Origin of the sequence: Enterococcus plantarum, assembly GCF_001730295.1 — a bacterium.
Lineage (GTDB): Bacteria > Bacillota > Bacilli > Lactobacillales > Enterococcaceae > Enterococcus_L > Enterococcus_L plantarum.
The window spans coordinates 230685-288355 of the sequence record NZ_MIKA01000001.1; the positions used below are offsets into that span (position 1 = coordinate 230685).

Annotated in this window: 55 protein-coding genes and 1 other annotated feature (2 of these 56 cut by a window edge); of the genes, 47 read left to right on the top strand and 8 right to left on the bottom strand. The window is 36.1% G+C overall.

Annotated features, from left to right (window positions below; all coding sequences use genetic code 11):
• The 6 genes from BCR22_RS01000 to BCR22_RS01025 form a co-directional block, all read left to right on the top strand.
• On the top strand, nucleotides 1–1291 hold the 3' portion of the coding sequence (locus tag BCR22_RS01000) for a cell division site-positioning protein MapZ family protein (RefSeq protein ID WP_069653136.1). The gene continues 674 nt to the left of window position 1, outside the view; the window shows 1291 of its 1965 coding nt (coding positions 675–1965); the start codon falls outside the window, past its left edge; its stop codon occupies nucleotides 1289–1291.
• A 161-nt stretch (nucleotides 1292–1452) separates the two neighbouring features.
• Nucleotides 1453–2157, top strand: a complete 705-nt coding sequence (locus BCR22_RS01005; RefSeq protein ID WP_069653137.1) for an AzlC family ABC transporter permease — start codon at nucleotides 1453–1455, stop codon at nucleotides 2155–2157.
• A complete protein-coding gene (locus BCR22_RS01010) occupies nucleotides 2150–2476 on the top strand; it encodes an AzlD domain-containing protein (protein WP_069653138.1) in 327 nt (108 codons plus the stop codon). The genes BCR22_RS01005 and BCR22_RS01010 overlap by 8 nt, the downstream gene beginning before the upstream one ends.
• A gap of 19 nt (nucleotides 2477–2495) precedes the next feature.
• Nucleotides 2496–3365 carry a CvfB family protein gene (locus BCR22_RS01015; protein WP_069653139.1) on the top strand — a complete coding sequence of 290 codons (870 nt, stop codon included), beginning with the start codon at nucleotides 2496–2498 and terminating at the stop codon, nucleotides 3363–3365.
• A gap of 122 nt (nucleotides 3366–3487) precedes the next feature.
• Nucleotides 3488–3985 carry a ferric iron uptake transcriptional regulator gene (gene fur / locus BCR22_RS01020; protein ID WP_069653140.1) on the top strand — a complete coding sequence of 166 codons (498 nt, stop codon included), beginning with the start codon at nucleotides 3488–3490 and terminating at the stop codon, nucleotides 3983–3985.
• A gap of 63 nt (nucleotides 3986–4048) precedes the next feature.
• Nucleotides 4049–4291, top strand: a binding site (T-box leader).
• A gap of 83 nt (nucleotides 4292–4374) precedes the next feature.
• Nucleotides 4375–5403, top strand: coding sequence for a 3-deoxy-7-phosphoheptulonate synthase (locus tag BCR22_RS01025; RefSeq protein WP_069653141.1), 1029 nt, complete (start codon nucleotides 4375–4377; stop codon nucleotides 5401–5403).
• A gap of 165 nt (nucleotides 5404–5568) precedes the next feature.
• On the opposite strand, the gene gap is transcribed toward BCR22_RS01025, so the two are convergent.
• Nucleotides 5569–6579: a type I glyceraldehyde-3-phosphate dehydrogenase gene (gap, locus tag BCR22_RS01030; protein ID WP_069653142.1), complete on the bottom strand. Its 1011-nt coding sequence runs from the start codon at nucleotides 6577–6579 to the stop codon at nucleotides 5569–5571.
• A 510-nt stretch (nucleotides 6580–7089) separates the two neighbouring features.
• Here gap and obgE point away from each other — a divergent pair.
• A complete protein-coding gene (obgE, locus tag BCR22_RS01035) occupies nucleotides 7090–8403 on the top strand; it encodes a GTPase ObgE (RefSeq protein ID WP_069653143.1) in 1314 nt (437 codons plus the stop codon).
• Between the two features lie 129 nt (nucleotides 8404–8532).
• On the opposite strand, the gene BCR22_RS01040 is transcribed toward obgE, so the two are convergent.
• Nucleotides 8533–8973, bottom strand: coding sequence for an Lrp/AsnC family transcriptional regulator (locus tag BCR22_RS01040; RefSeq protein ID WP_069653144.1), 441 nt, complete (start codon nucleotides 8971–8973; stop codon nucleotides 8533–8535).
• A 320-nt stretch (nucleotides 8974–9293) separates the two neighbouring features.
• Here BCR22_RS01040 and BCR22_RS01045 point away from each other — a divergent pair, with 320 nt between their 5' ends.
• From BCR22_RS01045 to BCR22_RS01110, 14 genes are all read left to right on the top strand, one after another.
• Complete coding sequence (locus BCR22_RS01045) at nucleotides 9294–10481, top strand: MFS transporter (protein ID WP_069653145.1); 1188 nt, start codon at nucleotides 9294–9296, stop codon at nucleotides 10479–10481.
• A 77-nt stretch (nucleotides 10482–10558) separates the two neighbouring features.
• Nucleotides 10559–11830 carry a kynureninase gene (kynU, locus tag BCR22_RS01050; RefSeq protein WP_069653146.1) on the top strand — a complete coding sequence of 424 codons (1272 nt, stop codon included), beginning with the start codon at nucleotides 10559–10561 and terminating at the stop codon, nucleotides 11828–11830.
• A gap of 21 nt (nucleotides 11831–11851) precedes the next feature.
• Complete coding sequence (gene ald / locus BCR22_RS01055; protein WP_069653147.1) at nucleotides 11852–12964, top strand: alanine dehydrogenase; 1113 nt, start codon at nucleotides 11852–11854, stop codon at nucleotides 12962–12964.
• A 131-nt stretch (nucleotides 12965–13095) separates the two neighbouring features.
• The gene (locus BCR22_RS01060; protein WP_069653148.1) at nucleotides 13096–13824 is read left to right on the top strand and encodes a polyphosphate polymerase domain-containing protein; all 729 of its coding nucleotides are present in this window, start codon (nucleotides 13096–13098) and stop codon (nucleotides 13822–13824) included.
• On the top strand, nucleotides 13814–14491 hold the full coding sequence (locus tag BCR22_RS01065; RefSeq protein ID WP_069653149.1) for a DUF4956 domain-containing protein: 678 nt from the start codon (nucleotides 13814–13816) through the stop codon (nucleotides 14489–14491). The genes BCR22_RS01060 and BCR22_RS01065 overlap by 11 nt, the downstream gene beginning before the upstream one ends.
• A gap of 9 nt (nucleotides 14492–14500) precedes the next feature.
• Nucleotides 14501–16357 carry a carbohydrate-binding domain-containing protein gene (locus BCR22_RS01070; RefSeq protein ID WP_069653207.1) on the top strand — a complete coding sequence of 619 codons (1857 nt, stop codon included), beginning with the start codon at nucleotides 14501–14503 and terminating at the stop codon, nucleotides 16355–16357.
• Between the two features lie 71 nt (nucleotides 16358–16428).
• Nucleotides 16429–17001, top strand: a complete 573-nt coding sequence (locus tag BCR22_RS01075) for a DUF1269 domain-containing protein (RefSeq protein WP_069653150.1) — start codon at nucleotides 16429–16431, stop codon at nucleotides 16999–17001.
• 97 nt (nucleotides 17002–17098) lie between these two features.
• Nucleotides 17099–17791, top strand: coding sequence for a response regulator transcription factor (locus BCR22_RS01080; protein WP_069653151.1), 693 nt, complete (start codon nucleotides 17099–17101; stop codon nucleotides 17789–17791).
• Nucleotides 17784–19076 carry a sensor histidine kinase gene (locus tag BCR22_RS01085; protein ID WP_069653152.1) on the top strand — a complete coding sequence of 431 codons (1293 nt, stop codon included), beginning with the start codon at nucleotides 17784–17786 and terminating at the stop codon, nucleotides 19074–19076. Before BCR22_RS01080 ends, BCR22_RS01085 begins: the two co-directional genes overlap by 8 nt.
• A 71-nt stretch (nucleotides 19077–19147) precedes the next feature.
• Entirely contained in the window at nucleotides 19148–20077 is a 930-nt protein-coding gene (gene rnz / locus BCR22_RS01090; protein ID WP_069653153.1) for a ribonuclease Z, read from the top strand.
• A 12-nt stretch (nucleotides 20078–20089) separates the two neighbouring features.
• Nucleotides 20090–20890: an SDR family NAD(P)-dependent oxidoreductase gene (locus BCR22_RS01095; RefSeq protein WP_069653154.1), complete on the top strand. Its 801-nt coding sequence runs from the start codon at nucleotides 20090–20092 to the stop codon at nucleotides 20888–20890.
• A 60-nt stretch (nucleotides 20891–20950) separates the two neighbouring features.
• Nucleotides 20951–21391, top strand: coding sequence for a LapA family protein (locus BCR22_RS01100; RefSeq protein WP_069653155.1), 441 nt, complete (start codon nucleotides 20951–20953; stop codon nucleotides 21389–21391).
• Nucleotides 21392–21514: 123 nt separating this feature from the next.
• Nucleotides 21515–23827, top strand: a complete 2313-nt coding sequence (gene recJ / locus BCR22_RS01105) for a single-stranded-DNA-specific exonuclease RecJ (protein ID WP_069653156.1) — start codon at nucleotides 21515–21517, stop codon at nucleotides 23825–23827.
• Nucleotides 23828–23829: 2 nt separating this feature from the next.
• The gene (locus BCR22_RS01110) at nucleotides 23830–24342 is read left to right on the top strand and encodes an adenine phosphoribosyltransferase (protein ID WP_069653157.1); all 513 of its coding nucleotides are present in this window, start codon (nucleotides 23830–23832) and stop codon (nucleotides 24340–24342) included.
• 74 nt (nucleotides 24343–24416) lie between these two features.
• Here the strand turns inward: BCR22_RS01110 and BCR22_RS01115 are convergent, their stop codons facing one another.
• Both BCR22_RS01115 and trhA read right to left on the bottom strand, forming a co-directional pair.
• Nucleotides 24417–24617 (bottom strand): hypothetical protein, encoded by a 201-nt coding sequence (locus BCR22_RS01115; protein ID WP_069653158.1) that lies wholly within the window; start codon nucleotides 24615–24617, stop codon nucleotides 24417–24419.
• A 162-nt stretch (nucleotides 24618–24779) separates the two neighbouring features.
• On the bottom strand, nucleotides 24780–25433 hold the full coding sequence (trhA, locus tag BCR22_RS01120; protein ID WP_069653159.1) for a PAQR family membrane homeostasis protein TrhA: 654 nt from the start codon (nucleotides 25431–25433) through the stop codon (nucleotides 24780–24782).
• 130 nt (nucleotides 25434–25563) lie between these two features.
• Here trhA and BCR22_RS01125 point away from each other — a divergent pair, with 130 nt between their 5' ends.
• The 17 genes from BCR22_RS01125 to BCR22_RS01205 all read left to right on the top strand — a co-directional run bounded on the left by BCR22_RS01125 (nucleotide 25564) and on the right by BCR22_RS01205 (nucleotide 42357).
• A complete protein-coding gene (locus tag BCR22_RS01125; protein WP_069653160.1) occupies nucleotides 25564–26406 on the top strand; it encodes a DegV family protein in 843 nt (280 codons plus the stop codon).
• 174 nt (nucleotides 26407–26580) lie between these two features.
• Nucleotides 26581–27477 (top strand): SGNH/GDSL hydrolase family protein, encoded by an 897-nt coding sequence (locus BCR22_RS01130; RefSeq protein WP_069653161.1) that lies wholly within the window; start codon nucleotides 26581–26583, stop codon nucleotides 27475–27477.
• A gap of 5 nt (nucleotides 27478–27482) precedes the next feature.
• A complete protein-coding gene (locus BCR22_RS01135) occupies nucleotides 27483–28181 on the top strand; it encodes a YpmS family protein (protein ID WP_069653162.1) in 699 nt (232 codons plus the stop codon).
• Nucleotides 28178–28687 (top strand): peptide-methionine (S)-S-oxide reductase MsrA, encoded by a 510-nt coding sequence (gene msrA / locus BCR22_RS01140; RefSeq protein ID WP_083241714.1) that lies wholly within the window; start codon nucleotides 28178–28180, stop codon nucleotides 28685–28687. The genes BCR22_RS01135 and msrA overlap by 4 nt, the downstream gene beginning before the upstream one ends.
• A gap of 4 nt (nucleotides 28688–28691) precedes the next feature.
• A complete protein-coding gene (locus tag BCR22_RS01145; protein ID WP_069653163.1) occupies nucleotides 28692–28910 on the top strand; it encodes a YozE family protein in 219 nt (72 codons plus the stop codon).
• 95 nt (nucleotides 28911–29005) lie between these two features.
• Nucleotides 29006–30451, top strand: coding sequence for a S41 family peptidase (locus tag BCR22_RS01150; protein ID WP_069653209.1), 1446 nt, complete (start codon nucleotides 29006–29008; stop codon nucleotides 30449–30451).
• Between the two features lie 164 nt (nucleotides 30452–30615).
• The gene (gene lepB / locus BCR22_RS01155; protein ID WP_069653164.1) at nucleotides 30616–31170 is read left to right on the top strand and encodes a signal peptidase I; all 555 of its coding nucleotides are present in this window, start codon (nucleotides 30616–30618) and stop codon (nucleotides 31168–31170) included.
• Nucleotides 31171–31178: 8 nt separating this feature from the next.
• Nucleotides 31179–32042, top strand: a complete 864-nt coding sequence (ylqF, locus tag BCR22_RS01160; protein WP_069653165.1) for a ribosome biogenesis GTPase YlqF — start codon at nucleotides 31179–31181, stop codon at nucleotides 32040–32042.
• Complete coding sequence (locus BCR22_RS01165; protein WP_069653166.1) at nucleotides 32032–32799, top strand: ribonuclease HII; 768 nt, start codon at nucleotides 32032–32034, stop codon at nucleotides 32797–32799. The genes ylqF and BCR22_RS01165 overlap by 11 nt, the downstream gene beginning before the upstream one ends.
• Before the next feature lie 67 nt (nucleotides 32800–32866).
• Complete coding sequence (gene dprA, locus BCR22_RS01170; RefSeq protein ID WP_069653167.1) at nucleotides 32867–33748, top strand: DNA-processing protein DprA; 882 nt, start codon at nucleotides 32867–32869, stop codon at nucleotides 33746–33748.
• 120 nt (nucleotides 33749–33868) lie between these two features.
• Complete coding sequence (gene topA, locus BCR22_RS01175; protein WP_069653168.1) at nucleotides 33869–35947, top strand: type I DNA topoisomerase; 2079 nt, start codon at nucleotides 33869–33871, stop codon at nucleotides 35945–35947.
• 76 nt (nucleotides 35948–36023) lie between these two features.
• The gene (trmFO, locus tag BCR22_RS01180) at nucleotides 36024–37340 is read left to right on the top strand and encodes an FADH(2)-oxidizing methylenetetrahydrofolate--tRNA-(uracil(54)-C(5))-methyltransferase TrmFO (RefSeq protein WP_069653169.1); all 1317 of its coding nucleotides are present in this window, start codon (nucleotides 36024–36026) and stop codon (nucleotides 37338–37340) included.
• A 229-nt stretch (nucleotides 37341–37569) separates the two neighbouring features.
• Nucleotides 37570–38469 (top strand): tyrosine recombinase XerC, encoded by a 900-nt coding sequence (xerC, locus tag BCR22_RS01185; RefSeq protein WP_069653170.1) that lies wholly within the window; start codon nucleotides 37570–37572, stop codon nucleotides 38467–38469.
• Between the two features lie 86 nt (nucleotides 38470–38555).
• Nucleotides 38556–39104: an HslVU peptidase proteolytic subunit gene (gene hslV, locus BCR22_RS01190; RefSeq protein ID WP_069653171.1), complete on the top strand. Its 549-nt coding sequence runs from the start codon at nucleotides 38556–38558 to the stop codon at nucleotides 39102–39104.
• A 16-nt stretch (nucleotides 39105–39120) separates the two neighbouring features.
• Nucleotides 39121–40524: an ATP-dependent protease ATPase subunit HslU gene (gene hslU / locus BCR22_RS01195; RefSeq protein WP_069653172.1), complete on the top strand. Its 1404-nt coding sequence runs from the start codon at nucleotides 39121–39123 to the stop codon at nucleotides 40522–40524.
• A 152-nt stretch (nucleotides 40525–40676) separates the two neighbouring features.
• A complete protein-coding gene (codY, locus tag BCR22_RS01200) occupies nucleotides 40677–41468 on the top strand; it encodes a GTP-sensing pleiotropic transcriptional regulator CodY (RefSeq protein ID WP_069653173.1) in 792 nt (263 codons plus the stop codon).
• Nucleotides 41469–41481: 13 nt separating this feature from the next.
• Complete coding sequence (locus BCR22_RS01205; protein WP_069653174.1) at nucleotides 41482–42357, top strand: aldose 1-epimerase family protein; 876 nt, start codon at nucleotides 41482–41484, stop codon at nucleotides 42355–42357.
• 49 nt (nucleotides 42358–42406) lie between these two features.
• Here BCR22_RS01205 and plsY read toward each other — a convergent pair whose 3' ends face one another.
• Complete coding sequence (plsY, locus tag BCR22_RS01210; protein WP_069653175.1) at nucleotides 42407–43051, bottom strand: glycerol-3-phosphate 1-O-acyltransferase PlsY; 645 nt, start codon at nucleotides 43049–43051, stop codon at nucleotides 42407–42409.
• Nucleotides 43052–43168: 117 nt separating this feature from the next.
• Between plsY and BCR22_RS01215 the strand changes: the two genes are divergently transcribed.
• The 7 genes from BCR22_RS01215 (at nucleotide 43169) to BCR22_RS01245 (ending at nucleotide 53712) form a co-directional block, all read left to right on the top strand.
• The gene (locus BCR22_RS01215; protein ID WP_069653176.1) at nucleotides 43169–43594 is read left to right on the top strand and encodes a CoA-binding protein; all 426 of its coding nucleotides are present in this window, start codon (nucleotides 43169–43171) and stop codon (nucleotides 43592–43594) included.
• Between the two features lie 122 nt (nucleotides 43595–43716).
• Entirely contained in the window at nucleotides 43717–45795 is a 2079-nt protein-coding gene (gene parE, locus BCR22_RS01220; RefSeq protein ID WP_069653177.1) for a DNA topoisomerase IV subunit B, read from the top strand.
• A 12-nt stretch (nucleotides 45796–45807) separates the two neighbouring features.
• On the top strand, nucleotides 45808–48279 hold the full coding sequence (parC, locus tag BCR22_RS01225) for a DNA topoisomerase IV subunit A (RefSeq protein ID WP_069653178.1): 2472 nt from the start codon (nucleotides 45808–45810) through the stop codon (nucleotides 48277–48279).
• Nucleotides 48280–48566: 287 nt separating this feature from the next.
• Entirely contained in the window at nucleotides 48567–50813 is a 2247-nt protein-coding gene (gene pflB, locus BCR22_RS01230; protein ID WP_069653179.1) for a formate C-acetyltransferase, read from the top strand.
• Between the two features lie 65 nt (nucleotides 50814–50878).
• Nucleotides 50879–51643, top strand: a complete 765-nt coding sequence (gene pflA, locus BCR22_RS01235; RefSeq protein WP_069653180.1) for a pyruvate formate-lyase-activating protein — start codon at nucleotides 50879–50881, stop codon at nucleotides 51641–51643.
• A gap of 95 nt (nucleotides 51644–51738) precedes the next feature.
• Nucleotides 51739–52665 (top strand): manganese-dependent inorganic pyrophosphatase, encoded by a 927-nt coding sequence (locus tag BCR22_RS01240; RefSeq protein ID WP_069653181.1) that lies wholly within the window; start codon nucleotides 51739–51741, stop codon nucleotides 52663–52665.
• Nucleotides 52666–52776: 111 nt separating this feature from the next.
• Complete coding sequence (locus BCR22_RS01245) at nucleotides 52777–53712, top strand: DUF1803 domain-containing protein (RefSeq protein ID WP_069653182.1); 936 nt, start codon at nucleotides 52777–52779, stop codon at nucleotides 53710–53712.
• A gap of 89 nt (nucleotides 53713–53801) precedes the next feature.
• Here the strand turns inward: BCR22_RS01245 and BCR22_RS01250 are convergent, their stop codons facing one another.
• Nucleotides 53802–54335 carry a DUF2179 domain-containing protein gene (locus BCR22_RS01250; protein WP_069653183.1) on the bottom strand — a complete coding sequence of 178 codons (534 nt, stop codon included), beginning with the start codon at nucleotides 54333–54335 and terminating at the stop codon, nucleotides 53802–53804.
• Between the two features lie 211 nt (nucleotides 54336–54546).
• Between BCR22_RS01250 and cls the strand changes: the two genes are divergently transcribed.
• Nucleotides 54547–56007 carry a cardiolipin synthase gene (gene cls / locus BCR22_RS01255; protein WP_069653184.1) on the top strand — a complete coding sequence of 487 codons (1461 nt, stop codon included), beginning with the start codon at nucleotides 54547–54549 and terminating at the stop codon, nucleotides 56005–56007.
• 146 nt (nucleotides 56008–56153) lie between these two features.
• Here the strand turns inward: cls and BCR22_RS01260 are convergent, their stop codons facing one another.
• Nucleotides 56154–56528 carry a hypothetical protein gene (locus tag BCR22_RS01260; protein ID WP_069653185.1) on the bottom strand — a complete coding sequence of 125 codons (375 nt, stop codon included), beginning with the start codon at nucleotides 56526–56528 and terminating at the stop codon, nucleotides 56154–56156.
• A gap of 87 nt (nucleotides 56529–56615) precedes the next feature.
• Nucleotides 56616–57173: a PIN domain-containing protein gene (locus BCR22_RS01265; RefSeq protein ID WP_069653186.1), complete on the bottom strand. Its 558-nt coding sequence runs from the start codon at nucleotides 57171–57173 to the stop codon at nucleotides 56616–56618.
• Between the two features lie 296 nt (nucleotides 57174–57469).
• Here BCR22_RS01265 and BCR22_RS01270 point away from each other — a divergent pair, with 296 nt between their 5' ends.
• Nucleotides 57470–57671, top strand: the 5' portion of a protein-coding gene (locus BCR22_RS01270; RefSeq protein WP_069653187.1) for a hypothetical protein. The gene runs 47 nt beyond the window's last position; the window shows 202 of its 249 coding nt (coding positions 1–202); it begins with the start codon at nucleotides 57470–57472; the stop codon falls past the right edge of the window.

Genomic DNA, 57671 nt, shown 5'->3' on the forward strand with positions numbered 1-57671 from the left:
TAAAGCTTTGCCTAGTGATACATCCGAGATCCCATCAAAAAGTAAAAAGCCTGAAGAGATTGAAATGGATGAAGCACCTATTTTCTTTAAAGATTCAGAAGAAGCTAAATCTGCTAAAAATCAGTTTAAGAAGCCTCTGGACGAAGCAACACCAACAAAAGAAATAAAAACTGAGCCTGTCAACACAACAACAGGTAAAAACTATAAAAAAATGTCAATCATTTTAGCGGCAGTTGTTGTACTTGCAGGAGGCTCATGGTTTGCCTATAGTCAGTCACAAAAGAAATCGTCAACGGGCACCCAAGTCGCGCAAAAACAAGAAAAATTAGCTGAACAGACTGAAAAAGAATTAAAAAGCTATTTTACAGATGACAAACAACTATTCTTGAAACCAGAAATGGTGAGTGTTGCGCCAAAGACTATCAAGGAAAATTTAGACACACTGAAAGAAGATTCCAGTTACAAAAATTTAGAGACTCTTTATAAAAAAGTCACAGATAAACAAGCTGCGATTACAAAAGTAAACGAATTATTTGCTGAACCAATCATTGATGGAAACAAATTAAAAGATGTAGCCATTAAAGCGGATAAAAAAGTTGATCTTAGTAAACGTGAAGAAAAAGATGCGTTTGATCAATTGCTAAATCAAGCAACAGATCAAGCTGTGAGCCAATATGATCAATTACAAAAAGCTAAAGCAGCAGTTGATGTATTTTATAAAAATAATGAACTGACTGATGCTTTGACAAGAGAAAATTATGCTACTGCAAAATCAGAAGTGGACAAAGTAAAAAGTGACACACTCCGTAAACCACTTAGCGAAACGTTGGTCAAAGCGGATAAATTATTGACGGATACAGAAGCAGCGATTGCTTCACAACAACAAGCATATGTAAATCAAACGCCAGCTGAAACAAATGAAACAGCTGCGACGGACGACCAAGGGAATAATGCGGAAACAACGACTGGTGTGCAGCCAGATTCAAATACGTTTTCATCTCCAAACGCTCAGGGTATTTACACGGATCCTGTGTACTCAGTCAACGCAGCGGATGTTAGTGATATGAGTAATCCTGCATGGAGTTGGGCTCCTGGTGTTCAGGAAAAAGTGATTGCGACCTGTATTGAACGCGGCTATATCACTGCAGGCGGCTATTCCTTACAACCAGCGAGAATCATTAATGGAGAAGGATACTATAATTTATATGGATCAGACAATCAGTATCTAGTCACAATCAATGCAAAAACTGGCTGGTTCAAAGGAAACGCATCAAGAAACGCAGGAAGATAAAAATAACGCTTTCTGAGAAGGAAGGTGGGTCTGAGACATAACTCTTTGAGTTGTATCTCAGACCTTTTAAATCGGAATAAATACGTTTGTTTAACCTTCGTTGTCCTTCCGGATTAAATCAAAAAATCAATGACGATTGATTTCAGTACAAGGAGAAATGTATGGAAAAAAGAGAATATATAACCTTTAGAGAAGGTGTAAATGCTTGCGTACCGACAATTTTAGGGTATTTGGGTATTGGTATTGCAGTGGGGGTAGTTGGTAAAAATGTAGGTCTTTCACTTGTTGAGATCGCGCTGATGTCGATTTTAGTTTATGCCGGTGGAGCACAATTCATCATTTGTGGAATGTTGGCAATCCAGTCACCGATTTCAGCCATTATTTTCACGACTTTTTTAGTCAATTTACGTCACTTTTTGATGAGTATGTCAGTCGCTTCCTATTTTAAGAAAGAACCTCTGATTACAAGTATCGGGATCGGAACTCTCTTGACAGATGAATCATATGGTGTACTTATGACAGCGTTGTCGAATAACCATAGAGTCAGTTCCGCTTGGACCCACGGATTGAATATAACTGCTTACTTAACTTGGATTCTGTCAACGATCGTAGGTGGTTTGTTGGGGACGTGGATTCCGGACCCATATCTATTAGGCTTGGATTTCGCCCTAGTCGCAATGTTTGCAGGATTATTTATTTTACAAGTTGATGGACCTATGAAGAAATACACGAAAGAAACACTGATTGTTTTAGGTACAGTTTGTTTGTCACTATATTTATTTATGGGATTTTTTTCGCCAGAACTTTCTGTTTTATTCGCGACACTTTTAGGATGTACGTTTGGGATGGTGAATCATCATGAGTAGCAATTATATTTTACTGACGATTTTAGGATGTTCAATCGTTACTTGGATTCCACGGATTTTTCCTTTTTTAATTTCAAAACGAGTAGATTTTCCGGATTGGTTTCTTCGCTTTTTATCATATATTCCAATTTGTATCTTGACGGCACTCTTATTTCAGAGTATTTTAGAGGTTCAGGCAACAGGCTTTCCTAAAGTAAAAACGTTAGAAGCGTTAAGTTGTATTCCTACTTTACTTGTTGCTATTCGTACAAAGGATTTGATGAAGACAGTTGTAGTAGGAATTGTTACGATTGCACTATTACGTATTTTTTTAGGCTAAGTGCCAGAAGGAGAAAAAGATGAACGAATTATTAGCACAAATTTTTACAGCATTAGTGATCGACGAGAATGAAAGTCACTACTTTTTACAAAAAAATGGCATTACTTTGCGATTATCGAAAGAAGAAGGTACGCATGAAATCGGTGAAGCAGTAGAAGGCTTCGGTTATATGAATCAAAAACAAGAGCCGGAAATGACAACGATCATTCCTACAGCTCGTATAGGACAATATGCATTTGGGACAGTAACAGGTACAAGACGCGATTTAGGAGCCTTTGTGGACATTGGTTTAAAAGATAAGGATGTTGTTGTGTCTTTGGATGAACTACCTGTAATGCGTGAATTATGGCCTAAAAAAGGCGATCAGCTAATGGTTGCTTTAAAAGTTGATAATAAAGAACGAATCTGGGGCGAATTAGCAGATGAGAAAATCTTTAAAGCTATGGCTAAACCTGGAACAGAAGAGTTAAAAAATGAGAATATCAGTGGCATCGTCTATCGTTTGAAAATGATTGGTTCATTCGTATTGACTGATGATTTTTATATTGCATTTATTCATCCTTCAGAACGGTACCAAGAACCTCGTTTAGGTGAAAAAGTGAACGGACGTGTCATCGGAGTACGTCCAGATGGTATATTGAATATTTCTTTGAAACCTCGTGCATACGAAGCAATCAGCGATGATGCAGCAATGATATTAACCTTTTTAGAAAGAGCTTCTGATCATAAAATTCCATTTACGGATAAATCAAATCCAGATGAGATCAAGCAAACATTTGGTATAAGCAAAGCTCAGTTTAAACGTGCAATCGGTAATTTGATGAAGCAAGGAAAAATTATTCAAGAAGCTGGATTCACCATTTTAAAAGAAGATCAGCTAGAAAAATAATTGTTCTTTATTCTAATTGAGAATCACTTGCAAATGTTTTAGAGTTATTTTATACTTATTATAATATAAGATCAGGATTTGTGATTTTAGATTAAAATCATTCTAAATAAGGGGCTGCATTTATGGATTCTACTGCTGCTTTAAAAAAAACAAAACAACAATTGCATGAATCTGGTTTCAAGCTGACGCCTCAACGAGAAGCTACCGTTTTGGTATTGCTCGAAAATGAAAAAGATCATTTATCAGCAGAGGAAATTTACTTTTTAGTAAAACAAAAAAGTCCAGAGATTGGTTTGGCAACTGTTTATCGAACATTAGAAATTTTAACTGACTTAAAAGTCGTGGACAAGGTAAGCTTTAATGACGGCTTAGCACGTTATGACTTACGCAAAGAGGGAGCAAAGCATTTCCACCATCATCTGTTATGTTTAGAATGTGGAAATATAGAAGAAGTCGAAGAGGATTTATTAGGTGAAGTGGAACAAGTGATTGAACAACGTTACCATTTTATGGTAAAAGACCATCGCTTAACCTTCCATGGTATTTGCCATGAGTGTCAACAAAAAAAGAAAAATCAACCGAGTGATGCTGTTACATCAGGACATTCAGTTGTTGATTAGACACTCTTTTTTGAAAAAGGTTGACAAGTCTTTAGGAATCTCATACAATGACTTCAATAAACAATAAAAGTCTTGATAAGAACTAGTAAGATAATACAGGTGTACAGAAAGTAGCCGGCTGTTGAGAGGCGCACAAACCCAAGGTATCTGAATTCCTCTTTGAACTTCACACCGAATTGAGTAGGCTGTGACGGTTACGCACATCCGTTATAGTGGCAGGGTATAAAGATGTACCTGACAAGTCAATGAGTGTAAGCTGATTGAAAACAAAGGTGGTAACGCGGATCATTTGGTCTCGTCCTTTTCAGAAATGAAGAGGACGAGGCTTTTTTTATCTTAGTTGGGATCATTTTTTATTGTTGATTATAAAAATGAAGGGAAGTAATCATATGAGCTTTAAGGCATTAAGTGAACCAATCAATCTTAAACAAGTCAAATCATTATCTAAATTAACGCCCGAACAAGACAAGAAAAAGGCCGTTCGTGATCAGGAATTAAAAGATATAATCGAAGGCAAAAGTGAAAAGATTCTTTTAGTGATCGGTCCTTGCTCAGCGCATAATGAAGATGCTGTAATGGAATATGTCACTCGCTTAGCCAAACTGCAAGAAATAGTCGAAGATAAAATTTTTATGGTCCCTCGAGTTTATACGAATAAGCCTAGAACAAATGGCGACGGCTATAAAGGCTTATTGCATCAGCAAAACCCAGAAGGAGAAAGCAATTTAATCAAAGGAATTGCTGCTGTACGCAGTTTGCATAATCGAGTTATCAGCGAAACTGGTTTGACAACTGCGGATGAAATGCTCTATCCCGAAAATTTAGAATTTGTTCAAGACCTTGTCAGTTATATCGCTGTTGGCGCTCGTTCCGTGGAAGATCAGCAACATCGTTTTGTTGCTAGTGGAATCGACCAACCAACGGGAATGAAGAATCCAACTAGTGGTAATTTAAACGTATTGTTTCACTCATTATATGCCGCACAGCAAAAACAAGAATTTATTTTCAATGGACTTGAAGTAGAATCTAGTTCTAATCCATTAGCCCATGTTGTGTTAAGAGGTGGTTTGAATGAATATAATGAGAATATCCCAAATTATCACTATGAAGAGTTGCTAAAAGTTGTTGAACTTTATAAAGCTGGTAACTATAAAAATCCGTTTATTGTCATTGATACGAATCACGATAATTCAGGGAAACAATATAAAGAACAAATTAGGATCGTCAAAGAAACGTTGTTTAATCGCTCTTGGAATGACGACATGAAGCGCTGGGTACGAGGTTTTATGATTGAAAGTTTCCTTGAAAGTGGTCGTCAAGATGCAGATGGGAAAGTCTTTGGCCAATCGATTACGGATCCATGTTTAGGATGGGATGAGACAGAGGCATTAGTGAAATATATTGCTGAACATGCTTGATTTGATTACTAAATTGAAAATACTCGTATGCATTAAGGCTGAGACACAACTCTACGAGTCACATCTCAGTCTCAATACATACGAGTCAACGGTGAGCTAGAAGCTTATTTATCGGAGTAAAACTCTTCTAGCCCACACATTTTTTCATACTATTATTGATTATTTTTACAAATTAGCAAACTTTTCTAATAAACGAATCATTTGGCAAGTAAAGCCATATTCATTATCATACCAAGCGACAGTTTTGACTAATTGGAAATCACCAGAGGTTGTTACTTCTGTTTGGGTGGGGTCGAAAATAGACCCTTCTGTTGTTCCAATGACATCACCAGATACGATTTCACGATCATCATAGCCGAAAGAAGGATTGTCAACGGTGTGTTTTTTCATTGCTTCATTCACTTGATCAGCAGTTACTTTTGTTTTTAAAATAGAAACTAATTCTGTTAAGGAGCCATCAACAACGGGGACACGTTGCGCATGCCCTTGTAGTTTTCCGTTTAATTCTGGAATAACTAATCCTATTGCTTTGGCAGCACCAGTCGAATGAGGTATCGTATTATCAGCGGCAGAACGAGCAGCTCGCAAATTACCACCTTTTACCGGACCATCAAGTAACATTTGAGTAGAGGTATACGCATGAACCGTTGTCATTGTACCAACTTCAATACCAAACTCATTATTTAAGAAAAAGGCCATAGGAGCTAAACAGTTTGTTGTACATGAGCCAGCAGAGATTATTTTGTCTTCTGGTGTCAAGGTGTCATCATTAACATTGTAAACAATTGTCTTCATGTCTCCAGCAGGTGCTGAAATGACGACTCGTTTTGCGCCTGCGTCTAAATGGGCTTGTGCTTTTGCTTCAGAAGCGTAAAAACCAGTACATTCTAAAACAATGTCCACATCGTTTTCTTCCACCCATTTCAATTTGCTGGCGTCAGCTTCTGCGTAAACTTTTGTTTTCTCCCCATCTACTACGATGGAATCATCTGTTGCTGTTACGTTTCTAGGATAAGTGCCATGAGTTGAATCAAATTGTAGTAATTGAGCTAACATTGTCGGACTTGTCAAATCATTGATTGCAACAACTTCAATATCATCGGAAACTTCTTTGATGCGACGGAATGCAAGACGGCCAATGCGTCCAAATCCATTAATTCCTACTTTTACTGTCATACTAAATTTCCTCCTTAAAATTAAATGCTTAATGAGCTATTAGAGCCACAACTAAATTATATCCATGAGACACAATTTTAGCTTTAGACAACGTTACATTAAATAACATTATTTAATCATGTATTTAAAAAAACGCCGACTTACGCTATACTAGTAGCATGAACGCATTTCAAATTTTTGTCAAAAATCTTGTCTTTCAACGAGAGATTTTTACTGTATTCGTTTAACTTGATTAGAGTTGTTTCTATTAGGAGTGCAAGAACTGTAGCTATTGCTGTCTCTACAGTAGCTTACTATTCTAGTTCACAAAAGCCAATTTGGCTAGACAAAATCAGGTTTAACCTTTACAATAAGAAAGGCTTTCAAACTGAGAATGTTATTGAAAAGCGAAATCATGCAAACAACTATAGTTGTTAAAAATGTAAAACCTGAAGAAATGGTGAGATTGATTTCTTTTATTTTTAATAAGAGATGCAATATTCCAAGTTCTTTAAGATAGGAGGACAAAATATGTCCATGTTTTTAGATCAGGTAACAATCGATGTCAAAGCCGGTAAGGGCGGAGATGGAATGGTTGCCTTTCGTAGAGAAAAGTATGTACCGGATGGCGGACCAGCCGGAGGTGATGGTGGTCAAGGAGGAGACGTGATTCTTGTTGTAGAAGAAGGATTACGTACACTGATGGATTTCCGTTTTAATCGACATTTTAAGGCACAGCCCGGTGAAAATGGTATGAGTAAAGGAATGCACGGCCGTGGTTCTGAAAATACCTTTGTAAAAGTTCCACCAGGTACAACAGTTCGTGATGCTGAGACAGGCACATTGATCGGTGATTTAATTGAAAATGGTCAAACTCTAACCGTAGCCAAAGGTGGACGCGGCGGGCGCGGTAATATCCGTTTTGCTTCTGCTAAAAATCCAGCCCCTGAAATTGCTGAAAATGGCGAACCCGGTCAAGAAAGAAAAATCGAATTAGAATTAAAAGTGTTAGCTGATGTGGGATTAGTTGGTTTTCCATCAGTTGGAAAATCTACTTTGTTGTCTGTTATTTCATCAGCACGTCCTAAAATTGGGGCCTATCACTTTACAACCTTAGTTCCGAATCTTGGAATGGTATCAACAAGTGACGGACGTAGTTTTGCTGCAGCTGATTTACCAGGTTTGATCGAAGGTGCCTCTCAAGGGGTTGGACTAGGTACACAGTTTTTACGCCACATTGAACGGACAAGAGTTATTTTACATGTCATTGATATGAGCGGAATGGAAGGGCGCGATCCTTATGAAGATTATCTAGCTATCAATAAAGAGTTAGCCTCTCATAACATGCGTTTAATGGAACGTCCGCAAATCATCGTGGCGAATAAAATGGATATGCCTGAAGCAGAAGAAAATTTAAAGAAATTCAAAGAGAAAATCGAAGAAGAGCGGACAGATGAATACGCGGATCACCTACCTATTTTCCCAATATCTGGTGTTTCACGTAAAGGGATCGAACCTTTGCTTAATGCAACAGCTGATTTGATCGATGTAACGCCTGAATTCCCGTTATATGAGGAAGAAATTGTTGAAGATACGGTTCATTATGGTTTCCAACCTGAAGGACCAGAATTTACAATCGATCGTGATTCTGATGCAACGTGGATTTTATCTGGAGATTCATTGGAAAAATTATTCCAAATGACGAATTTTGAACACGATGAAAGTGTGATGCGATTTGCACGTCAATTACGTGGTATGGGGATTGATGAAGCATTACGCGCTCGTGGTGCAAAAGATGGAGATATTGTCCGAATCGGTGAATACGAGTTTGAGTTTGTCGAATAGAGGAATAATACGTATAAGAAGAGAGCTAGTGATTTCATTGGCTCTTTTTTTTGTACGTTTAGTGATTTTTATCACAAACGGGTGTGTTTTGATTAAAGATATAAACAGATGGTTATTAAAAAGGGCCTGCTACTGATCTACCTCTAGATGTAAATGATTTTCTACTGGACTCTCCAGTACAATCGAACTTTTGACATTGGCGAATTGCATCCAATTTGCTAGTAAATCTTTCATTTCAGTAGTGTTAGTGACAGTTGCTTTCACTAAATAATTTACCTCTCCACTGACTATATGAACTTCATTTACATAAGGATTATGTTTCAGGAGTGCTACTGTTTTTTCAACAGGAGTCGTTACTTGGCTCAACTCCGTAAAAAAAGTAATACTTTGTTTGATATGTTGCATTGAAACTTGGATCGTAAAGTTTGTGATAATACCTTGCTCAACTAACTTATTGATCCGTTCTTTCACACTAGGACGACTTAAATTGACTTTTTGAGACAACTCAACGATTGAAATACGTGAATTTTCGTGCAGAATCTGTAAAAGCTTACGGTCAGTTGTATCCATTGTTTTACCTCCTACATAATGTTTTTTTATAAACAATTTGTCCATTTTATTATAGAGCAAAAAAATGGAGTTTTCCAGATAATTTTAGTGAAGTATCATTGCGAAGAACTGTATTTCAAAGGGTGAGTTTTCATATTGTAAAAAATTGTGCCTTACTTTTTCAAAAACGAAAGGAAAACGCTTACATTAAGTTCATATTTTTATATACAGGAAACCAAAAAATTCGTTATGATTAACCTATCTTAAGATGACGTTAATGTTTACTAGTAAATACAGTGTTTCTTCAATCTAAAAAGACAGACCAAAGAGGAGCGTTCTTTATGGTGAGAAACAGATGGTTAAAATTTTTGTTGCTATATGCAGGTGGTGTGGTTGTTTCTTTAAGTCAATTGAAACTAGTTCCGATTCAAAATGAATTAGGCCAAGATTTAGGTGTGAGTCTATCAATGGTTTCGTGGTTGATGTCAATATTTACAGTTTCTGGGATTTTTCTAGCGATACCAGGTGGCGCTTTCGTCACACGTTTCGGTCCTAAAAAATTATTGATTGGATTAATGGGGTGTTTGGCTATTGGAAATTTATGGGGAGCCTTTTCTACTAGTTTTTGGACCTTATTGATTTCAAGAGCAATTGAAGGAATTTCATTTTCTATGATTATTATGGTGGGAATCATTTTGATTCATTTTTGGTTTAAAGAAGGAGATAGCGGCATTGCAACAGGACTTTGGGGAACCTTTTCAGCATTAGGATCAATGTTGGCAATGAACTTGTTTAAACCCTTATCACAGTCTTATGGCTTGCGTGCACTTTGGCTGATTATAGCAGGTTTATCCTTGATTTTGCTGTGTTTGTACCTGTTTTTCTTAGATCAACCAGCCAATCGATCTATCACTGAGCAAAAAGAAGTGAAAGGAACAATCAAAAAAGTTATAGAGAACAAGTCGATTTGGCTTTTAGCATTGGCTCAAGGTTGCATGGCATTCATATTATTTGCTTTTATCAACCTTTATCCACAAATTTATACGCAACAATACGGATTATCGGAAACTTTAGCGAATCGTTACACAGGATATTTTGGTTTATTCGGCATTCCATTTGGTGCTTTAGCAGGTTATTTGATCGATAAGACAAAAAAGGGACAAATCATCATTTTCTGTTCATTTATACTGATGTTAGTTGCCACTTTTTGGATGGGTCACTTGTCAAATAGTTTTAGCTTCATTGGGCAACTCTTCGCACTTTCAGCTGGCGCGAGTTTATCGTCTTCATGTGTGATGATTTTAGCACCTAAAGTAGTAAAACAAGATCGGTTGATTGGGACAAGCATTTCCTTTATAAATTTATTTTATTACATTGGAATCTTTGTAGGAACACCAATTGTATCAGAGGTAAGCGAATCTAGTGATTCGTGGACAACAGCTATTTATGTATTAAGTGGTGTAGGAGTTGTGGCTTTGTTAGCTATTTTTGGTTTCGTTAAACGAAATAAAAACATTAGCAAGATGTAATTCGTTTGTTCAACAGGAAGTAGTTCATTTTTTTGGACATGCTTCTTTTAAATAAAACATTTGGAAGGTGACGAATAATGGAAAGAGAATTTCAGACAGATCTAGCGTTTGCAAAAGAATTAGATGAGAAAGATCCCCTCAAAAATATCAGAGATCGATTTTATGTTCAGCCTGGAGAAATATACATGGATGGTAATTCATTAGGTTTGGCTTCAAAAGATGCCGAAAAAGCATTGTTAAATATGATGGATATTTGGAAAAAAGAAGGAATCAAACTCTGGGATGGTTTATTTCATTACGCAGGGAAGTTGGGCGAAATGTCAGCACCACTGATCAATGCTCATCCAGACGAAGTTGTCATTACAGGAAGTACCACAATCAATATTCATCAATGCATTAGCACGTTATATAAACCCACTAAAGAACGCTATAAAATCTTAGTTGATGATTTGAATTTTCCGACTGATCGCTATGCTATTGATAGTCAGGTTCGTCTAAAAGGATATGAACCAAAAAACGCTGTAAAAGTTGTAAAAAGTCAGGATGGACGCCTAATTGATGAGTCGGCTATTATTGAAGCAATGACAGACGATGTCGCAATCATTCTTTTGCCGACCGTATTATATCGTAGCTCACAAGTGCTAGATATGAAACGAGTGACAGAAGCAGCACATCAAAAAGGGATTCTCATTGGTTGGGATTTATGTCATGCTATTGGCGCAATACCAATGGATTTTAAAGATGTTGAGCCAGATTTCGCCATTTGGTGTACGTATAAATATTTGTCCGCTGGTCCAGGATCGATTGCCGGACTTTACATGAATCGAAAACACTTTAAAGAAACACCAGGATTAGCTGGTTGGTGGGGGAATAAAGATGATACGCAATTTGAATTAAAACATGAATTTGAGCATCAAAGAGATGCAAGCGGATGGCAAATTGGTTCTCCAAGTTTCTTGGCAATGGCGCCGTTAGAAGGGACATTAACAATTTTTAATGAAGTAGGAATGGATCAGATTCGGACAAAATCACTATTGATTACCGCCTATCTAATGTATTTAATCGATGAAAAACTTGCAAAATATGGGTATGCAGTTGGTAATCCTCGTGAAGATAGCAAGCGAGGCGGGCACATTTGTTTAGAACATGACGAAGCTTACAGAATATGTAAAGCATTGAAAGAAGCCAATATCATACCTGATTTCAGAGAACCTAATGTGATTCGATTAGCTCCAATCGCTCTTTATAACACCTATGAAGAAGTCTACACATTAGTTGAAACATTAGAAGATATTGCAGTCAATAAAAAGTATAAAAAATTCAGTAATGAACGGACATTAGTTGTATAAAAAAACAGTGAGGTGAAAAGCATGCGTATCGGTATTCCAAAAGAAATCAAAAACAATGAAAACAGAGTGGCTATTACACCAGCCGGCGTAGTTAGTTTGATCAATAATGGACATCAAGTAATTGTTGAAAGTATGGCTGGTCTTGGTTCAGGATTTACAAATCAGGAATATGAAGAAGTAGGCGCTACAATAGAGGACAACGTTGCGAACGTTTGGCAGTCTGAAATGGTTATTAAAGTCAAAGAACCTTTAAAAGAAGAATACCAGTATTTTCATGATGAGTTAATTTTATTTACCTATCTTCATTTAGCCCCCGAACCTGAACTGACTGATTCTTTGATTGAAAACAATGTCACAGCTGTGGCTTATGAAACGATGAGCTTGAATCGTACACTACCGTTATTGACACCAATGAGTGAAGTTGCTGGTAGGATGTCTGTACAAGTTGGTGCTCAATTTTTAGAAAAACCTAAAGGCGGAGAAGGAATCCTATTATTTGGTGTTCCAGGAGTCGAAAGAGGAAAAGTTGTGATTATCGGTGGTGGAGTAGCTGGTACAAATGCGGCAAAAATTGCTATCGGGTTAGGGGCAAAAGTAACGATTTTAGATGTTAATCCTCATCGATTAGCTGAACTGGATGATCTTTTTGGCAATAATGTTCAAACCTTGATTTCTAACGCTTACCACATTGAGAATAAAGTGAAAGAAGCAGATGTAGTAATCGGAGCAGTTTTGATTCCAGGTGCCAAAGCGCCAAAACTTGTGACTGAAGCGATGGTTAAACAAATGAAGCAAGGGGCAGTTATCGTCGATATTGCCATTGATCAAGGCGGAATTTTTGAAACGACGGATCAAATCACTACACACGATAATCCAACGTATATTAAACATGGAGTTGTTCATTATGCTGTAGCAAATATGCCAGGTGCTGTTCCAAGAACATCTACCTTCGCGTTGACAAATGCAACGATTCCTTATGCTGTTACGATCGCCAATAAAGGAATTGTACAGGCCGCAAAAGAGAACGAAACTATTTTAACAGGAATCAATACGTATAAAAAACATTTAACAATGGAAGCAGTGGCCAAAGATCAAAATAAAAACTATACATCTGTTAACGAATTACTAAAATAAAATACAGCGTTTAAATCATCTTATCTCTGAAGAATGAACATATTCAGAGATAAGATGATTTTTTCTTTTTATCTTTAAGGTTCATTTATGTTTCCTTTTATAAAATAAATTCAGTTAAAGGAGGCAATAAAATGGTTAAACTTAAAAATAGTTTTCAAAGAAAAGAAAAAAAATATGCATTAACCCATACAATGTATTCCCAATTAAGAGAAAAATTAACTCCCTATATGCAAGAAGACGAGTATGGGTTACATACAATCCTTTCAATTTATTTCGACACTCAAGATTATGAGATGATCAGGCATTCGATAGAAAAGCCTGTATACAAAGAAAAGTTCAGAATTAGAAGTTATGGTATCCCTACTGAACAGTCAATGGTTTTTTTGGAAATAAAAAAGAAAGTCAGTGGTGTCGTTTATAAAAGAAGGGTTGCTCTATCTTACCAAATAGCGAAAGAATATAGTCAAAAACCACATTCATTCAAGCTAAAAACAACAAAAGATCAGCAAATCAAACAGGAAATTGACTGGTTAGTTGCTCGCAGAAAATTAGAACCTAAAGTGATGATTGCATATGATCGACGAGCACTGTTTACTGCAGAAAATGACGATTTTCGACTTACCTTTGACTTTAATATTCGTTATCGAAAAGAAGAATTAACGCATACTTTAAATGATCAAGGTGAACGAGTAGCACCAGAAATCGATGTCTTAATGGAAGTCAAAGCATTGGGGGCATATCCACTTTGGTTTTCAGAAATCTTAGCAGCGCTTGATATTTATCCACTATCGTTTTCAAAATACGCTCAAACATATCAACGTTACTTATATTGCAAAGGAGATTTTCAGCATGTTGTCTAGTTTATTAGTAGAAAGTTCAGTGGATGTATCAATCAAACAACTATTAATTTGTATTGTAGTTTCAGTTTTATTAGGTCTTTTAGTGGCTTACGTTCATATGTACAGAAATATTTATAGTAAAAACTTTGTCATTACGTTAGCCGTCTTACCTGTTTTAGTCCAATTGGTTATTATGTTAGTCAATGGTAATTTAGGCACGGGGGTCGCTGTGCTAGGTGCATTTAGTTTGATCAGATTTCGTTCAGTGGCAGGTGGTGCTAGAGAAATTACGAGTATTTTTTGGTCGATGGGTATCGGTCTTGCTACTGGAATGGGCTACGTCAGTTACATTACGATATTTTCTTTGATTATTGCATTATTTTTACTTGTTTTGAATACACTTCATTTTGGTGAAAAGCAAAAATTGGCAGAAAGGGAAGTGAAAATCACGATTCCTGAAGATTTAGATTACCCAGGATTGTTTGATGATTTGTTTCAGCATTACACATACTCTGCCTATTTAGATTCAGTGAAGACCACAAATATGGGAAGTTTGTATGAACTACGTTATCGAATCACGTTAAAAGATAGTCGAATGGAAAAAGAATTAATGGATGCTATGCGTATAAGAAATGGAAATTTAACGATTGTTTCAGGAAAAGTTTCGACAAATAGAGAAGAATTGTAGGTGAATATCATGAAAAAAACCAAATTAGGTATCACAACTTTAACGATGTTACTCATTCTATTTACTGGATGTACCAAAACAACAAGTACAACTACTGCGACCTCAAAAAGTAATGAGAACGTTGTTGCGGTTCAGGAATCAAAAAAATCCTCTAATAATCAATATGGTAAATATGATGAAGAGGATTATGATGAAGGGTATGATAAAAAAACAGCCACAAAAATTGAATTAAAAGACTCAGGAAGTATTATAGATGGATCAGGTGTTTCTGAAAAAGATAATACGATCTCAATTACTGCAGGTGGTACGTATATTTTATCAGGAAATTATAAAGGTCAGCTAAAAGTTAGTGCAAATGAGGAAACAGTACATTTAGTCATGAACAATGTTTCAATTAGCAATGAATCATCTTCTGCAATCTATGTTGAGCAAGCAAAAAAAGTTATTACTACTTTAGTAGAAGGTTCAAAAAATAGCCTTTCAGATGGTTCTGATTATACATTTGCATCAGCGGATGAAACCGAACCAGATGCTACTTTTTTTAGTAAAGATGATCTAACAATCAATGGTTCTGGTACTTTAGATGTTACAGGGAATTATAGTAATGGCATTCGTAGTAAAGATGATTTGGTTATTACTAATGGTGTTCTCAACATTACAGCCAAAAACAATGCTATCAAAGGCAAAGACTCTGTATCTATTGCAAATGGAACATTCTCTTTAAAAACAACTGAAGGGGATGGAATTCAAGCGAATAACAGTACTGATACAGATAAGGGGTGGGTTGCATTAGATGGCGGCACGTATACGATTCAGTCTGGGAATGATGGCATTCAAGCGGAAACCAATCTGTCTATTGCGAAATCTGATCTCAAGATACAAACAGCTAGCGGGTATAACGATCAATCGATTGACACAACAGCAAGCTACAAAGGGCTGAAGGCAGCAGGAAATATCATTATTGATGATGGAACTTTTGACATAAATACAGCTGACGATGCAATCCATTCAAATGCAACAGTCACAATCAATAATGGGACCTTTTCATTAACTAGCGGTGATGATGGTATTCACGCTGATACTGATTTGCTTATCAACAATGGGAAAATAACGGTCAGTCAATCATATGAAGGCTTAGAAGGAGCAACGGTAACGATTAATGATGGTGATATTTCTGTTAAAGCATCCGATGATGGCATCAATGCTGCCGGTGGTAGCTCTGGAGAAGATGGACAAGAAGGACAATTCGGTGCAGATTCATTTGGTGAACCTGGTAGTGGTGGTGATAGCACAAAATTCATAGAAATCAATGGTGGAGCGACCTATGTGAATTCTGATGGCGACGGTATCGACAGTAATGGAGATGTTCGAATGACTGCAGGTACGCTAATCGTAAATGGTCCAACTGACAGTGGGAATGGAGCACTTGATTATGACGGAACTTTTACAATTGATGGTGGAATTTTTGCTGCAAGTGGGAGTTCGGGTATGGCAATGAGTGCTAGTGATACCTCTTCCCAAGCCGCACTAAGTCTTTTCTTCGATGATACCCAAAAAGCAGGAAGCCTAGTCAACCTTAAAAATGAAGCAGGTGAAACGGTCATTTCATTTGCGCCAGAAAAAGACTTTTCTCACATTGCAATTAGTTCACCAGATTTAAAGGTTGGAGAAACAGTCACGTTATCTACTGGCGGTAAAGATTCTGGAACAGCAAAAAATGGATTATACAGCGGAGGTGACTATACAAATGGAACAGAATTAGCAAACATTTCGCTTAATGGCGTATTAACGTCCGTTGATCAATCTGGTTCTGAAGTGACTGGTAATCAAATGGGTGGAGGACCAGGTGGCCAACCGCCAAGATAATTGATTTTCATTGCTTTAAGGGCTGGTTTATTGATAGAATATAGCTATCAAATAGAACGAGGTGTTCATATATGTCCAAACGAGTTATTATTATGCATTTTGAAGTAGAAAGCCAAGCATATCAGGCATTCTCAGAAATAAAGAAACTATATGCTAACAAAAAGATCAAGGGGGAACAAATGGCTGTTGTAACGCATGTAAACGACGGCGTGCATCAGTTTAAAATCGATGATTTCCTAGATTTTACTGGTAATAACCATACATCAACGAATAGTATGATTGGTATGCTGATTGGTATCTTAGGCGGCCCGTTAGGTATTCTACTAGGTTGGTTTGCAGGAAGTTTATTAGGCGCTTCGCAAGATGCGAAAGAAATTCAAGGTGCTCAAACCGTTTTTGAACATGTAACAAAGCAAATAGGTGAAGGGGAAACTGGTTTGATTTTGATTGCAGAAGAAGATGATAATCGACCTTTGAACCAACTGATCATGAACGAATTAGGTGGCGAAATCACGCGTTTAGATTTTGAAGATGTAGAAAAAGAAATCACACATGCGAAAGATGTAGAAAAAGAAACAACTGATTCAGCTAAAAAATCTTGGCAAGATAAAAAACAAGATTCAACTGAAAAAAACGACCATTAATCACTCATCAATGGTAAAATGAATAAATACACTAGAAGACGTGACAGAGAATTTTTCTACTCGTCTTCTTTTTTTGATTATAAGGATGTGAAAACAAGTGTTAAAAATACTCTTAGTAGAAGATGATGAAATCTTATCAGATAGTATTTTAGAGATTTTATCTGAAATCGGCGAAATCGTTCAAGTTTATGACGGAGAAGAGGCTTTATACGAAGGAGAACGAGGAATTTATGACTTAATCGTATTAGATTTAATGTTGCCATCACTATCTGGCGAACAGGTTTTAACGGGTTTAAGAAAGAAAAATATCTATACACCAGTTTTGATTTTAACAGCCAAAGATGGGCTACAAGATAAAGTAAACGGCTTTAAAAATGGTGGGGACGATTATTTGACTAAACCATTCCACCGAGAAGAATTGTTACTACGTGTTCAAGCATTAGCGCGTCGTTCATTAGGAATGAATGGAAAAAACGAGTTAATCGTTCACGATCTATGTTTAGATCTTGACAATCGACAACCAAGTTTTAAAGGGAATGACTTCACGCTCCAAGGAAAAGAATTCGATTTATTACATTATCTAATGCAAAATCAAGGGCGCATCATTACCAAAGATCAATTGTTTGATCGAATTTGGGGATTTCAATCCGATACAACATTGACGGTCGTTGAGGTTTATATGAGTAATCTTAGAAAGAATTTAAAACCTTTTGGGCTTGATCGATGGATCAAAACGTTGCGTAATGTTGGTTATCTTTTTGAAGTACCAGAAGGGATAGAACATGAATAAACAACTAAGCAAAAAACAGAGATTCAATTATTTTTTGATCAACTTAATTTCATTTGCAAGTATCTTTCTGATTTTAGGTTTGATTGTATTTCAGCTACTACAGACATCTATATACCAAACAGTAGATCATGACTTACAACGTTTAGCAACTGATCAAAAATTTCTACAACATCAAATGCTTCAGACTGAACAGCGGCAAGAAAACGTTTCTCAGTTAGGAAAATTCGATACACCGCCGCCCAATAATTTCCAGCAACAAGTGATTCTTTGGTCGAAAGATGGGAAGATACTGAATGAAGCAGAGTTAGGTTCTCGTTTTTATGATTTTCAAAATTTGACGTTATCAACGGATCAATTGAGTACAATAAGCAGTATACAAACAAAAGACAGTAACGATCGAACTTTGCAATTTCGCTCGATTACACTACCTGTTGAAAATCAGGATCAAGTCGCTTACATTCAGCTTTTAGTGAATATTGATCCAATCAAAGGAACTGTTGAACGGATTAAACAAATACTGATTATCTGTATGATTATTTTTGGCTTACTATCGATTGCATTGAGTTATTTTCTCTCTAAATGGTTCATGAAACCTATTATGATTTCCTGGAAAAAGCAACAGGAATTTGTTGAAAATGCATCTCACGAGCTAAGAACACCGCTAACAATCATTCAAGCAAAACTAGAAAAATTGTTTACCAAACCCAATCATACGATTTTAGAAGAATCTGAAACGATTGCTTTGTCTCTTGACGAAGTTCAACGTTTAAGTCAATTGACAAGCGATTTACTCTTATTAGCTCGCTCAGATTCCAATTCATTAACCTTAGAAAAAGAGCCTATAAAGAGTAACAACTTTTTGAATACGGTTCTACTGCCATACCAAGAATTAGCTTTGGCAGAAGAAAAAGAGTTTATTATCGATCTAGGCGAAGATCAGCAACTATGTTTCGATAAAAAAAGAATTCATCAATTACTGATTATTTTGTTAGATAACGCATTAAAATATACTGCAACTGGCGAGAAAATAACGGTCTTTTCAAGTGTTAAAAATAACGAATGGCTCATTAAAATCAGTGATACAGGTATAGGCATCGTTGAAGAAAATAAAGCCGCAGTATTTGAACGATTTTATCGAGTAGAAGGATCTCGAAACCGTAAAACAGGCGGTTATGGCATTGGGCTTGCTATTGCGAAATGGATCGTAGAAGAACATCAAGGGAAAATTGAACTCACAGATACTATGCCAAAAGGCACCACTGTTATTTTGCGTTTTCCTGTATAATAAATATTATTTGCTAAAGCAGCCACTTTCTTCTAAAATAAAGAAGAAGATTAAGGAAAGTTAGGTAGAAGATGGAATTACAATTTTTAGGTACAGGAGCTGGGGTTCCAGCAAAACATCGTAACGTAAGTAGTATCGCTTTAAAATTATTAGACGAAAGAAATGCAGTGTGGCTATTCGATTGTGGGGAGGGCACTCAACTGCAAATTTTGAAAAGTACTATTCGCCCAAGAAAAATCGAAAAGATTTTTATCACTCATTTACATGGAGATCACATTTTCGGCTTACCTGGGTTATTAAGTAGCCGTTCGTTTCAAGGTGGAAATGAAAAATTAGAAATTTATGGACCGGTAGGTATAGCGGAATTCATTCGGACAGCTCTGAAAGTTTCACAAACGCGTCTTTCGTATGAATTGAAGTTTATTGAAATCAAAGAAGGCGTCGTATTTTCTGATAAGCAGTTCACTGTCTCATGTAAACCATTAGATCATGGCATTGCAAGTTTTGGCTACCGTATCGTGGAAGCTGATCATGAAGGAGAGTTACAGGTCGATAAATTAGCCGCTTTGAATATTCCATCCGGGCCAATCTATGGGAAAATTAAACGAGGCGAATCTGTAGAATTACCAGATGGACAAGTGATCAACGGAAAAGACTTTGTTGGTGAAAAAAAATTAGGCAGAACTGTAACGATTCTTGGGGATACAAGAAAAACACCAAATAGTGTAGCACTGGCAGAAAATGCGACTGTTTTAGTGCATGAGAGTACCTTTAACAAAGATGAAGCAAAAATGGCTAAAGCATATTATCATTCTACAAGTCATCAGGCAGCACAAGTAGCGTTAGAAGCAAAAGTGGAAAAACTAATATTGACACATATTAGTGCTCGTTATTTAACTGGAGATATCATCCAATTAGAAAATGAAGCCAAAGAGATTTTTCCAAATACAAAAGTCGTGAAAGATATGGAAATTATAGAAATCCCGTTTAAAGCGGAGTAAGGAGGCGTTAGAATGTTTAACGAACAGGATTTAACAGATAAAGTCGTTGTTGTAACAGGTGGTTCTGCAGGTTTAGGGGAACAAATTTGTTATGAAGCAGCAAAAAAAGGCGCAATTATCGTTGTATGTGCTAGACGGATTAACTTAATAGGGAAAGTAAAGGAAACTTGTGAAGAACTGAGTGGAAAAACCGCATTTTCCTTCCAATTAGATATTTCAGACCCTGAGAATGTGGAGAATGTTTTTGAAAAAATCAAGGCAGAGGTAGGACCTATTGATGTTTTAGTCAACAATGCTGGCTTTGGTATTTTTGAAAACTTCGTAGATATTGATTTAGCTGTTGCTAGAAATATGTTTGAAGTAAATGTATTAGGTATGATGGTCTTTACTCAACAAGCTGCGATCCAGATGGCTGAAAGAGGGACTGGACATATCCTTAATATCGCTTCAATGGCTGGAAAAATGGCTACAGCAAAATCAACGGTTTATTCGGCAACCAAATTTGCAGTTTTAGGTTTTTCTAATGCTTTACGCCTAGAATTGAAACCACTTGGTGTTTCTGTAACAACAGTAAATCCAGGGCCTATTCAAACAGAGTTTTTTGATAAAGCTGATCCGTCAGGGGATTACTTAGCCTCCGTAGATATGTTCGTTCTTGAGCCTAACAAGTTAGCAAAAGAAATTGTAAATACTATGGGGACTTGGAAGCGAGAAATCAATCGTCCGCGGGTTATGGAAGGTGCCTATCGTTTATATACATTGTTCCCACACCTAGGAGATTTATTAGCTGGTGGTGTATTAAACAAAAAATAATGGTTAGATCTAGCTTCTAATGCTAGCTTTAGTTTCAATCAGATGAGGAGGAAATGTAATATGAAAAATCAGTGGCGTGTTGTTATTGGGTTGATTTTGGTGCTAATTGTGGTCATCTTTGCAGTGTTAAATAACCAAACAGTACCTGTCAGCTTCGGTTTTGCCAAAATTTCTGGTCCATTGATCCTTATTATTTTAGGATCTGCAATAGTCGGTGCATTGATTGGTTTGTTAACTTCAACAACGACCATGTGGAAACAGAAAAAACAAGTAAAAGAATTACAGAAAGACATCGATGTTTATAAAAATGATGCAGATAAAGTAGTGCAAGAAGAGGTTGATAAAGTAAAACGATCGTATGAAAATCAGATCGCTGAACTACAGGCGAAATACGATGCCACAGCAGCTCAAGCCCCAATTTCGCCTAGTGAGGATGCAGAATCTGTCGGTAGTCGTGTGGATCATTTTACTAAACCAAGAAGTAGCGAAGAAGAAATATAAAGCTTAAAAAGCAAAGATAATGCAGAAACAGTTTATCTTTGCTTTTTAATTTGCGGATTTTCAGGATACTTTCTTTAGTTTTCCCACTGTATTTGATATAATTACTTGGTTAGGAGTGACGTCGTGAAAAAAGCAAAATATACGTGGCAATTGCGGGAAAAGACAGAATTGCCAGAAGAATTTTCAACTATACTAACAAATGAACAGATCAATCCTTTACTAGGCCAAATTTTATGGCATCGGGGTATTCAGTCAAAAGAAGCGTTGGAAACATTTTTACGTCCGACAGTAGAAAACCTTTATGATCCTTTTTTACTGCATGATATGGAAAAAACTGTCACAAGAATTCAAGATGCTGTAGCACAAGGCGAAAAAATCTTGGTTTACGGTGATTATGATGCTGATGGTATTACAAGTTCTACTGTTATGAAAGAGGCAATTGAACTGATTGGTGGGGAAGTAGAGTACTTCTTGCCTAACCGATTCATTCAAGGATATGGGCCTAATTTAGCTGTATTTAAAGAACAAATTGAGAATGGTATCCAGCTGATCATCACTGTGGATAATGGTGTGGCTGGACACGAAGCTATCAATTATGCGACAGAACAAGGCATAGATGTCATTGTAACAGATCATCATGAGTTACCACCTGAATTACCAAATGCATTCACAATCATTCACCCGAAACATCCCTTAGGAGAGTATCCATTTGGAGAATTGGCTGGCGTTGGAGTAGCTTTTAAAGTTGCAACAGCGTTATTGGGAGAACTGCCTGTTGAATTTCTTGATTTAGTTGCAATTGGAACGATTGCCGATTTAGTTTCACTGACTGATGAAAATAGAGTTCTCGTCAAAATGGGACTGGAAATGATTCAAACAGGTGAACGGATTGGTTTAGATGTGTTGGTTCACCTAGCCGAACTTAAAAAAGAGGCTATTAGTGAAGAAAATATCGGTTTTACAATTGCACCGCGCTTAAATGCATTGGGAAGATTAGGTGATGCGAGTCCTGGTGTTGAATTGATGACAACATTCGATGAAGAAGAAGCAAAGCGGATCGCAACCTATATCAATAGCCAAAATGATGAGCGCAAAGAAATCGTTGCTACCATTACGAAAGAAGCTTTTGAACTAATTGATCCGACTGCTCCAATCCATATTGTGGCAAAACAAGGTTGGCACGAAGGAGTACTTGGTATTGTTGCTGGTAGAATCATGCAAGATACAGGGAAACCGACAATTGTACTTACAATCGATGAAAAAAACGAGCTAGCAAAAGGTTCTGGACGTAGTGTTTCCGCATTGAATTTGTTTGATTCATTAAGTGAAATCCGTGAAGAATTTATTCATTTTGGTGGTCATCATATGGCTGCTGGTATGACATTACCTGTAGCGAATATCGTCAAAGTAAAAGAACATTTAATTCAGTATTTAGAAATAAATCAAATTGATTTATCTCAAGGTCAAGAGATGCTGATCGATGAGTCATTGAAAGTCGAAGACGCTACGATTCCATTTATTCAGCAACTAAAAATACTGGCTCCTTTGGGAACAGATAATCCTGTACCTAATTTTGTTTTTGAAGATGTCTCAGTTGAGCAAAGTCGGCAAATTGGAGCCGACAAAAGTCATCTTAAATTCCAAATAAGTCAAGAGGGCACTAAATTAGATGCGATTGCTTTTCAGATGGGCAATCAAGTGGATGAATTTGGACAAGGAACAACAAACATCGTAGGGCAGTTGTCGATCAATGAGTGGAATGGTAATAAAAAACCACAACTGATGGTCAGTGATTTTTCAGTAAAAGGGACTCAATTGTTTGATCTAAGAGGAAAAAATGCTCGCCAAAAAGAGATACCTGCTGAACATACACTATATATTTACTTTAATGCGGAGAGTCAAAAATTGATTGATGATTCAAGCAGTCAGGGCTATTTATTTACGACGGTGGCTGAAACAGTAGAGTCTATCAAAACAAGCAACAGTCAACAACTAGTGTTCGTTGACTGTCCAGATGATAGTGATTTATTAAAACAAATCACTCAAGCTGGAAAAATTGAACGTGTTTATTTAATGGGAATTTCTCAAGAAGAAGCGTATTTGAATGGAACAGGAACAAGAGAACAGTATGCACAACTGTATAAATTTGTAAGACAACAAGAACAAGTAGATGTTCGTTACAAACTAAATGTTGTCGCACAACATTTAAAAATCCAAGAAAAGCTATTAATTTTTATGATTCAGGTGTTTTTTGATCTAGGATTTGTTACAATAGAGAACGGTGTTTTAAGAAAAGTTGAAAACCCTGAAAACCATCCTTTGACGGAAAGTATGGTCTATCAAACTCGCTTAAAAAGAATCAAAACAGAAGAATTTTTGTTATACAGCGATCGTGAGACATTACAACATTGGCTGTGGAATGAGGAGGAAGTATAAAAATGGATTTAAAAGATTATATTGCTAGTATTCCAGATTATCCAGAAAAAGGTGTTATCTTTAGGGATATCTCACCCTTAATGGCAAATGGCGAGGCGTACCGTGAAGCAACAAAGCAAATCGTTGATTACGCAAAAGAAAAGAGAATCGATATGGTCGTAGGTCCTGAAGCACGTGGCTTTATAGTAGGCTGTCCTGTTGCATACGAGCTAGGAGTTGGTTTTGCTCCTGTCCGTAAAAAAGGAAAGTTGCCTCGTGAAACAATTGAAGTAACTTATGACTTAGAATACGGATCAGATACATTGACACTGCATAAAGATGCAATCATTCCAGGACAACGCGTCTTGATTTGTGATGATTTATTAGCAACTGGGGGTACAATCAAAGCGACTATTGAATTGATTGAATCATTGGGGGGAATTGTTGTCGGCTGTGCATTTCTGATTGAATTGATGGATTTACATGGACGAGACAAAATTGCTGGTTATGAAATCGTTACATTGATGGAATATTAGAAAAAACTCTTTACTTCGAAATTCTGGAGTAAAGAGCTTTTTTTAAATATGCGGAAGTATTATTTTACTTTGATTTATGGATATTTGCGATATATATAATGTTGATGGTCCTCTTTTTTTCTTGTATGTGTGTACCGTTTTTCGTCCCATAACATGAACCATATAATAAATAGAGGGCTAACAATAAGTAAAGCGGACTGTAAGCCTAATGTTCCTAAGAAAATACCAATAATCAATACAACAAATAATAACCCGCCACGACGAACTGCTTTCATTCTTAATCACCTCATAATTTTTTATCGAACAAACGTTTGTATAGTTATTATACGAATGTTTGTTCGGTTTGTAAAGAGATAAATACAAAAAAAGATACTTCTTTTTTACTAATCAAAAAAGAAGTATCTAAAAGCCTTTAAACTAATGGGGTTTACGTTTTTCTAAGTATAAAGCAAAATTGAAAAGAACATGAAACCAGCACCTAGCATCACGAACAAATGCCAAACTACATGCATAAAGCGAACATTTTTTAAGCTATAAAATGCGGCACCTAATGTGTAGGAAACGCCACCTGCAACCAATAATGAGATGCCTGTAGGACCTAAAGAGTCATATAAGGGTTTTGCAGCAGTAATGCACAGCCAGCCCATAATAATATAAATCACAGTAGAAACATTTTTTACTGTTTCTTGTTTGTGTAAGGTCAGGGATTTATAGACAACACCACTGATAGCCATTACCCAGATAAGCACAAACAATAACCAACCAAGCCAACCTTTTATGCTCAGCAAACAAAACGGCGTATAGCTTCCGGCGATCAATAAAAAAATCGAACTATGGTCAAAAACCTGAAAAACTTTTTTCGCTCTAGTAAAAATCAAACTATGAAATAGGGTTGAAGCCAGAAATAAAAGCACTAATGTTGAGCCATATATGGCGTAGGAAACGACATGTACAGTAGAATCAAGACGTGCGCCTTTTACTAATAAAATCACTAAGCCAGCAATACTTAATCCAGCCCCAATCCCATGAGTTACTGCATTAAGAACTTCATTTAAAATCATATATTTTTTTGAGAATTTTATTTTTTCCAAGAAATCAACTTCCTTCATTTTAATTTGGTGAAAAATAATTCTTTGTCTGTTATAATAATAATAGACATTTAAGCCTCAACTGTATTTTAACACGAATTGAGGTTGTTTTTAAAGAAAGAGTGATAAAATTATGACAAATGTTAAAATTGTGACCGATTCTTCTTGCACAATGCTGAAAAGTGTACGCGATGATTTGGATATTCAAATGATGCCTTTATCTGTAATGATTGACGGTGTAGTATACGCTGATGACGACCATTTAGAAGGCGAACAGTTTATGGAATTGATGAGTACAGCAAAAGCATTGCCAAAGACAAGCCAGCCGCCAATCGGCGAATTTGTGGAGCTATACGATCGCTTAGGAGCTGATGGAAGCGAAGTGATTTCCATTCATATGACAAAAGGCTTGAGCGGTACAGTAGAAGCGGCTAGACAAGCGGGGAATTTAAGCTCTGCCAATGTGACAGTAATCGATAGTGATTTTACCGATCAAGGCTTATCATTTCAAGTAATTCAAGCAGCTAAATTAGCTAAAAATGGTGCAAGCGTTCCAGAGATTTTAGCTGAAATCAATCATGTCAAAGAAAATACGAAGCTATTCATTGGAATTTCTACATTAGACAATCTAGTTAAAGGTGGTCGGATCAGTCGTACAACCGGACTTTTATCCAACATTTTTAATATGAAAGTAGTCATGGATTTCGAACATACAGAACTGATTCCTGTGGCTAAAGGTCGAGGAATGAAGACGTTCAATAAATGGTTTGATGAACTAAAAAATGAATTAAGTACTTTATCAAATGTGCGTCAAATCGGTATTTCTCACGCAGATGGATTAGAGTTAGCTAATGGATTTAAAGAAGGCCTACAAGCACTATTCCCTGATATGGAAATACCTGTGTTGCATACAAACCCTGTAATCGCAACTCACACAGGTAAGAGTGCATTTGCTATCATGTACTATACGGACTGAGTTTTGAGCAGATCAAACTGATCTGCTTTTTTTAATCAATTTTTTTATAACTTTTTACTGTACAAATGAAGTGAAAATAGAGATAATTTACTTTAATTAAAAATAATATTGCCAAATACTGTGAATCAGCGAATGTTCAACCTTTTCGTGATTCACAGCAAAGGAAGGGATACAATGAAATTACTTTTCAAAAGAAATTGGCCAAGCTTCACACTTTTTTTTATCACGATGATTGGTATTTTTTTATTATTAGTAGTGGCAATACCTAAAGCCAAACCAATTTTAGGTACTGGGACAATGCAAGTAGCTAAAACGGAAACAAAAGAAGTGCTCCACTACACCGCCATCGGTGACTCATTGACTGAAGGAATTGGTGATTTAACAAATTCAGGTGGATTCGTTCCACTCGTAGCTAAGGATTTGCAGGAGGAATATCATTTAAACGGTGTCCAAACAGATAATTTTGGAAAAAACGGCGATCGCAGTGATCAAATTCTTAAGCGAATCAAAAAAAATAAAGAGATCCAAGATGGCTTAGCTTCAGCAGATATTATCACGTTGACTGTGGGCGGAAATGACTTGATGAAAGTAATTAAGGGAGATGTATTCCGTTTAACGAAAAATTCGTTTGAAAGACCACTGAAAAATTATCAGAAAGAAGTAGAAAAAGTTCTAACGGAAATTCGCAATTACAATGCAGAGGCACCCATTTATGTTCTAGGCATTTACAATCCATTTTATCTTTATTTCCCTGATATTACAGAAATGCAAGAGATTGTGGACAACTGGAATAATGGGACAGAAGAAATCGTCAAAGCAGAAAAAAATGCGTATTTTATTCCAATAAATGATTTGCTTTATAAAGGAGCAGGTGATGAGGTAGGGATCGTCAGCAGTGAAGATTTAGCCTCTGGCACAGCATCAAGCAGTGAGCTAGATATCAAAAACAATGCGCTATATGAAGAAGACCACTTTCACCCCAACAATTTAGGGTATCAACTCATGGCAAGTGCAGTACGTGACGAAATGGTAAAAACGCAAGATAAATGGCTCAAAAAAGGAAGTGAGTGATAAAAATGGCAAATGAATCAGAAGAAAAAAAAGAAGTAAAAAAAACGAACAAACGAAGCAAAAAAGCGCCTGAAGTAAAACGATCCATTAATTATTGGAAAGTTGCGTTCATTGTTTTGGTAGCAGCCTTGATTGGAAGTTTAACCTTTGTTTTTGTAAGAGTCACCCAAGTTCGCGAACCAAACTATAAACCCGTTCCAGAATTAGTTGAAAAAGACGGTACACCTGTTATAGCGGTTCAGTCAAAGAAGAAGCAAATAAATGCACTAATCGATTTTTACCTAGGTGATTTCCAAAAAGGGTCAGATATTACTTATAAATTTTATCTGGAAAATGAAGCGATGCTAAATGGTACTTTTAAAGTCTTAGGACATCCGATTCAATTTTATCTTTATTTTGATCCTTACGTAATGGATGACGGTAATGTGCAACTCAAAGCAAAAAGCTTATCGATTGGTACACTAGGATTACCAATGAAAGAAATCCTAAAGTTTGTTCAAAGAGATTACAAATTACCAAACTGGGTAGAAGTAAATCCAGACGATAGTACTGTTTTACTTCGTTTAGATCAATTTAGAATGCAAAACGGGTTATTTATCCGAGCAGAAAAAATAAACTTAGTAGATGACGACATTCGTATGAATATCTACTTACCAAAAGATAGTAATAATACTACTATAGACACGAAGGAGGAGTCAAATTGAGTGAAAAAGCAATTTTTGCCGGTGGTTGTTTTTGGTGTATGATCCAACCATTTGATACACAACCAGGGATTCAATCAGTAACGTCTGGTTACACTGGAGGACATGTAGCTAATCCCACATATGAACAAGTGTTAAGTCATACTACAGGGCATACTGAGGCTGTTGAGATTGAATTTGATCCTACTGTTATATCCTATGAAAAATTAGTTGAAATCTATTGGCAACAGACAGATCCAACGGATGCTTTAGGTCAATTTGAAGATCGTGGTGATAATTATCGCCCAGTGATTTTTTATATAAATGAGGAACAGAAAAAAATTGCAGAAAAAAGTCGAAAAGCATTACAAGAAAGTGGCCGTTTTACTGAACCAATCGTTACAACGATTGAACCTGCAGCTATTTTTTATCCAGCAGAAGACTATCATCAAGACTTTTACCAAAAAGACCCAGAGCGTTATAAAGATGCTCATATAAATCGAGCAAATTTTATAGAAATGAATTGGTGACCATATGAGAAGAAGTTTTTATCACTATTTAATGACGCTAAGAGCGCCCAAAAAAACAGAAGAGAGCCAATTTGCAAACGATGCTGCGAAAGATATTCAGTTTCCTAAACAGTCTGAAGAGTATCATGAATTATCTAGCTATTTAGAAATGAATGCTGATTATTTAACAAACATGCACATTTTTGATGACTTATGGGAAAAATACTTAGAAAACAATAAATAAAAAGAGAAGGAAAGGCAAAGAAAGCTTTTCCTTCTTTTTTTTTCATGGTAAACTTGAAAACATGCAATGATATTTTTACAGAAAGAGATGACCGTATGAAAAATAAAAGACAAATCCCTTTTCACCAATACATTATTTCGATTCTTTGTGTTGCTTTTTTGGCCGGCGGTAGTTGCTATATTTATTTTGACTACCAATACAAAAAACAATTAGCAAACACTCCAGTTCAAAATAGTGAGTTAAAAAAAGTCGATAATCTATATAATGAAATCATCAATAATTATGTAGGAAAAGTTGATGAGAAAAAATTAGTTGATGGGGCACTAAAAGGTATGACAGAAGCCTTGGATGATCCCTATTCAAGCTACTTAAATGAACCAGAAGCAGATGAATTAGATCAAAGTCTAGCTGGGAGTTTTGAAGGCATTGGGGCAACAATGACCATGATGGATGAGCTACCAACTGTGGCACAAGCACCAATCGAAGGGTCTCCAGCAGCCAAAGCAGGAATCAAGGCGAATGATATAGTTTTAAAAGTCGATGATAAAGAAACAAAAGGAAAGACTCTTTCCCAAGTTGTCAGTAAAATTCGCGGGAAAAAAGGCACTGAAGTCCGTTTAACGATCAAACGGGGCGAAGAAACCTTTGAATTGAAAATCAAGCGAGATACGATTCCGATCGAGACTGTTAAAGGAGAGATAGATAAACAAGATCCTACGATCGGTTCGATAAAAATCACTTCATTTGGTGAAAATACCTATAAGGAATTACAAGACACAATCAAAAATTTAAGAAAAGACGGAGCTAAATCTTTTGTGATTGATTTACGCCAAAATCCTGGTGGCTTACTGGACCAAGTCGAAAAAATGGCGAGTATGTTCCTTGAAGACGGCAAAACAATCGTTAAATTTGAAGACAAAAAAGGCAATACCAGTGAGGATGTCGCTTCTACTGATTTAGATGGTGGCTTTAAAGTAACTGAACCGACCGTTGTTTTAGTTGATGAAGGAAGCGCTAGTGCATCTGAAATTTTTGCGGCAGCTTTAAAAGAATCTGGGAATAAAAAAATCATTGGAACTAAAACGTTTGGTAAAGGAACCGTTCAAACCATTAAAAATTTGAATGACAAGAGTGAAATCAAGTTAACCGTCTTAAAATGGCTGACACCAAAAGGGGAATGGATTCACAAAAAAGGACTAGAACCGACCATTACAGCTGACTATCCAGATTTTGCTTATTTATCGCCGATTTCAAGAGATAAAACGTTAAAAGCAGGGGATTCTTCACCAGTTGTCAAAAACGTCAATGCTTTGTTAAATGCTCTTGGTTATGAAGTCAATCCTGATACTAGCGATTTTACTGAGCAAACAAAAGAAGCCGTAAATGCGGTACAAACAGACAACGATTTACCCGTTACAGGGGAAGTTGACAATGATACGGCCGCTCAAATTGAAATTGAAATTGGAAAGAAAATTAAGGATAACGACCAAGCATATGAAACTGCCATAAAGGAACTACAACACGAAAATAAAAAGAACTAAAAGAAACGGCTGTGAAAAATAACGATACATTCAAAACTGAAATTGACTGTTCACGCCAATTTCAGTTTTTACTATGATCTGTTTTATTTTTCCTTTAAATTAGTCGCTTTTTCTAGTGTTTTTCCTTTATAATAGAATCAGCAAGAAAAAAGGGAGAGAAAAGAGTGGAAAAACGAAAATCTTATATTGGCTATTTTATTTTTTTCATAAAAATACTCATTCCTTCCCTAGTGTTGTTGTTTATACTAAGAGGTTTTATTTTGATTCCTGTGCCTGTCGATGGGAATTCGATGGAGAAAACCCTTAGTCAAGGTGACATGATCGCGATGGAAAAATTCACATCAATCAAGCGATTTGATGTAATTGTTTTCAAATTACCAAATGGAGCCATATACATTAAACGAGTAATTGGGCTACCAGGAGAAGCGATTCGCTATGACAATGATCAGCTTTTTATAAATGAAAAGCCTATTGAGGAGCCGTTTTTAGAAAAAAATATAAAAAAAGATCACGAGACAGCCCCTTATACGACTAATTTTAATTTAAGTGATCTTACTACGGAAGAGGTTTTACCCGAAGATAGTTATTTTGTATTGGGTGATAATCGACGAATGTCAAAAGACAGCCGCTCTTTCGGAGCTGTAGAAAGCAAATATATTTTAGGTAAAGCACAGTTTGTATACTACCCAATAACACATATGAAATTCATACCAAGATAGGTGATAAAATGACAATACAATGGTTTCCAGGACACATGGCTAAGGCCAGAAGAGAAGTATCCGAAAAAATAAAGTATGTTGATATCGTTTTTGAATTGATAGATGCAAGGCTTCCCCTTTCATCAAGAAATCCAATGATGGATCAGATTGTACAACAAAAACCGCGTTTGATTTTACTTAACAAAGGTGATTTAGCTGATAAGGATCAAAATCAAAAGTGGCAAAAGTATTTCCAAGAAAAGGGCTATAATACTTTAGTTATTAATGCTCAACAAAATAAAGGCATCAACAAAATTGTTCCAGAAGCAAAGAAAGCACTAAAAGAAAAACTAGATCGAGAACGTTCAAAAGGGTTAAAACCACGTGCTATTCGTGCAATGTGTATCGGGATTCCAAACGTTGGAAAGTCAACATTGATGAATCGTTTAGTCGGTAAAAAAATTGCCCAAACAGGTAATAAACCCGGTGTAACGAAAGGCCAGCAATGGCTTCGTTCGGGAACAGATTTAGAATTGTTGGATACCCCAGGTATTTTATGGCCTAAATTTGAAGATCAAGAAATCGGTAAAAAATTAGCTTTAACTGGCGCAATCAAAGATCAACTTCTACACTTAGATGATTTAGCAATTTACGGGTTAACATTTTTTTCACGTTTTTATCCAGAGCGACTGGTTGAACGTTATAAGCTAACACAAGAGGAGACCTTTTTACAAGGAGCTGAACTTCTGATGCTAATTAGTCAAAAGCGTGGCTTTCGCGATGATTACGATCGTGCAAGTGAAATGATTATTCAAGAAATCCGCAGCAGCAAATTAGGCCCTTACACATTAGATCGCTGGGAAGAATTAGGAGTTACAAAAGATGAAAACTGAGTCAATTCTGCAAATTAAAGACACTTTAGCCATGATTGATAATCGAGATGATGACAGAATCCGTTTGTGGCAAGCAGATGAGCGTAGCGGTGTTCAACAAGCGTTAAGACAATGGGATAGAAGGATTCAGCGCCACGAAAACGAAATAGCGTTGTTTGAAGAAATGCAACAATTTGAAAATGAAGCCCGAGCTAAGGGGCATCGATTGATTGTTGGAATCGACGAAGTAGGTCGTGGACCGTTGGCGGGTCCTGTTGTTGCGGCAGCTGTTATTCTTCCTGAAAATTTTAAACTTCTCGGCGTAAATGATTCTAAAAAATTATCTGCGAAAAAAAGAGATGAACTCTACAATGAAATCCAAAATCAAGCTATTTCAATTGGCATCGGCATGGTAGATCATCATAAAATCGATGAAATCAATATTTATCAAGCTTCAAAAATGGCTATGGGCATAGCGTTGGAAGATCTTTGTTTTGTTCCTGATTATTTATTGATTGATGCAATGACGTTAGATGTTAATATTCCCCAAGAAAGTATCATTAAAGGGGATGCTCGCTCCATATCGATTGCTGCAGCAAGTATCGTTGCTAAAGTTATTCGAGATCGTATGATGGAAAACTATGCTAAAACGTATCCTGGTTATGGTTTTGAAAATAATGCAGGTTATGGTACAAAAGAACATTTGCTAGGTTTGGAAAGACAAGGAATTTGCGAAATTCATAGAAAAACGTTCGCTCCAATTAAAAATATGTATTAATAAAATAAAATAACCTTTTTTTTGCGAATACTTACTACAACAAGTATTTGTGAAAGAAGGTTTTTTTATGGAAGAAAAACAACAAGCGTTACTTTTTAAATTAGCTATTTGTAACGGCATTGGAAATTTAGGTATGCTGAAAGTACTAGATTTTTCAATGAGATACAACAATAGTACAGATTTTTCTAAAGAAGAAATTATCCAAATTGCTGGAATTACGACCTATCAAAAACTATTTTCTGAATCATGGGATTTTTGGTCAAAAGACCCTGAAAAATTATCAGTATACCAGCACTCACACCGCTTTATTACACTTTTAGATCCAATATATCCTTATTACTTAAAACAAATCTATAATTGTCCTGTAGTACTGTTTTATAAAGGAAATATCGAGCTTTTAAAACAAAATTGTTTGTCTTTTATCGGAGCAAGAGCTGCTTCTGTATATGGAATTAATGTTGTACGCCAATTGATTCCGGAAATAGTCAGTAATAATTTAACTATTGTTAGTGGATTGGCTAAAGGAATTGATAGTGTCAGTCATCAAATCACGATGCAACATGGTGGGAATACCATTGGTGTCATTGGAACAGGGCTAGATAGTTGTTATCCTAAGGAGACCGCACATATTCAGCGAAAAATGATGGAGGAGCAACTAGTTATAAGCGAATACCCTAATGGTACAGGACCTAGAAAGTATCATTTCCCAATGAGAAATAGGATCATTGCAGGAATGAGTCTAGGTACTTGTGTAATCGAAGCCAGAAAAAAGAGTGGTTCTTTGATCACAGCCCAAGCTGCTCTAGAGTATGGTCGTGAAGTTTTTGCGGTCCCAGGTAATGTATTTGATTCCCAATCAGATGGTTGTCACGGCCTCATTCAAGATGGAGCAAAATGTACTATTTGTCCACAAGATATTTTAGAAGAAATTCAATTTTTTACGATTTAACTGTATCAATCCTTGACAAACCTGTAATGAATAGATATGATGAAGTACGATTTGTGAGTTCTCTACATTTTGATATATATAATAGAAGAAACACAAAAACCGAAAGGAGCCACACGTTTAATGGCGTATAAATATCTAGTTATTGTGGAATCACCAGCTAAAGCCAAAACGATTGAAAAATATTTAGGAAAAAACTATAAGGTTGTTGCCAGTGTTGGGCATATTAGAGATTTACCTAAAAGTAAAATGGGTGTTGATACTGAAAATAATTATGAACCGCACTATATCTCAATTCGAGGTAAAGGCGACGTCATAAAAAGTTTAAAAGCTGCTGCAAAAAAAGCTGAAAAAGTTTATCTCGCAGCCGATCCGGACCGAGAGGGGGAGGCCATTGCTTGGCACCTGTCTTTCCTTCTTGGCTTGGATTTAAATGATAAAAACCGTGTTGTATTTAATGAAATTACGAAAGAAGCGGTAAAAGCTGCGTTTAAAGAACCTCGCACGATTAACCTAGACTTGGTAGATGCGCAACAAGCACGCCGTATTCTAGATCGTTTAGTGGGTTATTCACTAAGTCCAATTCTTTGGCGTAAAGTGAAGAAAGGCTTAAGTGCTGGTCGAGTACAGTCTGTAGCACTTAAAATTATCATTGATCGTGAAAATGATATTCGCAAATTTATTCCAGAAGAATATTGGAGCATTGATGGTAATTTTCAGAAAGCAAAGAAAAAATTTAAGGCTAATTTCTGGGGCCTAGATAGTAAAAAGAAAAAATTACCGAATGCTGAAGCAGTAAAAGAAGTAACTACTCGAATCAAAGGCAAAGAATACGATGTGACAAAAGTTGAAAAGAAAGAGCGGAAACGTAATCCTGCATTACCTTTTACAACTAGTAGTTTACAACAAGAAGCAGCCAGAAAATTAAACTTCCGAACACGAAAAACTATGATGGTTGCGCAACAATTATACGAAGGAATTCCCTTAGGGAAACAGGGTACAGTAGGTTTAATCACGTATATGCGTACAGATTCCACTAGAATCGCAGATTCTGCAAAAGCAGAAGTAGCAGAATATATTGAAAAAACGTACGGTAGTGAATTTTCTGCTCATGGTGGTCGTAAAGTAAAAAATGCGCAAGGAGCCCAAGATGCTCATGAGGCGATTCGTCCTTCTAGCGTTATGCGTGCCCCGAATGAAATCAAACAATATTTAGACAAAGACCAGTTAAAACTGTACACTTTAATTTGGTCACGTCTGGTTGCCAGTCAAATGACACCGGCTATCTTGGATACAATGAAAGTAACATTGGAACAAAATGGCGTGATTTTCATTGCGAATGGTGCTAAAGTAAAATTCAAAGGTTTTATGCAAGTTTATGTTGAAGGTCGCGATGATGGCAAAGAAGATAAAGAAAATATCTTACCTGATTTAGCCGAAGGAGACAAAGTCAATGCTCTTGATATCGAACCGAAACAACACTTCACACAACCACCTGCAAGATTTAGTGAAGCAACATTGATCCGAGCTTTGGAAGAGAATGGTGTTGGACGGCCATCAACCTACGCACCAACCTTAGAAACGATTCAAAGACGTTATTATGTTAAGCTAACAAATAAACGTTTCGAGCCGACCGAGCTAGGAGAGATCGTTAATTCATTGATTGTTGAATTTTTCCCACAAATCGTTGATGTTCATTTTACAGCTTCAATGGAAGGGGATTTAGATAAAATTGGTGTTGGTCAAGAAAAATGGGTAGAAGTCGTGGATCGTTTCTACAGACCGTTTGAAAAAGAATTGACAAATGCAGAAGAAAAAATCGAAAAAATTCAAATCAAAGACGAGCCAGCTGGCTTCGATTGTGATCTCTGTGGTCATCCAATGGTAATCAAGCTAGGACGTTATGGTAAATTTTATGCATGTAGTAACTTCCCAGAATGTCGAAATACTAAAGCAATCGTCAAAGAAATTGGTGTTACTTGTCCAGTTTGTAAAGAAGGGCAAGTCATTGAACGTAAATCTAAAAAGAATCGATTATTCTACGGTTGTAGCCGCTATCCAGATTGTGACTTTACATCTTGGGATAAACCAATTGGGCGTCCATGTCCAAAATGTGGTCAATATCTCGTTGAGAAAAAAGTCAAAGGTGGAAAACAAGTCGTCTGTATCAATGGTGATTATGAAGAGAACGTTCAAAAATAAACGATATCTATAAAAACAAGAAAATTAAAAAACCAGCGGAAAAGCCCGTTGGTTTTTTGAAGAAAAGAGGAAATAGATGAATACTCCTGTAACAGTTATCGGCGCTGGCTTAGCGGGCAGTGAAGCTGCTTGGCAAGTTGCCCAATCTGGTGTCCCAGTAACACTTTATGAAATGCGTCCTGTAAAAAACACTCCAGCTCACCAAACTGAAAATTTTGCTGAATTAGTATGTTCTAACTCATTGAGAGGCAATAACTTAACGAATGCTGTTGGTGTTCTGAAAGAAGAAATGAGACGTTTAGATTCAATCATCATCAACAGTGCGGATAAAACTGCTGTACCTGCTGGTGGCGCTTTAGCCGTTGATCGAGATACGTTTTCACAAGAAATTACGGATAAAATAAAAAATCATCCATTGATTACAGTTAAGAATGAAGAAATCACTGCTATTCCAGATGGAATCGTGATCATTGCCACAGGGCCATTGACTTCAGAAGCATTAGCAGAACAAATCAAAGAGTTTAACGGTTCAGACGGTTTTTACTTTTACGACGCTGCGGCACCGATTGTGGACAAAGCAACGATCGATATGGATAAAGTTTATTTAAAATCTCGCTACAACAAAGGTGAGGCAGCATATTTAAATTGTCCAATGACAGAAGAAGAGTTTAAAGCTTTTTATGAAGCCTTGATTTCTGCTGAAGTTGTTCCTTTAAAAACATTTGAAAAAGAAAAATTCTTTGAAGGATGCATGCCAATTGAAGTAATGGCTAAACGAGGCATCAAAACGATGTTATTTGGGCCATTAAAGCCAGTTGGATTGGAAGATCCTAAGACAGGTAAACGTCCCTATGCTGTTATCCAATTACGCCAAGATAATGCAGCCGCTTCATTATACAATCTTGTAGGTTTTCAAACACATCTAAAATGGGGCGAACAAAAACGTGTTTTCCAAATGATTCCAGGTTTAGAAAATGCTGAATTTGTTCGTTATGGGGTTATGCATCGTAATAGTTTTATGAACTCACCAGAACTATTGAAACCAACTTATCAATCTCAAAAGAGAGAAAACTTATTCTTTGCTGGTCAAATGACAGGTGTTGAAGGATACGTAGAAAGTGCAGCTAGTGGTTTATTAGCAGGTATGAATGCAGCTCGTTTGGCCAAAGAGGAAGAACTTATCGTTTTCCCAAGAGAAACAGCTTTAGGAAGTATGGCCTATTATATTACGCATGCAGAAGGCAAACATTTCCAACCGATGAACGCTAACTTTGGTTTGTTCCCTGAATTGCCAGAAAGAATTCGGGATAAAAAAGAACGATATGAAGCCATTGCAGACAGAGCTTTGACGACATTAGCTAAAATGAAACAAGATTTAACTATCGAAGAATAAACGAAAGAACAAAAAGACCAGTGCGAATCAAACGATTTGCATTGGTCTTTTAAGCGATACAAAACAACCGAAAAACAGATTAAATTACGCTTACAGTTTATGAGCATTTAAAGTTAAATATGAATAAATTGTTACTAAATTTGAAAATATTGATTAAATTCTGACAATTCGTTTGTTTTTTCAAAATGGTTATGCTAAAGTTACTGTGTAATTTAATGGAGGAAGGTTTATGCAAGAGAAAAATTGGTCTGAACTATTTTTAAACTACTTGATCATTGAACGTGGTTATTCTGAAAAAACCAAAATTGCATACGAAGAAGACATGCACAATTTTTTTGTGTTTTTAAAAAATTCGGGAGAGCCTGATTATTTAAACGTCGACCATTTGGATATTCGCTCCTATTTGAGCTTCCTATATGATAAAGAATATAGTCGGAATTCTATTAGTCGAAAAATTGCTAGTTTACGTTCTTTCTATCAATTTCTGCTTAAAAATGAAGTCATCAAAGAAAATCCATTCTCGTATGTACACATGAAGAAAAAACAATTACGTCTTCCTCGTTTTTTATATGAAAAGGAGATGGATGCTTTGTTTGACAGTGCTAAAGGGTCGAAACCTTTAGATTTAAGGAATCAAGCATTGTTAGAAATTCTCTATGGTACTGGAATTCGAGTAAGTGAATGTACAAACTTAACCTTGCAATCCATTGACTTTTCTGCAAACGTATTACTTATTCATGGGAAAGGAAACAAAGATCGGTATGTGCCTTTCGGTTCTTTCGCGCAAGATGCATTAAAAGAGTACTTGGAAAATGGACGAGCTGTTTTGATGGAAAAATACCATCGTGAACATGCGTTTGTTTTTGTTAATCATCACGGGGAACAAATTACCCCAACTGGTATCGAGTATATTTTAAATCAACTTATAAAAAAAAGTACCTTAAATAGCGATATTCATCCTCATATGTTACGTCATACATTTGCCACACATTTACTAAATAACGGAGCTGATATGCGAACCGTTCAAGAATTATTGGGGCATTCTGATTTATCAACGACCCAAATTTATGCTCATGTAACAAAAGAAAGTTTACAAAAAAATTATCGAACATTTCATCCTCGTGCGTAACGAGTCTTGTATCAACTAGCTTGCAGGCTAGCAACACTGAAAAATAGAAACAAGCCTGTTCAGCTTTTAAATTAGGAGGAACTATAATGGTTGAATCACAATTTCATTCAACAACGATTTGTGCTGTTGAAAAAGATGGAAAATTTGCGATGGCTGGTGACGGTCAAGTAACAATGGGAGAATCTGTTGTTATGAAAGGCACTGCTAAAAAAGTTCGTAGAATATATAATGACGAAGTCGTTGTCGGTTTTGCAGGAAGTGTAGCAGATGCGTTTACACTAGAAGAGAAATTTGAAGGAAAATTAAACGAATACAATGGCAATTTAACTCGTGCTGCGGTTGAATTAGCTCAAGAATGGCGTACACAGCAATCTATGCAAAAATTAGAAGCCATGTTGATTGTTATGAATGAAAAGGAAATGTTGCTAGTTTCAGGTACAGGTGAAGTAATCACTCCAGATGATGGTATCTTAGCAATTGGTTCAGGCGGAAACTTCGCCTTGTCAGCAGCTCGTGCAATGAAACATTACGGAGATAAAGATATGTCTGCTAAAGAAATCGCCAAAAATGCGTTAACTATTGCGGCAGATATCTGTGTCTTTACAAATCACAATATTATTGTAGAAGAATTATAAATGGGGGACAATGACCATGAATGAATTAAATAGAACACCAAGAGAAATTGTCAAAGAATTGGATGAATATATCATCGGACAAGAAACAGCCAAAAAATCAGTTGCAGTAGCTCTAAGAAATAGATATCGCCGTTTACAGCTTGAAGAAAAAATGCAACAAGATGTAACGCCCAAAAATATGCTGATGATCGGACCTACAGGTGTAGGGAAAACAGAAATCGCCAGACGCCTGGCAAAAATCGTCAATGCTCCTTTTATCAAAGTAGAAGCGACTAAGTTTACAGAAGTTGGTTATGTTGGTAGAGATGTAGAATCAATGGTACGTGATTTAGTAGAAAACGCTATTCAAATTGTAGAAAAAAAACAATACAGTAGAGTTTATTCTCAAGCCTTGAAAAAGGCGAATAACCGTTTAGTAAAAGTTCTTGTTCCAGGAATCAAAAAAGAACAAAAACAAACCTCCAATAATCAATTTGAACAAATGATGCAAATGTTCAACAGTGCGCAACAACCTCAAGAATCACAAGAAGAAGTAACGGAAGAAATCAAAGTGAATCGCAAAACGATTCTCGAGCAACTACAAAAAGGATTACTAGACAATCGTGAAGTAACGATTGAAATCGAAGAGCCTAAAAAGACAATGCCAGCTATGAATAACGGCATGGAACAAATGGGCATCGACTTAAACGAAACTTTAGGAGCTCTATCTCCTAAGAAAAAAGTCGAACGTACAGTTACTGTCAAAGAAGCCCAAGAACTATTAGTTAAAGAAGAGTCCGCTAAAATTGTTAAAGATGCAGACATTCACAGCGAGGCAATTCGTTTAGCTGAAAGTAGTGGCATTATTTTCATTGATGAATTTGATAAAATCACTTCAAAAAGTCAGCAAAACTCAGGCGAAGTTTCTCGTGAAGGAGTACAACGTGATATTTTGCCAATTGTTGAAGGTTCTCAAGTCAATACAAAATATGGTCCGGTTCAAACAGATCATATTTTATTTATCGCATCTGGCGCATTCCATTTGTCTAAACCAAGTGATTTGATTCCTGAATTACAAGGTCGATTCCCAATTCGTGTCGAGTTAGACGATCTAACTGCAGAAGACTTTGTCAAGATTTTGACAGAGCCAAACAATGCGTTGATAAAACAATATATCGCTTTAATTGGCACTGAAAATGTCACAGTTGTTTTTACGAAAGAAGCAATCGAACGGATCGCAAATATTGCGTTTGATGTCAATAGAGACACTGACAATATCGGAGCTCGCCGCTTGCATACGATTTTGGAACGTTTGCTAGAAGATTTATTATTTGAAGCACCAGATATGCAAATGGGGGAGATTACAATTACAGAAGCATATGTGAATGAAAAACTGAACAGTATTGTTCAAAATGAAGATTTAAGCCGTTACATTCTTTAAGAATTTCAAACTTCAAGTCTGCAGAAGTTCTTTTGAAACAAACAAGAGTCGTAACAAGAACTGAGTTGAGAATTTTTGGTACAAGATGATGAAAAACGGATCGATAATACCATCTATTTTCTAGCTCAGTTTTTAAATTAGGAGGAGTAAAAATGACTACTTTATTAGAAAAAACGCGTCAAATCAATAAACTTTTACAACAAAAAAATACCTTTGATCAAAAGGCCGAATTACCTTACGACAAAATGGCTATGATTTTAGGCGATGTTTTAGAAAGTAATGCGTATATTATCAGTAACGAAGGGGTTTTGTTAGGGTATAACGAAAAATTAGATGTTAATAATGCGCGTGTGAAACATATGTTTGAAGAAAAACGTTTCCCACAAAGTTACACAGACGCAGCAGATAACTTGGTTAAGACAGAAGCAAATATTTCAATCACTAGCGATTTAACTGCTTTTCCTATCGAACTACGTGAAAAATATCCTTTTGGACTAACAACCATTGTCCCAATGTTTGGTGCGGGTGAACGTTTAGGAACGATTATTTTGGCAAGAGTAGAACAGTCCTTCAATGATGAAGATTTGGTTCTAGCTGAATATAGTGCTACTGTTGTTGGCATGCAGATTCTTTATCAGCAATCACGTAACATCGAAGCAAGCGTTCGTAGTGCAACTGCTGTACAAATGGCGATTAATACATTGTCATACAGCGAGTTAAAAGCAGTTCAAGCTATATTTAAAGCTTTGGATGGCGAAGAAGGTAGATTAACGGCTTCCAGTATTGCCGATGAAATTGGAATCACGCGCTCAGTAATCGTAAATGCTTTAAGAAAATTAGAATCAGCAGGTATCATTGAATCAAGATCCCTAGGAATGAAAGGGACTTATCTGAAAGTCTTAAATAAACAATTCATCAAAGAATTAGAAAAAGATAGTAAGTAGGGGGGCAGAGAACATGACTGTACAAATTGAAAATGATTATTTGATTGCAACAATAGCAGAAGATGGTGCCGAGCTTATCAGCTTGAAATCGAAGAAAAATAATATTGAATACATCTGGCAAGGAGATCCAGCATTTTGGGGCCGTCACGCACCTGTATTATTTCCAGTTGTCGGGCGCTTAAAAGATGATCAATACACATATGAAAATCAAACTTACCCGATGGGACAGCATGGATTTGCCAGAGATAGCCTTTTTGAAGTAATCGAACACGGGTCAGAACTAGTTTCACTATCGTTAAAAAGCACCAAAGAGTCGAAAAAAAAATATCCTTTTGAATTTGAATTGATTCTTTCATATGTCCTAGAAGAAGACAATTTAATTGTTAAGTATCAAGTAGAAAATACAGGTAATGCGGATATGTATTTTTCAATTGGTGGACATCCTGCATTTAATGTACCTTTAGAACAAGAGTTGACGTTTGATGATTATTATCTAAGTTTTTCACCCAAAAAATCTCGTACTCAGATTCCGTTAGTAGGTCCTTTTGCAGATTTCGAGCATAAAACATTAGGACAAACGAATACTAGTCTTGATCTTCGCAGAGAGCTATTCAAAGAAGATGCAATTATTTTCGAAACCAAAGGAGTAAATACCTTTACAATTGAAACAGACGAAGGTCCTCACAGCATTAGTTTAAGTTTTACAGATATGCCTTATGTCGGCGTTTGGTCTCCTTATCCACAAGAAGCCCCATTCGTTTGTATCGAGCCTTGGTGTGGTATTGCAGACGAAGTAAATACTACAGGAAATCTTGTTGATAAAAAAGGGATCAACAAACTAGTTGCAGCAGATATTTTTAAAACACAATATACACTTACAGCTAAATAAACTAAAAAACTAGGACACGAAGTATTGCAAACTTCATGCTCTAGTTTTTTTAATCATTTGTTTTATTTTTTTTGCGAGCGCCCAAACCAAACGGTACTCGACTTTCGGTGCCATCTTTGATTCGTTCTATATTATCTTTGTGACGGATAAAAATAAAAATTGTCAACGCTAATGCAATCGATGTTAATAACCAATCAAAATGAGGCAAGATAGCTGGAATAGCGAAAGGCAAAATAATTGTCGAAAGTGTGATTAGCACAGCACTGATCATACTGGACAAACTTACCATGCTGGTAATATATAACATAATAATAAAAATTAAAGCAGAATAAACAAAAAATGCTGGATTGTACGCCAAAATCATCCCTGCACTAGTAGCGACAGCCTTTCCTCCTTTGAAATTTGCAAAAATAGGAAAGGTATGACCTAGAACGGCTGCAACACCAAAAACTAGTGGATTTACATCTAAAGTAAATAGTAGAGGTAGGCAAGTTGCAAAGGTTCCTTTTAAAATATCCATCAGCAAAACAGCTATTCCTGCTTTTTTTCCAAGAACTCTAAACGTATTTGTCGTTCCTGTGTTACCACTACCAAATTGCCGAAGATCCTTTTTGAAAAAAAGTTTGCCTATCCAAACGCCAGAAGGAATAGAACCAAGTAAATAAGCTATAATCAATAGCACAAAAAATTTCATTAAGTAACCTCTTTCTGTTCAAACTAGCATTTATTCTATCATGAATAGAAACAGCTAACAATAATTAAATATTCGTTGTATAATGAAAATGAAGAGAAAGTAGAAAGGATGATCAACATGCCCATAGAAAACCCAACACAAAAACAAATTTTTGATTACCTAAAACAAGCTAAACGAATCGCAGTCGTTGGACTAAGTGCGAAAGAAGACCGTACAAGTTATAAAATAGCTGAATTACTACAAGAATCTGGTTATGAAATTATTCCAGTAAACCCAAAGTTGGTAGGAGAAAAGATCCTTGGTGAAAAAGTCTATGAGAAATTGCAAGATGTACCAGGACAAATCGATATCGTCGATATATTTCGTCGGAGTGAATTTTTACCTGAAGTTGCTCGAGATTTTATAGAAACTGATGCAAAAGTCTTTTGGGCCCAATTAGGACTGGAAAATGAAGAAGCTGCTGAAATCTTGAAAAATGCAGGAAGAAATGCTATTATAATGAATCGTTGCATTAAAATTGAATTAGCTGAAATGCCTAAATAGATGCAAATAATCTTAAGAAAGAGTGGCCGTTGAGGAAAGCTCTTTTTTTTTGAGAGCTTTTAGAGTATTATTGTAATGATGTGGCCTTGCGCCCTATAATTCAAGTATAAGGAGTTTTTTCTTTGGCGAAAAAAGTAAACAATGAATACAACGACGCCTCCATCCAAGTTCTAGAAGGATTGGAAGCCGTACGAAAAAGACCAGGAATGTACATCGGCTCCACAGACAGCCGCGGATTACATCATTTAGTCTATGAGATCGTTGATAATGCAGTTGATGAAGCACTATCTGGTTATGGAAATGAAATCAGTGTGACAATTCAAAAAGACAATAGTATCAAAATAACTGACGCTGGACGTGGTATGCCAGTTGGCATGCATGCATCAGGAATCCCAACCGTAGAAGTAATTTTCACCGTTCTTCATGCAGGAGGAAAATTCGGTCAAGGCGGTTACAAAACTTCCGGCGGACTACACGGTGTAGGTGCCAGCGTAGTGAATGCATTATCTAGCTGGTTGGAAGTGCGTATCGTCCGTGACGGTGTTGAATACATGGAGCGTTTTGAAAATGGCGGAAAACCCGTTGGAACCTTAAAAAAAGTTGGAAAAACGAATAAAAAGAATGGAACTTCCGTAATTTTTCTTCCAGATGACACCATTTTTTCTACTATACATTTTTCATACGATACCTTAGCAGAGCGCCTAAGAGAATCTGCATTTCTATTAAAAGGTGTAAAAATCTCTCTAACTGACCTTCGAGGAGAAGAACCTAAAGAAGAAATTTTTCATTATGATGAGGGAATCAAAGAATTTGTTGCCTACCTTAATGAAGAAAAAGATACATTAACACCTGTTGTTTATTTTTCAGGGGAAAAAGACGGCATCGAAGTTGAGCTTGCTTATCAATATAATGATGGCTATTCAGAAAATGTCCTTTCATTTGTCAATAATGTCCGTACAAAAGATGGTGGTACTCATGAAGTAGGGATGAAGTCTTCAATGACAAAAGCTTACAATGAGTATGCAAGAAAAGTCGGTTTGCTAAAAGAAAAAGATAAAAATCTAGAGGGTAGTGACTTCCGCGAAGGATTGGCAGCAGTCTTATCGATTCGTGTTCCGGAAAACTTGCTGCAATTTGAAGGGCAAACCAAAGAAAAACTAGGGACCCCAATGGCACGGAATGCAGTAGATAATGTTGTTGGAGAACAAATGGGCTTTTATCTACAAGAAAATAGCGAAATGAGCCAACAATTAATTCGTAAAGCGATCAAAGCGCGAGAAGCCCGTGAAGCAGCTCGTAAAGCGCGAGAAGAAAGTCGCAATGGCAAAAAACGGAAAAAAGGCGAATCTCTTTTATCTGGAAAACTGACACCGGCTCAATCACGTAATCCTAAGAGAAATGAATTATATTTAGTCGAAGGAGACTCTGCCGGTGGTTCAGCAAAACAAGGGCGCGACAGAAAATTCCAAGCGATTTTACCTTTACGAGGAAAAGTATTAAATACTGAAAAAGCTAAAATGCAGGATATTCTGAAAAACGAAGAAATCAACACGATGATCTACACAATTGGGGCAGGTGTTGGGCCAGAATTTTCAATTGAAGACTGTAACTACGATAAAGTTATCATCATGACCGATGCGGATACCGATGGCGCTCATATTCAAGTATTGCTATTAACCTTCTTTTATCGTTACATGAAACCACTGATCGAAGCTGGTAAAATATACATTGCGTTACCACCTCTTTATAAAGTGTCAAAAGGAATTGGTAAAAAAGCAGTAACTGAATATGCCTGGACAGACGAAGAATTATCGAATGTGACGGAGCAAGTCGGCAAAGGATATATGCTTCAACGTTACAAAGGATTAGGTGAAATGAACGCAGACCAGCTGTGGGAGACCACAATGGACCCTGAGACACGTACTCTGATCCGAGTACGAATAGATGATGCAGCTCAAGCAGAACGTCGCGTAACGACTCTTATGGGCGATAAAGTAGAGCCTAGAAGAAAATGGATCGAACGCCACGTCCAATTTACATTAGAAGAAGACGGCAGCATCTTAGATAGAAAAGATGGCGATAAAGAGATTTCACCATCTATTTCAACTGACGTGCTAGATGAAGAAAAAAAAGAAGAAACTGAGCGTAAAAATGCCGAGTCTGAAGCAACACAAGATATCAGTTTATTCGATTTAGAGTAGGGAGTGACAAATTTGGAAAAACGCCAGGATATTCAAGAATTGACGCTTGAAGAAGTAATGGGCGATCGTTTTGGAAGATATTCCAAATATATCATTCAAGAACGTGCCCTACCTGATATTCGTGATGGGTTAAAACCTGTACAACGTAGAATTTTATTTTCCATGAATAAAGATGGAAATACATTTGAGAAAAGTTTTAGAAAATCTGCAAAATCTGTCGGAAATATCATGGGGAATTACCATCCTCATGGTGATAGCAGTATTTACGAAGCAATGGTTCGTTTAAGTCAAGACTGGAAACTACGTGAAGTTTTGATCGAAATGCACGGGAATAATGGGAGTATGGATGGTGATCCACCAGCTGCGATGCGGTATACAGAAGCGCGTTTGTCTGAATTAAGTGGAGAACTTCTGAAAGATATCGAAAAAGAAACTGTTGACTTCGTTTGGAACTTTGATGATACAGAAAAAGAGCCGACTGTTTTACCTGCTAAATACCCCAATTTACTCGTGAATGGTTCAACAGGGATCTCGGCAGGTTATGCTACAGAAATTCCTACTCACAATTTAGCGGAAATTATCGATGGTACAATTTATTTAATCGATCATCCAAATGCAACCTTAGATAAGCTAATGGAATTTATTCCAGGACCGGATTTTCCAACAGGTGGTATTTTACAAGGGAAAGAAGAAATCAAAAAAGCTTATGAGACAGGTCGCGGCAAAGTAATCCTTCGCTCAAAAACAAGAATTGAACCTTTAAAAGGTGGAAAACAACAAATTGTTGTCACCGAAATTCCTTATGAAGTGAACAAAGCGACATTGGTTAAGAAGATGGATGAAGTCCGTTTAAATAAAAAAATCGATGGTATTGCTGAAGTTCGTGATGAAAGTGACCGAACTGGGCTGCAAATTGCGATTGAGTTGAAAAAAGATACGAATGCCGAGGGTATTTTAAATTATCTTTTCAAAAATACTGAATTACAAATCAATTACAACTTCAATATGGTTGCTATCGACAACATGACACCACAACAAGTTGGTTTAAAACGGATCTTAGATAGCTATATTGCACACCGCAAACAAGTCATTACAAACCGTAGCCAATTTGAATTGAACAAAGCTAAAAAACGTCAGCACATCGTTGCCGGTTTGATCAAAGCGCTGTCTATTTTAGATAAAGTAATCGAAACCATCCGTGCTAGTAAAGACAAAAAAGATGCTAAGATGAATCTGGTAAAAGCCTATGCATTTACTGAAGAACAAGCTGAAGCTATCGTGACGTTGCAATTGTATCGTTTAACCAATACAGACATCACACAACTTGAAAAGGAAGCAGAAGAGTTGAATCAGTTCGTCACTGAATTAACAAAAATTTTAAGTGATGAAAAAGAGTTGTTCAACGTAATGAAAAAAGAGTTACGTGAGGTCAAAAAACAATACGGCAACCCACGTTTAACTCAGATTGAAGATGAAATTCAAGAAATCAAGATTGATACAAAAGTTTTAGTTGCTCAAGAAGATGTCGTGGTGACTGTAACGCACGAAGGGTATATCAAGCGGAGCAGTTTGCGTTCTTATAGCGCATCGAAGCCAGAAGAGGTCGGAATGAAAGAAGGAGACTTCTTGCTTTATACTGGGGAAGTAAATACCTTAGATCATATTTTACTGATTACAAATAAAGCCAACGTGATTTATCGTCCAGTTCATGAACTTCCTGACTTACGATGGAAGGAAATAGGTGAACATATTTCACAAGCTATTCTAAATCTATCAGTAGATGAATCCATTATTGCTGTTTATACCTATAAAGAACTATCTCCAACGAAGACATTTGTTTTCATGACAAAAGAAGGTATGATCAAACAAAGTAAAATGACCGATTTCGAACCATGGAGAACGTATAAGAGCCGTCCAACGAACTGCATGAAATTGAAATCGGACTCAGATGAAATTGTAAATGTGTATTTAACAAATGAACAAAAGATCTTAGATGTCTTTTTAGTCAGCCATCGCGGTTTCGGTTTACGCTATCCATTAGAAGAAGTACCAGTAGTTGGTGCTAAAGCTGCTGGAGTTAAGGCAATGAACTTAAAAGAGCAAGATTATGTAGTCAACGGCTTACTTGTCCATGAAGACGGAGACACACCAGTTGTAGTATTAACGCAACGAGGAAGTATCAAACGAATGTTAGCACAAGAATTACCTCAACTCGGGCGAGCAAAACGCGGACTAATGGTTCTTAGAGAATTGAAAAAGAACCCTCATCGCGTAACATTTATGTCTGAAAGTAGTCCTTTAGAATTACTAGTGACAACACAAAATGGTAAACAATATACGCTGGATTCAGAAAAATATCCAATCAATGATCGAACATCTAATGGTTCATTTATGCTTGATGAAAAACAAGATGGTGAAATTTTAGAAGTTCATGAAATGCATACAGCAGAATTAATACCTAAAAATGAAGAAGAATCTAAATAGGACTGTTAAACTGTTCTATAGAATTAAAAGGAAGAAGCCTCTGTACTAGTACAGAGGCTTCTTTTTCTATTACAGATTTCTTATATTTTTTATCTGCATAAGGAAAATTAGTTAATTAAATCACAAACTAAAAACACTGATAATTTAACGTTTTTAGTTTTTTTTATCTGAAAATAAGGAAATTAGCTCAAATTATAGTAAGGAAAAGCTTGCATATAATCAATCATGTGTTATACTAATCACATAAAGCTGTTACAATAGATTTCAGCATACTAAGGAGGCCCACAATGGAACAATGGAAAGGCTTTAAAGGCGACAAATGGAAAACATCAGTAGACACACGTGATTTCATCCAAAGAAACTACACTGAATACAAAGGCGACGATTCTTTCCTGGAGCCAATCGCACCAAGTACAGACAAATTATGGACAAAATTACAGGAATTATTTGAGATACAACATGAAAAAAATGGTGTATACGATATGGATACTAACATTCCTGCAACCGTTACATCTCACGAACCTGGATATTTGATTAAAGAAGAAGAAACAATCGTTGGTTTACAAACAGATGTACCATTGAAACAAGCATTCATGCCATTTGGTGGTATCAACATGGCTAATAACTCATTAACATCAAATGGTTACGAAGTAGATGCTGAGATGTCTAAAATCTTCACAGAGTGGAGAAAAACTCATAACCAAGGAGTTTTTGATGCCTACACACCAGAAATGAGATCCGCACGTAAAAATAAAATCATCACAGGTCTTCCAGATGCTTATGGTCGTGGCCGCATTATCGGTGACTATCGTCGTATTGCGTTATACGGAATGGACTTTTTGATTGCTGAAAAGAAAAAAGATTTAAGTAATACTGGTAACAAAGTAATGACAGATGACGTGATTCGTTTAAGAGAAGAAATTTCTGAACAAATCAGAGCAATGGCTGACTTAAAAGAAATGGCTTCAACTTATGGGTTTGATATTTCACAACCAGCAGCTAATGCAAAAGAAGCGATTCAATGGTTATACTTCGGTTACCTAGGTGCTATCAAATCACAAAATGGTGCTGCTATGTCTATCGGACGCATCTCTGCGTTCTTAGATATCTATATCCAGCGTGATTTAGAAGCAGGTGTAATCACTGAATTTGAAGCACAAGAAATGATCGATCACTTAATTATGAAATTACGTATGGTTAAATTTGCTCGTACACCTGAATACAACCAATTATTCTCTGGTTACCCAATCTGGGCTACATTATCAATCGCTGGTATGGGCTTAGATGGACGTTCATTAGTGACGAAGAGTGACTTCCGTATCTTACACACATTAACAAACATGGGCCCATCTCCTGAACCTAACTTAACTGTGTTATATTCTTCACATTTACCAGTTGGATTTAGAACATTTGCTTCTAAGATTGCAAAACAAAGTTCATCTATTCAATTCGAAAATGATGACTTATTACGTGCTAACTGGGGTTCTGACGACTGTGCTATCGCATGTTGTGTGTCTGCAACAGTTATGGGTAAAGATATGCAATTCTTCGGTGCTCGTGCCAACTTAGCAAAAGCCGTTCTTTATGCAATCAACGGTGGTGTAGACGAAAAAACTAAAATGCAAGTAGCTCCTAAATTCCGTCCAATGACAGGTGATACTTTGGACTATAATGAATTTATTGATCGCTACAAAGACATCATGGATTGGTTAGCAGAATTATATGTAAATACATTAAATGTTATCCACTATATGCACGATAAGTATTCTTATGAAGCAGCACAATTAGCCTTCATGGAAAGCGACTTACAACGTACTTTCGCAACGGGTATTGCCGGAATTTCACATGCTGCTGACTCAGTAATGGCAATCAAACACGGTAACGTACAAGTAATCCGTGACGAAGACGGCTTAGCAATTGATTATGTTCCTCAAAATGAGTTCCCAACTTATGGTAACGACAATGAAGAAGCAGATGCAATGGCTAACTGGATTCTTGAATACTTCATGACTCAAATCAGACGTCAACATACGTACCGTAATGCGAAACCTACAACATCATTATTAACAATCACTTCAAATGTTGTTTATGGTAAAGCAACTGGTAATACACCAGACGGACGTCGTGCAGGTAAACCACTAGCACCAGGTGCTAACCCTAGTTACCAAGATGGTAAATTCTTAGGTGAGAAAAATGGTCTTTTAGCATCTCTTAACTCAACTGCTAGATTAGAATACACAAGTGCATTAGATGGAATCTCTAATACACAAACAATCAATCCTAATGGTTTAGGTAAAGACGATGATACAAGAATTGATAACTTACGTAACGTAATGGATGGCTACTTTGATAAAGGTGGATACCACTTGAACGTTAACGTATTCACAAATGAACTATTATTAGATGCACAAGCACATCCAGAAAAATACCCTAACTTAACAATCCGTGTATCTGGATATGCAGTGAAATTCCGTGACTTAACACCTGAACAACAAGCAGATGTTATTTCTAGAACTTCACATGACAGACTATAATAAACGATTAATTGAAGGGTTGGCCACGTGTCAGCCCTTTTTTTAAAAGAAATGAGGAACGAGCAATGACAACTCCTGTTATCGGTAGAATTCACTCTACAGAAAATTTTGGGACCGTTGACGGACCTGGTGTTCGATTCATCGTATTTACACAAGGCTGCCGCATGCGCTGTCAATTTTGTCATAACCCCGACACTTGGAAAATCGGGTCTGGTGGACATGAGGTTACCACAGATGAAGTGTTAGATGAAGCAATCAAATACCGTTCTTATTGGGGAGAAAAAGGTGGAATTACTGTAAGTGGCGGTGAGCCATTACTCCAATTAGAATTTTTAACAGATTTATTTAAAAAGGCTAAAGAAAAAGGAATACATACAACAATTGATACTTGTGGCAAACCATTTACAAGAGAAGAACCCTTTTTTAGCCAATTCCAAGAATTAATGAACTATACGGACTTATTATTATTTGATATCAAACACATTGATAATGAACAGCATAAGTTACTTACTTCCTTAGGAAATGAAAATATTTTAGAAATGGCCCAATATCTTTCAGAGATTGGGAAACCTGTTTGGATTCGTCACGTTTTAGTTCCTGAGCGTAGTGATTATGATGAATACTTGATTCGTTTAGATGAATTCATAAAAACATTGAAGAATGTCGATAAAGTTGAAGTTTTACCCTATCACACAATGGGAAAATACAAATGGGATGAATTAGGGTTAGAATATCCACTTAATGGGATAGAACCACCTAAAGACGATAGGATAGCAAATGCTAAAAAGTTACTTCATGTCGATGATTATCAAGGCTATACGACAAGATAACGTATAAAAATGGAAAAGACCGACAATTATTGTTGTTTCTTTTCTATTTTTTGTTATTATTAATAATGAAGAAAAAGAAGGAGTGAACTATTTTTATGTCAAAAATTCTTGTTTTTGGACACCAAAATCCTGATACAGATGCTATTGGAGCAGCAATCAGCTTTGCATACTTACAAAAAGAACTAGGCAAAGATACAGAACCAGTTGCATTAGGAACGCCGAGTGAAGAAACGCAATACGCACTAGACTATTTTAAAGTAGATGCACCAAGAGTAGTAGAGACAGCGGCTGGAGAAACAAATCAAGTCATGTTAGTCGATCATAATGAATTTCAACAAAGTATTGCAGATATTGCAGAACTAAATATCCTTGCAGTCGTTGACCATCACCGTATCGCTAACTTTGAGACTGCTGATCCGTTATATTACCGTGCGGAACCTGTTGGTTGCACAAGTACAATCGTTTTAAAACTCTTTAAAGAAAATAATGTCACCGTTCCTAAACAAATTGCCGGAATGATGGTGTCTGCCATTATTTCAGACACACTTTTATTTAAATCACCAACATGTACACAAGAAGATATTGATGCAGCACACGAATTAGCTGTTATTGCAGAAATCAATTTAGACGGTTACGGCTTAGACATGCTAAAAGCTGGTACAAATTTAAGCGATAAAACTGCTGAAACGTTATTAGACTTAGATGCTAAGAGCTTCCCAATGGGGGATAAAAACGTTCGAATCGCACAGGTCAATACAGTTGATCTAAACGAAGTCCTAGATCGCCAAAATGAGCTAGAAGCCGCAATGAACACTGCAAATTCTACAAATGGCTATGACTTATTCGTATTGATCATTACAAACATTTTAAACAGCGACTCAGAATTATTAGTAATCGGAGATTCTCTAGACAAAGTAGAAGCAGCATTTAAAGTTAAACTGGACAATAATCGTGCATTCCTAAATGGTGTTGTTTCACGTAAAAAACAAGTTGTTCCTCAATTAACTGAAGCATTCAGTTAAAAGTCACACACATCTGATTTAGCAACTTCATAAACTACAGGTGGTGTTCTCATTACGCCAGCTGTAGTTTTTATTAGTTATCAAAGTTAAACGAGAAAGAGTGATTCTACCGTGAAAAATGTAAGCTATTATTTTGCATCGAATAAAAGTGAAGAAGAATTAACCAGAATCATCTCAGATCCATTGTTCACAAGGATTGTTAGGTACCTTTCAGAGCGCAAAGAACAAGATGTGATTTTACGACAAATAAAAGCGAATATCTTAACAGATAAAAATTTAGAATTATACTTGGACAAGTTGATCAAATACAATCTGATTGAAAGGGCAAATAGAAGATACACATTAACTTTTCCAATTTTTTCTCAGGGGGAATCACTAACATTACCCGATTCGATCACACAATCTTTTAGAGCGGTTACACAGACAGAATCTATATCAACGGATTATTTTGTATTGGGTGAATGGCTTTGGTCTTTATTATTTCAAGAAGAACAAGATCCCTATTTTTTTGGCATTGAATTATCTTCAAAAAGCTTACCAATCTTTCGTAAAAGAGAAGAGGGGAATGATTTGCTACGTTTTGTTTCTGTTTATCCTGAGGAGCTTGTACCGTTAGATCTGGCAAATTATTTCAATTTACTATCGAGAAGGCAAGAATTACCCTCTCATTTTGAACCTTTACAGAATATAATCGGAGATGTTGATATTCATTATTTTATTCCACAAATGCAAAAGGTATTGCGAGCTATAAAACGAAATAGGACTAGAGATAGCAAAAAAAATATTTTTCAAGAGGCACTATTGGTGACTGGTGACCTTAAAAAAAATGAAGAGAATCAATTGTTTCTTGCTACGCCGATTTTAGACAGTACTGAACCTTCTGAAGCATTTCAACTTGCCTTAGACAAACTGAAGACAGAATTGACTCTTTTATGGGAAGGGATTGAAACAAACAATCAACGCCTATTCTATAAACAGCAGTTATATAGTTTTATAGTAGTAAATTATCTACCTATAGATCAAAACTACATTAAGTACTTTAAATAGAAAGTTACCATAATTATGTTATGTAACCTAAAATGAAAGATTTAAACCATCCGCTCCTGATTGACGAAAAATCAAGAGCGGATGGTTTATTAATGGTTTCTTTTACGTACTTTCTTTGTCCAAAACCCACCTGAGATAAACTTAGGCTCATAAGAAATGATAAAAGCTCTAGGTTCTTCTTCGTTGATTAATTTGTATAAACTGCGTTCATTTTTACGTGGAGAAAGAATTTCTAATATCATTCGTTCGCCTTCGCGACCTGCACCGAAACTTTGAGTAACACCATAACCATGTTCTCTTAGTATTTCCGGTAAATTTAATTGTTCCGTTGAAGAGGGGAGGATAGCTGTTACCATAATATAACCTAAAGCTAAATAATCCTCAATTTTGATTCCGACGCTGATCCCAACCGCATAACCAAGAGCATATACAACTAGATTTATCGGGTTATCTAAACGGTTCAATACCATGCTGAGTCCTAATACATAAATCGTTATTTCAGCCATACTGACTAAAGGAGCAATTAAACGATACCCTTTCATTGTCAGCATAAAACGAATTGTATTCAATGTGATATAAGAAAAATTGACCACAAAGATTGTAATGAGCATTTTGATGTCCATTTTTTAGATACCTCTTTTCAATTAAACATATCTGCATATTATAGTACAACATTATGAGAATTAAAATAGGGAATGTCCAAATATAATTAAAAATTGTATTTACCTAGTTCCTAAAATAGATAAAAATTATATATGGCGTTATTGTTGGATGAATCAATAGTTTTTGCTATAATCAATGTACTACGTTTTTATAAGGGAGAAATGAAATCGGATGAGAATATTTATCATCATACTTTTGGTGTTATTGTTATTAAATACAACGGCAGCACTTATTACTGTTTTTAGAAAACCACGGGGCATTTCTAGCGTTCTGGCATGGATCATGACATTGTTGTTCCTACCAGGTATTGGTTTTATTATTTATCTTTTTTGCGGTAGAGGGATCAACGGTCAAAAGGTTTTTAATCTAACCGCTCACGATAAAGAAAAGATTGCTGAAATCAAAAATATAGTCGATGACGACAATCTAAAATCAGACGGAAAATTAGATATTAATTTGCTAACAGACGCTCGCGTTTTGAACCGATACTTTAGAAATATGGATTCTTCACCATTAAGCAAACGAAATAGTCTCAAAATTTATACCGATGGAAAAGAAAAGTTCGATGCCTTATTCGAAGATATCCGCCATGCTAAAGAAACAGTTCATGTTGAATATTATTCATTTTTTAATGATCATATAGGCAATCAGTTTTTAGATTTATTAGGGGAAAAAGTCAAAGAGGGCGTAGCTGTTCATTTAATATATGATCCATGGGGTTCTCCAGGTGCAAACAAGAAGTTCTTTGCGCGATTCGTTGCTTTAGGTGGGAAAGTAGCGCCCTTTATTACCTCTAAAAATATGATCAGTAAAACTCGTCTCAATTATCATTTGCATCGTAAAATAGTCGTAATTGACGGGAAAATAGGGTGGACTGGTGGATTTAATGTGGGGGATCAGTATCTAGGAGAAAGTAAGAAATTCGGTTACTGGAGAGATACACACATCCGCTTGGTAGGAACTTCTGTTTTCTCATTGCAAGAGATTTTTATTATGGATTGGAATGCTTCTGTCCAACATGACTCACACAAAATGGATTATTTAGAGAACTATTTTCAAATTGCCGAGGACAATGAGCTTGGAAACTTAGCATTACAAGTTGTTTCTGACGGTCCAGATTCTGAAGAAGAAATACTAAAAAGTGGTTTTATCAAAATGATTTTGTCAGCTGAAAAATCGGTGTGGATTCAAACGCCATACTTAATTCCTGATGATAGTATGATCAACGCCTTATTAATTGCTGTTCGATCAGGAATCGATGTACGAATTATGATTCCATGTATGCCAGATCATCCATTTATCTATCGTGCAACACAATATTATGCAAACTATCTGCACAAACGTGGGGTCAAAATATACATGTATCAGAATGGTTTTTTACATGCTAAAACAATGGTTATTGACAATGAAATTTGCATGGTTGGTACGACAAATCAGGATATTAGAAGTTATGCCTTGAATTTTGAGGTAAGCACATTTATCTACGATACAAGAATCGCATGGGAACTGACACAAATAGTTGAAATGGATATGAATAACAGCATCTTATTAACGGATGAAATCATTCAAAACCAATCACATTGGTTACGATTTAAGCAGAATTTTTCACGGTTACTATCACCGATATTGTAAGCTTAAATTATGAATGAATACTTAAAAAAGATTAACTGAACAGAGTAAAAAAATCGAACAAGGTGAGGGATTGCTATGTTCGATTTTTTATGATTATATTCTAGTTAACATAATATACATTATACAAAGTAGCTTTCTTGTTAAATTCAACTAAATTCTGGTGGCTCAATTACGTCTTCTACGCCGTCTCGCAACAGTTCAACAACCTCTTGATACATTTCCTTGTTTCTTTTGAAATAGGATATATCAATAGATTCAAGCAACATTAAAACAGCAGCTACTTTTAAATCTTCGCCAAAAGTAGTATTTTCAGAGAACCCTTCAACTGATACCCGAATTGTTTTATTTCGAGTATCTCCCTCTTTTAAAACTAGATCACAAGGTTTATTGTCTTTTTTGTCTAAGATATTATAGATAAACTCATGAGGGTCAAAAGCTTCTTCGTAGGTATCCTCTTCTAACAAATCCCAACGTATTTCCCCATCAATAATAATATCTGAATAATCTGAAACGTCGCTCATACTCAGTCCTCCAATCATAAAATAACGTACAGTTTATTTTATCATAACTATATCTTACAATCTATACATTATGCAAAGTCGCCTCCTCTATAATATGTTCAAATAAGGTTTAGCTAATTTATAGATACTTTTCCCATTCGTTCCATATTTAGAGACGAGCTCATTATGTATATCACACATTTCTTTTCTTTTGAATACTTGAATAACTTCCTTAAAACGCAGTTGATAGATATTAGGAAATTCTTGTTTAAATTTCCCTTCAAATTCAGCAAGCTTAGCATTTTTTCCCGAGAGAATACCAGGTTGCCCCTTTTGTATCTTGATATTAATCTTTCTTTGTTTCCAAAAATTCACTAAGCAATTATAGCCACTATCGTTACTAACAATAATAAATTTTTGTTTTCCTTCTGTGTCTTTGGCAATTAGATAACCTAAATAACTGCCTAGTTGAAAGTCTAGTGCATTTTTTCCAGAAGCAGTCTTGATGAATTCTACAGTAGCGAGTTGTATTGAAGCCATTTGATCTATAGATATTTTTTGACAGCGATCTGTATAAAAAATATAAATTTTATCAGACGTGGTAACTTCGCCAAGTAACTCATGGAAATTAGTAGCAACATTTTCAAAATCGATTAAATAATTCATATCTAAACTCCTTAACTTTAGTAAACTAATTTTATCACAAAAAATTTCTTACAAGTAGGCTTTTATTTTATAAATCATATGTATTCAATTTTTACATAACAATCTATACATTATAAGAAGTATATTTACATAGTCACAAAAACGACGGTAACCAATATACAGTAAATAAAATACAGTTTATGCATATAACACACTTCATATTCTATACATTATGCGAATGTGAAATTACGTGACTGAATTTAACACACACAACTTTTGTGATATAGTAGTATATATTTAAGAAAGGAGCTAGCATTTTGAAAAAAACAAATTTTTTAGTTGTATTTTGGTTACTATTAGCAATAATTTCTTTCATTATTGTGGCAACAAATCTTTATAGTATTTTTGACAGTATTTCATACCTACTAATTCCAGCTACAGATAATGACTATCAAGACTCTAACTCAATAATACGACAATTAATTCAAGGAATCCCTTTGACCATGATTTACGGTACAG

Coding starts and splice junctions, on each gene's coding strand:
- BCR22_RS01100 (WP_069653155.1), top strand. CDS start 20,951: ATGAAAAATCAGTGGCGTGTTGTTATTGGGTTGATTTTGGTGCTAATT.
- codY (WP_069653173.1), top strand. CDS start 40,677: ATGACTACTTTATTAGAAAAAACGCGTCAAATCAATAAACTTTTACAA.
- cls (WP_069653184.1), top strand. CDS start 54,547: ATGAGAATATTTATCATCATACTTTTGGTGTTATTGTTATTAAATACA.
- BCR22_RS01265 (WP_069653186.1), bottom strand. CDS start 57,173: ATGAATTATTTAATCGATTTTGAAAATGTTGCTACTAATTTCCATGAG.
- BCR22_RS01110 (WP_069653157.1), top strand. CDS start 23,830: ATGGATTTAAAAGATTATATTGCTAGTATTCCAGATTATCCAGAAAAA.
- pflA (WP_069653180.1), top strand. CDS start 50,879: ATGACAACTCCTGTTATCGGTAGAATTCACTCTACAGAAAATTTTGGG.
- BCR22_RS01240 (WP_069653181.1), top strand. CDS start 51,739: ATGTCAAAAATTCTTGTTTTTGGACACCAAAATCCTGATACAGATGCT.
- BCR22_RS01015 (WP_069653139.1), top strand. CDS start 2,496: ATGAACGAATTATTAGCACAAATTTTTACAGCATTAGTGATCGACGAG.
- BCR22_RS01250 (WP_069653183.1), bottom strand. CDS start 54,335: ATGGACATCAAAATGCTCATTACAATCTTTGTGGTCAATTTTTCTTAT.
- BCR22_RS01125 (WP_069653160.1), top strand. CDS start 25,564: ATGACAAATGTTAAAATTGTGACCGATTCTTCTTGCACAATGCTGAAA.
- topA (WP_069653168.1), top strand. CDS start 33,869: ATGGCGTATAAATATCTAGTTATTGTGGAATCACCAGCTAAAGCCAAA.
- hslV (WP_069653171.1), top strand. CDS start 38,556: ATGGTTGAATCACAATTTCATTCAACAACGATTTGTGCTGTTGAAAAA.
- gap (WP_069653142.1), bottom strand. CDS start 6,579: ATGACAGTAAAAGTAGGAATTAATGGATTTGGACGCATTGGCCGTCTT.
- obgE (WP_069653143.1), top strand. CDS start 7,090: ATGTCCATGTTTTTAGATCAGGTAACAATCGATGTCAAAGCCGGTAAG.
- kynU (WP_069653146.1), top strand. CDS start 10,559: ATGGAAAGAGAATTTCAGACAGATCTAGCGTTTGCAAAAGAATTAGAT.
- fur (WP_069653140.1), top strand. CDS start 3,488: ATGGATTCTACTGCTGCTTTAAAAAAAACAAAACAACAATTGCATGAA.
- BCR22_RS01115 (WP_069653158.1), bottom strand. CDS start 24,617: ATGAAAGCAGTTCGTCGTGGCGGGTTATTATTTGTTGTATTGATTATT.
- xerC (WP_069653170.1), top strand. CDS start 37,570: ATGCAAGAGAAAAATTGGTCTGAACTATTTTTAAACTACTTGATCATT.
- BCR22_RS01135 (WP_069653162.1), top strand. CDS start 27,483: ATGGCAAATGAATCAGAAGAAAAAAAAGAAGTAAAAAAAACGAACAAA.
- hslU (WP_069653172.1), top strand. CDS start 39,121: ATGAATGAATTAAATAGAACACCAAGAGAAATTGTCAAAGAATTGGAT.
- BCR22_RS01025 (WP_069653141.1), top strand. CDS start 4,375: ATGAGCTTTAAGGCATTAAGTGAACCAATCAATCTTAAACAAGTCAAA.
- BCR22_RS01260 (WP_069653185.1), bottom strand. CDS start 56,528: ATGAGCGACGTTTCAGATTATTCAGATATTATTATTGATGGGGAAATA.
- BCR22_RS01150 (WP_069653209.1), top strand. CDS start 29,006: ATGAAAAATAAAAGACAAATCCCTTTTCACCAATACATTATTTCGATT.
- BCR22_RS01010 (WP_069653138.1), top strand. CDS start 2,150: ATGAGTAGCAATTATATTTTACTGACGATTTTAGGATGTTCAATCGTT.
- dprA (WP_069653167.1), top strand. CDS start 32,867: ATGGAAGAAAAACAACAAGCGTTACTTTTTAAATTAGCTATTTGTAAC.
- BCR22_RS01005 (WP_069653137.1), top strand. CDS start 1,453: ATGGAAAAAAGAGAATATATAACCTTTAGAGAAGGTGTAAATGCTTGC.
- BCR22_RS01060 (WP_069653148.1), top strand. CDS start 13,096: ATGGTTAAACTTAAAAATAGTTTTCAAAGAAAAGAAAAAAAATATGCA.
- BCR22_RS01075 (WP_069653150.1), top strand. CDS start 16,429: ATGTCCAAACGAGTTATTATTATGCATTTTGAAGTAGAAAGCCAAGCA.
- plsY (WP_069653175.1), bottom strand. CDS start 43,051: ATGAAATTTTTTGTGCTATTGATTATAGCTTATTTACTTGGTTCTATT.
- BCR22_RS01215 (WP_069653176.1), top strand. CDS start 43,169: ATGCCCATAGAAAACCCAACACAAAAACAAATTTTTGATTACCTAAAA.
- BCR22_RS01040 (WP_069653144.1), bottom strand. CDS start 8,973: ATGGATACAACTGACCGTAAGCTTTTACAGATTCTGCACGAAAATTCA.
- pflB (WP_069653179.1), top strand. CDS start 48,567: ATGGAACAATGGAAAGGCTTTAAAGGCGACAAATGGAAAACATCAGTA.
- BCR22_RS01205 (WP_069653174.1), top strand. CDS start 41,482: ATGACTGTACAAATTGAAAATGATTATTTGATTGCAACAATAGCAGAA.
- rnz (WP_069653153.1), top strand. CDS start 19,148: ATGGAATTACAATTTTTAGGTACAGGAGCTGGGGTTCCAGCAAAACAT.
- BCR22_RS01145 (WP_069653163.1), top strand. CDS start 28,692: ATGAGAAGAAGTTTTTATCACTATTTAATGACGCTAAGAGCGCCCAAA.
- BCR22_RS01130 (WP_069653161.1), top strand. CDS start 26,581: ATGAAATTACTTTTCAAAAGAAATTGGCCAAGCTTCACACTTTTTTTT.
- BCR22_RS01065 (WP_069653149.1), top strand. CDS start 13,814: ATGTTGTCTAGTTTATTAGTAGAAAGTTCAGTGGATGTATCAATCAAA.
- BCR22_RS01085 (WP_069653152.1), top strand. CDS start 17,784: ATGAATAAACAACTAAGCAAAAAACAGAGATTCAATTATTTTTTGATC.
- BCR22_RS01070 (WP_069653207.1), top strand. CDS start 14,501: ATGAAAAAAACCAAATTAGGTATCACAACTTTAACGATGTTACTCATT.
- ylqF (WP_069653165.1), top strand. CDS start 31,179: ATGACAATACAATGGTTTCCAGGACACATGGCTAAGGCCAGAAGAGAA.
- BCR22_RS01095 (WP_069653154.1), top strand. CDS start 20,090: ATGTTTAACGAACAGGATTTAACAGATAAAGTCGTTGTTGTAACAGGT.
- ald (WP_069653147.1), top strand. CDS start 11,852: ATGCGTATCGGTATTCCAAAAGAAATCAAAAACAATGAAAACAGAGTG.
- BCR22_RS01045 (WP_069653145.1), top strand. CDS start 9,294: ATGGTGAGAAACAGATGGTTAAAATTTTTGTTGCTATATGCAGGTGGT.
- BCR22_RS01165 (WP_069653166.1), top strand. CDS start 32,032: ATGAAAACTGAGTCAATTCTGCAAATTAAAGACACTTTAGCCATGATT.
- trmFO (WP_069653169.1), top strand. CDS start 36,024: ATGAATACTCCTGTAACAGTTATCGGCGCTGGCTTAGCGGGCAGTGAA.